General features: G+C 51.3%; 50 protein-coding genes and 3 tRNA genes (2 of these 53 only partly in view). 14 read left to right on the top strand and 39 right to left on the bottom strand.

From position 1 onward, the window contains the following. The 8 genes from BMY16_RS11850 to BMY16_RS11815 form a co-directional block, all read right to left on the bottom strand. Positions 1-75, bottom strand: the start of a protein-coding gene (locus BMY16_RS11850) for an energy transducer TonB (protein ID WP_091842708.1). 759 nt of this gene lie to the left of the window's left edge; 75 of the gene's 834 nt are visible here — the first part of the coding sequence; its start codon is at positions 73-75; its stop codon lies beyond the left edge, outside the window. A 26-nt stretch (positions 76-101) separates the two neighbouring features. Next, positions 102-767 (bottom strand): ExbD/TolR family protein, encoded by a 666-nt coding sequence (locus tag BMY16_RS11845; protein WP_091842706.1) that lies wholly within the window; start codon positions 765-767, stop codon positions 102-104. Between the two features lie 7 nt (positions 768-774). Beyond that, on the bottom strand, positions 775-1,392 hold the full coding sequence (locus tag BMY16_RS11840; protein WP_091842704.1) for an ExbD/TolR family protein: 618 nt from the start codon (positions 1,390-1,392) through the stop codon (positions 775-777). A 46-nt stretch (positions 1,393-1,438) separates the two neighbouring features. Further along, positions 1,439-2,266, bottom strand: a complete 828-nt coding sequence (locus BMY16_RS11835; protein WP_091842702.1) for a MotA/TolQ/ExbB proton channel family protein — start codon at positions 2,264-2,266, stop codon at positions 1,439-1,441. 184 nt (positions 2,267-2,450) lie between these two features. Next, on the bottom strand, positions 2,451-3,644 hold the full coding sequence (locus tag BMY16_RS11830) for a pyridoxal phosphate-dependent aminotransferase (RefSeq protein WP_091842701.1): 1,194 nt from the start codon (positions 3,642-3,644) through the stop codon (positions 2,451-2,453). A gap of 102 nt (positions 3,645-3,746) precedes the next feature. Beyond that, a complete protein-coding gene (locus tag BMY16_RS11825; RefSeq protein ID WP_091842699.1) occupies positions 3,747-4,958 on the bottom strand; it encodes a bifunctional 3,4-dihydroxy-2-butanone-4-phosphate synthase/GTP cyclohydrolase II in 1,212 nt (403 codons plus the stop codon). 36 nt (positions 4,959-4,994) lie between these two features. Continuing rightward, positions 4,995-6,911 carry an LptF/LptG family permease gene (locus BMY16_RS11820; protein WP_091842697.1) on the bottom strand — a complete coding sequence of 639 codons (1,917 nt, stop codon included), beginning with the start codon at positions 6,909-6,911 and terminating at the stop codon, positions 4,995-4,997. Between the two features lie 143 nt (positions 6,912-7,054). After that, positions 7,055-7,450, bottom strand: coding sequence for an START-like domain-containing protein (locus BMY16_RS11815; RefSeq protein ID WP_091842696.1), 396 nt, complete (start codon positions 7,448-7,450; stop codon positions 7,055-7,057). 135 nt (positions 7,451-7,585) lie between these two features. Here BMY16_RS11815 and BMY16_RS11810 point away from each other — a divergent pair. After that, positions 7,586-7,662 (top strand) — tRNA-Met (locus BMY16_RS11810). Positions 7,663-7,735: 73 nt separating this feature from the next. Here the strand turns inward: BMY16_RS11810 and BMY16_RS11805 are convergent. The 12 genes from BMY16_RS11805 to BMY16_RS11750 form a co-directional block, all read right to left on the bottom strand. Continuing rightward, positions 7,736-8,374 carry a cytidylate kinase-like family protein gene (locus BMY16_RS11805; RefSeq protein WP_091842694.1) on the bottom strand — a complete coding sequence of 213 codons (639 nt, stop codon included), beginning with the start codon at positions 8,372-8,374 and terminating at the stop codon, positions 7,736-7,738. A gap of 19 nt (positions 8,375-8,393) precedes the next feature. Next, entirely contained in the window at positions 8,394-9,479 is a 1,086-nt protein-coding gene (locus BMY16_RS11800; RefSeq protein WP_091842693.1) for a GTP pyrophosphokinase, read from the bottom strand. After that, a complete protein-coding gene (locus tag BMY16_RS11795; RefSeq protein WP_091842691.1) occupies positions 9,476-10,069 on the bottom strand; it encodes an HD domain-containing protein in 594 nt (197 codons plus the stop codon). Before BMY16_RS11795 ends, BMY16_RS11800 begins: the two co-directional genes overlap by 4 nt. 24 nt (positions 10,070-10,093) lie before the next feature. Then, the gene (locus BMY16_RS11790; RefSeq protein WP_091842689.1) at positions 10,094-10,732 is read right to left on the bottom strand and encodes a cytidylate kinase-like family protein; all 639 of its coding nucleotides are present in this window, start codon (positions 10,730-10,732) and stop codon (positions 10,094-10,096) included. A gap of 41 nt (positions 10,733-10,773) precedes the next feature. Beyond that, a complete protein-coding gene (locus BMY16_RS11785) occupies positions 10,774-11,244 on the bottom strand; it encodes a cupin domain-containing protein (protein ID WP_091842688.1) in 471 nt (156 codons plus the stop codon). Between the two features lie 84 nt (positions 11,245-11,328). Further along, positions 11,329-13,695: a glycoside hydrolase family 2 TIM barrel-domain containing protein gene (locus tag BMY16_RS11780; protein WP_244513045.1), complete on the bottom strand. Its 2,367-nt coding sequence runs from the start codon at positions 13,693-13,695 to the stop codon at positions 11,329-11,331. Beyond that, positions 13,692-14,843 (bottom strand): glycoside hydrolase family 88/105 protein, encoded by a 1,152-nt coding sequence (locus tag BMY16_RS11775; protein ID WP_091842684.1) that lies wholly within the window; start codon positions 14,841-14,843, stop codon positions 13,692-13,694. Before BMY16_RS11775 ends, BMY16_RS11780 begins: the two co-directional genes overlap by 4 nt. A 109-nt stretch (positions 14,844-14,952) precedes the next feature. Then, positions 14,953-17,103 carry a glycoside hydrolase family 97 protein gene (locus tag BMY16_RS11770; RefSeq protein WP_091842683.1) on the bottom strand — a complete coding sequence of 717 codons (2,151 nt, stop codon included), beginning with the start codon at positions 17,101-17,103 and terminating at the stop codon, positions 14,953-14,955. A 13-nt stretch (positions 17,104-17,116) separates the two neighbouring features. Then, positions 17,117-18,136 (bottom strand): zinc-binding alcohol dehydrogenase family protein, encoded by a 1,020-nt coding sequence (locus BMY16_RS11765; protein ID WP_091842739.1) that lies wholly within the window; start codon positions 18,134-18,136, stop codon positions 17,117-17,119. Positions 18,137-18,159: 23 nt separating this feature from the next. Next, positions 18,160-19,110 (bottom strand): aldo/keto reductase, encoded by a 951-nt coding sequence (locus tag BMY16_RS11760; RefSeq protein ID WP_091842681.1) that lies wholly within the window; start codon positions 19,108-19,110, stop codon positions 18,160-18,162. 10 nt (positions 19,111-19,120) lie between these two features. Continuing rightward, positions 19,121-20,446: an L-fucose:H+ symporter permease gene (gene fucP, locus BMY16_RS11755; RefSeq protein WP_091842680.1), complete on the bottom strand. Its 1,326-nt coding sequence runs from the start codon at positions 20,444-20,446 to the stop codon at positions 19,121-19,123. A gap of 20 nt (positions 20,447-20,466) precedes the next feature. Then, positions 20,467-21,327 carry an AraC family transcriptional regulator gene (locus BMY16_RS11750; protein ID WP_091842678.1) on the bottom strand — a complete coding sequence of 287 codons (861 nt, stop codon included), beginning with the start codon at positions 21,325-21,327 and terminating at the stop codon, positions 20,467-20,469. 256 nt (positions 21,328-21,583) lie between these two features. On the opposite strand from BMY16_RS11750, the gene BMY16_RS11745 reads away from it, so the two are divergent. From BMY16_RS11745 to BMY16_RS11730, 4 genes are read left to right on the top strand one after another with little or no spacing between them, the layout of a single operon-like run. After that, positions 21,584-21,973, top strand: coding sequence for an L-rhamnose mutarotase (locus tag BMY16_RS11745; RefSeq protein ID WP_091842677.1), 390 nt, complete (start codon positions 21,584-21,586; stop codon positions 21,971-21,973). A gap of 17 nt (positions 21,974-21,990) precedes the next feature. Continuing rightward, positions 21,991-23,607: an alpha-L-fucosidase gene (locus BMY16_RS11740; protein ID WP_091842675.1), complete on the top strand. Its 1,617-nt coding sequence runs from the start codon at positions 21,991-21,993 to the stop codon at positions 23,605-23,607. 13 nt (positions 23,608-23,620) lie between these two features. Beyond that, a complete protein-coding gene (locus BMY16_RS11735; RefSeq protein ID WP_091842673.1) occupies positions 23,621-26,476 on the top strand; it encodes a sugar-binding domain-containing protein in 2,856 nt (951 codons plus the stop codon). A gap of 4 nt (positions 26,477-26,480) precedes the next feature. Beyond that, positions 26,481-27,677 carry an L-arabinose isomerase family protein gene (locus BMY16_RS11730; RefSeq protein WP_091842671.1) on the top strand — a complete coding sequence of 399 codons (1,197 nt, stop codon included), beginning with the start codon at positions 26,481-26,483 and terminating at the stop codon, positions 27,675-27,677. Here the strand turns inward: BMY16_RS11730 and BMY16_RS11725 are convergent. Both BMY16_RS11725 and rsmI read right to left on the bottom strand, forming a co-directional pair. Beyond that, positions 27,661-28,509 (bottom strand): Cbp1 family collagen-binding glycoprotein adhesin, encoded by an 849-nt coding sequence (locus tag BMY16_RS11725; protein ID WP_091842670.1) that lies wholly within the window; start codon positions 28,507-28,509, stop codon positions 27,661-27,663. The two genes, BMY16_RS11730 and BMY16_RS11725, sit on opposite strands and share 17 nt — an antisense overlap. 34 nt (positions 28,510-28,543) lie before the next feature. Then, on the bottom strand, positions 28,544-29,218 hold the full coding sequence (gene rsmI / locus BMY16_RS11720; RefSeq protein ID WP_091842668.1) for a 16S rRNA (cytidine(1402)-2'-O)-methyltransferase: 675 nt from the start codon (positions 29,216-29,218) through the stop codon (positions 28,544-28,546). Between the two features lie 138 nt (positions 29,219-29,356). Here rsmI and BMY16_RS11715 point away from each other — a divergent pair, with 138 nt between their 5' ends. The 3 genes from BMY16_RS11715 (at position 29,357) to BMY16_RS11705 (ending at position 31,169) form a co-directional block, all read left to right on the top strand. Continuing rightward, complete coding sequence (locus tag BMY16_RS11715) at positions 29,357-29,959, top strand: thymidine kinase (RefSeq protein ID WP_091842666.1); 603 nt, start codon at positions 29,357-29,359, stop codon at positions 29,957-29,959. Beyond that, positions 29,934-31,031 (top strand): AI-2E family transporter, encoded by a 1,098-nt coding sequence (locus tag BMY16_RS11710; protein ID WP_091842665.1) that lies wholly within the window; start codon positions 29,934-29,936, stop codon positions 31,029-31,031. The genes BMY16_RS11715 and BMY16_RS11710 overlap by 26 nt, the downstream gene beginning before the upstream one ends. Before the next feature lie 65 nt (positions 31,032-31,096). Continuing rightward, positions 31,097-31,169: transfer RNA gene (locus tag BMY16_RS11705), tRNA-Lys, on the top strand. A 154-nt stretch (positions 31,170-31,323) separates the two neighbouring features. Here BMY16_RS11705 and BMY16_RS11700 read toward each other — a convergent pair. From BMY16_RS11700 to BMY16_RS11680, 5 genes are all read right to left on the bottom strand, one after another. Further along, positions 31,324-32,133, bottom strand: a complete 810-nt coding sequence (locus BMY16_RS11700; protein WP_091842663.1) for a hypothetical protein — start codon at positions 32,131-32,133, stop codon at positions 31,324-31,326. A 28-nt stretch (positions 32,134-32,161) separates the two neighbouring features. Beyond that, positions 32,162-33,793: a RagB/SusD family nutrient uptake outer membrane protein gene (locus tag BMY16_RS11695; RefSeq protein WP_091842738.1), complete on the bottom strand. Its 1,632-nt coding sequence runs from the start codon at positions 33,791-33,793 to the stop codon at positions 32,162-32,164. A gap of 35 nt (positions 33,794-33,828) precedes the next feature. Continuing rightward, the gene (locus BMY16_RS11690) at positions 33,829-37,074 is read right to left on the bottom strand and encodes a SusC/RagA family TonB-linked outer membrane protein (protein ID WP_091842661.1); all 3,246 of its coding nucleotides are present in this window, start codon (positions 37,072-37,074) and stop codon (positions 33,829-33,831) included. A gap of 588 nt (positions 37,075-37,662) precedes the next feature. Continuing rightward, positions 37,663-39,654, bottom strand: coding sequence for a sensor histidine kinase (locus BMY16_RS11685; protein WP_091842660.1), 1,992 nt, complete (start codon positions 39,652-39,654; stop codon positions 37,663-37,665). A gap of 284 nt (positions 39,655-39,938) precedes the next feature. Continuing rightward, positions 39,939-40,391, bottom strand: a complete 453-nt coding sequence (locus BMY16_RS11680; protein ID WP_091842658.1) for a nucleoside deaminase — start codon at positions 40,389-40,391, stop codon at positions 39,939-39,941. A 37-nt stretch (positions 40,392-40,428) separates the two neighbouring features. On the opposite strand from BMY16_RS11680, the gene BMY16_RS11675 reads away from it, so the two are divergent. Together BMY16_RS11675 and pyrH are read left to right on the top strand one after the other, a co-directional pair. Further along, a complete protein-coding gene (locus tag BMY16_RS11675; RefSeq protein ID WP_091842656.1) occupies positions 40,429-41,139 on the top strand; it encodes a biotin--[acetyl-CoA-carboxylase] ligase in 711 nt (236 codons plus the stop codon). 74 nt (positions 41,140-41,213) lie between these two features. After that, the gene (pyrH, locus tag BMY16_RS11670; RefSeq protein WP_091842655.1) at positions 41,214-41,924 is read left to right on the top strand and encodes a UMP kinase; all 711 of its coding nucleotides are present in this window, start codon (positions 41,214-41,216) and stop codon (positions 41,922-41,924) included. Between the two features lie 17 nt (positions 41,925-41,941). Here pyrH and BMY16_RS11665 read toward each other — a convergent pair whose 3' ends face one another. The 3 genes from BMY16_RS11665 to BMY16_RS11655 are packed head-to-tail and all read right to left on the bottom strand — an operon-like array spanning position 41,942 to position 43,767. Further along, on the bottom strand, positions 41,942-42,334 hold the full coding sequence (locus BMY16_RS11665) for a DUF4834 family protein (protein WP_091842653.1): 393 nt from the start codon (positions 42,332-42,334) through the stop codon (positions 41,942-41,944). A gap of 35 nt (positions 42,335-42,369) precedes the next feature. Next, complete coding sequence (pssA, locus tag BMY16_RS11660) at positions 42,370-43,050, bottom strand: CDP-diacylglycerol--serine O-phosphatidyltransferase (protein ID WP_091842652.1); 681 nt, start codon at positions 43,048-43,050, stop codon at positions 42,370-42,372. A 27-nt stretch (positions 43,051-43,077) separates the two neighbouring features. Continuing rightward, complete coding sequence (locus BMY16_RS11655) at positions 43,078-43,767, bottom strand: phosphatidylserine decarboxylase family protein (protein ID WP_091842650.1); 690 nt, start codon at positions 43,765-43,767, stop codon at positions 43,078-43,080. Between the two features lie 144 nt (positions 43,768-43,911). Between BMY16_RS11655 and dnaE the strand changes: the two genes are divergently transcribed. From dnaE to BMY16_RS11640, 3 genes are all read left to right on the top strand, one after another. Beyond that, positions 43,912-47,634: a DNA polymerase III subunit alpha gene (dnaE, locus tag BMY16_RS11650; protein WP_091842649.1), complete on the top strand. Its 3,723-nt coding sequence runs from the start codon at positions 43,912-43,914 to the stop codon at positions 47,632-47,634. Between the two features lie 94 nt (positions 47,635-47,728). Continuing rightward, on the top strand, positions 47,729-48,043 hold the full coding sequence (gene trxA, locus BMY16_RS11645) for a thioredoxin (protein ID WP_091842647.1): 315 nt from the start codon (positions 47,729-47,731) through the stop codon (positions 48,041-48,043). A gap of 3 nt (positions 48,044-48,046) precedes the next feature. Further along, complete coding sequence (locus BMY16_RS11640; RefSeq protein ID WP_091842646.1) at positions 48,047-48,367, top strand: hypothetical protein; 321 nt, start codon at positions 48,047-48,049, stop codon at positions 48,365-48,367. Here BMY16_RS11640 and tsaE read toward each other — a convergent pair. The 5 genes from tsaE to BMY16_RS11620 are packed head-to-tail and all read right to left on the bottom strand — an operon-like array spanning position 48,364 to position 54,742. Continuing rightward, a complete protein-coding gene (gene tsaE / locus BMY16_RS11635; protein WP_091842644.1) occupies positions 48,364-48,771 on the bottom strand; it encodes a tRNA (adenosine(37)-N6)-threonylcarbamoyltransferase complex ATPase subunit type 1 TsaE in 408 nt (135 codons plus the stop codon). The two genes, BMY16_RS11640 and tsaE, sit on opposite strands and share 4 nt — an antisense overlap. A 17-nt stretch (positions 48,772-48,788) precedes the next feature. Next, the gene (locus tag BMY16_RS11630) at positions 48,789-50,345 is read right to left on the bottom strand and encodes a T9SS response regulator signal transducer PorX (RefSeq protein WP_091842643.1); all 1,557 of its coding nucleotides are present in this window, start codon (positions 50,343-50,345) and stop codon (positions 48,789-48,791) included. 32 nt (positions 50,346-50,377) lie between these two features. Then, the gene (locus BMY16_RS11625) at positions 50,378-53,239 is read right to left on the bottom strand and encodes a type IX secretion system periplasmic lipoprotein PorW/SprE (RefSeq protein WP_091842641.1); all 2,862 of its coding nucleotides are present in this window, start codon (positions 53,237-53,239) and stop codon (positions 50,378-50,380) included. Positions 53,240-53,282: 43 nt separating this feature from the next. Next, complete coding sequence (locus BMY16_RS15350; protein ID WP_139207214.1) at positions 53,283-53,483, bottom strand: hypothetical protein; 201 nt, start codon at positions 53,481-53,483, stop codon at positions 53,283-53,285. Next, positions 53,480-54,742 carry a 3-phosphoshikimate 1-carboxyvinyltransferase gene (locus BMY16_RS11620; RefSeq protein WP_091842639.1) on the bottom strand — a complete coding sequence of 421 codons (1,263 nt, stop codon included), beginning with the start codon at positions 54,740-54,742 and terminating at the stop codon, positions 53,480-53,482. Before BMY16_RS11620 ends, BMY16_RS15350 begins: the two co-directional genes overlap by 4 nt. Before the next feature lie 183 nt (positions 54,743-54,925). On the opposite strand from BMY16_RS11620, the gene BMY16_RS11615 reads away from it, so the two are divergent. After that, positions 54,926-54,998 (top strand) — tRNA-Pro (locus BMY16_RS11615). Positions 54,999-55,879: 881 nt separating this feature from the next. Here the strand turns inward: BMY16_RS11615 and tssD (BMY16_RS11610) are convergent. The 4 genes from tssD (BMY16_RS11610) to BMY16_RS11595 all read right to left on the bottom strand — a co-directional run. Next, a complete protein-coding gene (tssD, locus tag BMY16_RS11610; RefSeq protein ID WP_139207213.1) occupies positions 55,880-56,272 on the bottom strand; it encodes a type VI secretion system tube protein TssD in 393 nt (130 codons plus the stop codon). 60 nt (positions 56,273-56,332) lie between these two features. Beyond that, a complete protein-coding gene (gene tssD, locus BMY16_RS11605; RefSeq protein ID WP_091842636.1) occupies positions 56,333-56,731 on the bottom strand; it encodes a type VI secretion system tube protein TssD in 399 nt (132 codons plus the stop codon). 244 nt (positions 56,732-56,975) lie between these two features. Continuing rightward, positions 56,976-57,641, bottom strand: a complete 666-nt coding sequence (locus BMY16_RS11600; RefSeq protein WP_091842634.1) for a B3/B4 domain-containing protein — start codon at positions 57,639-57,641, stop codon at positions 56,976-56,978. Further along, positions 57,641-57,671: the 3' end of a hypothetical protein gene (locus BMY16_RS11595; protein ID WP_091842633.1), read on the bottom strand. Its footprint extends 545 nt past the window's final position; only the last 31 of its 576 coding nucleotides appear in the window; the start codon falls outside the window, past its right edge — the gene reads right to left on this strand; it ends in the stop codon at positions 57,641-57,643. Before BMY16_RS11595 ends, BMY16_RS11600 begins: the two co-directional genes overlap by 1 nt.

The following is a 57,671-nucleotide window of genomic DNA, read 5'->3' as shown; positions in this document are numbered from 1 at the left end:
AGCTCCGTAAGCCTGGTTCTTACCATCGAATACGAGGTCGACCCAGCTGTTGTCAATAAGATCTATTTTTGCCATAGTTCTTTCTTACTTTTAGGGGTTAATCATTTAACACCTGCCTTCGCGATGAGGTCCTTGTCTTCTTGGCTCATCTTGTCGACATTGTCAATGACGTACTTATCAATATTGCTAATCAGCATCTCGTCAAGAGCGGCTACCATGTTCTCGTAGGTCGCTGTGTTCAACGGGCGGATGATGACGGTCATCGTGGGCACCTTGCTGCCGTCGGGGAGTTCACCCTTCCTCAGCTTTTTCAAGGCTTCCTGATACTGCTCGTCGGTCATCTTCGAGTTGTACTCATTCTTCTTGGCATCGAGTTCCTTCTTGGCCAGCTTGATCTTGGCAATCGGGTTGATACCTTCCTCTGTGGTATGCTCGTTGAGCACCTTCTCAATACCATCCTTACCATAGGTGGTCTCCTTGACACAAGAGGGGTCGTCATAGTTGGGCAGACCAGCTATATACCATACCTTGTCGTTGGAACCCAGGTAAAGGGTGATGGTGTGAGAAGCCTTTGTAACCTGCTTCTGCTCTTCGTTCAACTGTGATGTGTCGTCGTTAGACGGCATGGTCAGCTGCATGGCCTGCGGCTTGGCCAGTGTAGTACACAGCATGAAGAAGGTGATCAGAAGCATCATCATGTCTACCATCGGCGTGAAGTTCACGCGGGTATCCATCTTTTTCTGCTTGGATAGATTCTTTTTTGCCATAATACTACTAGTCGTTTAAACGTTTAACATCGAGATTCGTAATGAGCTGGAAACGGTTCTCGCTCATGTCCTGAAGTTCTGACATCAACAGCTTGATCTTCGCATAGGGAGTCTTGGAGTCGCACTTGATGGCGAGCTTGATGTCAGGGTTCACATCGCGGGCCGCAGTGACCCACTCCTGGAATTCGCTCTTACCGCCCTTGATACTGTCAAGGGGAAGACCGAGCTTCTGGATGGCCTCACCCATTTTCTCCGGCTCAAGGCTCAGATAGGTGGCGAGCTGATTCATGGCGGCACCCACCATAGCATCCTCACGGAAGTGCTTTACCTGTGTGGGGTTCAGCTGAACACCGAACTTGTCGGTCATAGCGTCCAGCATTGCCTGCATGTTGTTCTTGTTTTCCGTACCGCAGAACACCTTGCCTTCTGGGGTTACCAGAATGTTCAGGACATCCTGCTCTGGAATCTTCAGCTCTGACACTGAGTTAGGCGCGGTGACAGATACTGGTTCCGGTGTCAAGAATGTTGAAGTCAACATGAAGAAACACAGAAGCAGCGTCATCACGTCTGACATAGGCGTCATGTCAATCCAGATGTCTTTTTTCTGTATCTTAATTTTAGCCATTCTCTATATGCTTTTTAATTGCTTATTAAAAGTGAATGGTTAAGAATTAAGCCTCGTTGTGGTTGGAATCGTAAGTAGCTGCTACTGTGAAACCAATCTCGTCCATTGCGTAGGTCAGCTTGTCAATCTTGTTTGAGAAGAAGTTGTAAACAACGGTAGCAACCCAAGAGGTCAAAATACCAGATGCTGTGTTCACAAGGGCCTCAGAAATACCGGCAGACAGAGCCATAGAGTCAGCACCACCACCTGCAGACAGAGCCTGGAATGATCCGATCATACCGAGCACAGTACCGAACAGAGCGGTCAGAGTACCGAGAGATACGATGGTAGCAACCATTGCCATGTTCATCTGGAGGGTAGGCATCTCAAGCTGAACAGCCTCCTCGTGAGCCTGCTGGATCTTGGCAATCTTAGCGGCCTTCTTCAGTGTGTCGTCGCCTTCTACTGTCTGGTACATGCTGATAGTAGAGAGAACCACGTTACCTACTGTACCCTGCATCTTGTTGCAGAGAGCCTTTGCCTCATCGAACTTCTGAGCCTTGATAAGGTTCTTGACATCAGCAGTAAACTTAGCCAGGTTGATCTTACCAGAAGCTGTGCGGATAGCGAAGAAACGCTCGATGCCGAGGCAGATAACGGTGAAGAGAAGGGTGAGGATAAGACCTACAACGAAACCTCCCTTATACACTGTACCAAGCAGGTTTGCGGGGTGACCAGAACGGTCGCCACCGATGAAGTTATCGGGGTTACCCATTACGAAGTACCAAACGCTGTAACCTGCGATGCAGCAGATAACGAGGATAATCCATGCAGCTTTTACACCCTGAAAGCCCGATTTTTTAGCTGGGGCTGCAGCCTTTGTTGTTGTTGCCATAAATTTGAATTTTAATTTTTTAGTTATTAAATGAATTAATTGTTTGTAAATAATCGAATTAGTGAGAGTTACGTCTTTTTATGTAGTTTGACAACTCTGCGATTCTCAAAATCACCTCGCAAAGATACTAAATTCGTTGATTATAACGAACGAATTAATAACTTTTAACTATGATTTTCTTGATTTATTTCAATTTTGTAACAACTTCCTTGATGCGTTTCATCGCTTCAATGATGTTTTCATCACTTGTAGCGTAGCTCATACGGAAACATTCCGGGTCACCGAAAGCATCACCTCCGACTGTGGCGACATGACCCTTCTCGAGCAGGTACATCGCGAAGTCGGTGGAGTTGTTGATGGTGGTCTCGCCATCGCTCTTTCCATAGAAGCTACTGCACTTCGGGAAGAGGTAGAAGGCACCTTCGGGCACATTGACTTCCAACCCGGGGATGTCCTTGGCGAGCTTCACGATGAGGTCGCGACGGCGCTCAAAAGCCTGGCGCATCGTCTCCACACACTCCTGGCTGGCAGTGTAGGCATATTCCGCCGCCTTCTGACTGACGGAGCATGGACCGCTGGTGTACTGGCCCTGCAATTTGTTACAACCTTTGACAATCCATTCCGGGGCAGCGATATAGCCGATACGCCAGCCTGTCATGGCATAGGCTTTCGACACGCCATTGACAATGATGGCGCGCTCTTTCATGCCTGGGAACTGGGCTATCGACTCATGCTTGCCGATATAATTGATGTGCTCATAAATCTCATCAGCCAGTACGAAGAGGTCTTCATGGCGGAGAATCACATCGGCCAGAGCCTTCAGCTCCTCCTTGTTGTAGACGCTTCCCGTTGGGTTGCTGGGGGAGCAGAGGATGAGCATGCGGGTCTTCGGGGTGATGGCTGCCTCCAACTGTTCGGGCGTCATCTTGAAATTCTGCTCGAAGCCTGCCTCCACGATGACAGGTTTGCCTCCTGCCAACAATACCATCTGGGGATAGCTCACCCAATAGGGGGCAGGGATAATCACCTCCTCACCATCGTTCACCAGCGCCATGACGGTGTTGCAGACACTCTGCTTGGCACCGTTCGACACGAGAATCTCTGCGGGCGTGTAGTGCAGGTGGTTCTCACGTTCCAACTTACGGGCAATGGCCTGCCTCAGATCGGGATAGCCGGGAACAGGCGAGTATTTGGAGTAGTTCTCGTCGATAGCCAACTTGGCCTCCTGCTTGATATGGTCGGGGGTGTTGAAGTCGGGTTCTCCCACGCTCATGTTAATCACGTCGATACCCTGTGCTTTCATTTCTGAGCTTTTCTGTGACATTGCCAGCGTAGCGGATGGTGCTAAACGCTGCAGACGATTGGATAATTGTGCCATATGTTTACGAAATTTTGTGCAAAAGTAAGCATTTTATTTTTGAATACGCAAAGAATATGCCACTTTTTCACTTTTTGCGGCGAAAAAGTGACAATCTGAGCATTATTTCAAGTGGAGTGTATGTCCCATGCGGTTCTTCTTCGTTTCGAGATAGCGGATGTTGTAGGGGTTGGGAGTCACCTCAATGGGTACATTCTCGATAATCTCCAGACCGTAGGCCTCCAGACCGACGCGCTTGACGGGGTTGTTGGTCAGCAGGCGCATCTTGTGTACACCGATATGGCGAAGCATCTGGGCACCACAGCCGTAGTCGCGCTCGTCAGGCTTGAAGCCAAGGTGTACGTTGGCGTCCACCGTGTCGAGTCCTTCTTCCTGCAGTTTGTAGGCGGCAATCTTATTCATCAGTCCGATACCGCGGCCTTCCTGTTGCATGTAGATCACCACGCCCTTGCCTTCTTTCTCGATGGCCTGCATGGCCTTGTGTAGCTGCTCGCCACAGTCACAACGCTTACTGCCAAGGATATCGCCCGTCATACAGGAAGAGTGGACGCGAACGAGGATGGGCTCATCCTCCTTCCACTCGCCTTTGATGAGGGCGAGGTGTTCCAGACCGGTGCTCTTCTGACGGAAGGGTATCAGGCGGAAATGGCCGTAGTCGGTAGGCATGTCCACCTCTTCGCCCACTTCAATGAGCGACTCTTTCTTCAGACGGTAGGCAATCATGTCTTTGATGCTGATGAGCTTCAGGTTCCACTCCTTTGCGAATGTCATCAGCTGGGGCAGGCGTGCCATCGTTCCATCCTCGTTCATGATCTCCATCAGCGCACCTGCGGGATAGAGTCCAGCCATACGGCAGAGGTCAATAGCCGCCTCTGTATGTCCACTACGACGGAGCACACCGTTGTCCTGGGCATAGAGGGGGTTCACGTGTCCGGGACGTCCGAAGGTCTGCGGGGTAGCCGTTGGATCAGCCAGGGCCTTGATGGTCTCTGCACGGTCGTGGGCACTGACACCGGTAGTACAGCCTTCGAGCTTGTCGATGGTTACCGTGAATGGGGTGCCGAGTACGGAGGTGTTGTCCTGCACCTGATGGGGCAGGTCGAGTTGCTTACAGCGTTCGATGGTGATGGGAGCACAGAGTACGCCACGGGCATTCTTCAGCATGAAGTTCACTTTCTCGGCAGTGATTTTTTCGGCGGCGATAATCAGGTCGCCCTCGTTTTCACGGTCTTCGTCATCCACAACGATGACAAACTCACCGTTTTTGAAGTCCTCTATGGCTTCCTCTATGGTGTTGAGTCTTGTTTCTTCCATCTTTTATATATTAAATATGTATTACCTTATATAATGTTATGCTTTTGCTTCTTGAGTTACCATCTGGGCAATGCGGTTGACAACAAGTCCGTTGGTCTCCGTGATTTTGTTCAGGTCTTTCCGTAGCCTGAGACGGAAACGGCACATCCTCAGATAGAAGAAAAGTCCTACGGGCAGTATCAGTCCGGTGACGATGTTGAGCCACTTCTGTCTGAACGGTCTGGTGTGGGCATGGGTTGCCACGATGGGGTAGTGGTTCAGATAGGCGATGATCTGACGGTCTTTCGTGTTGCCCAGATCCTCGATGACAGCCTCCAACTCTTCCACGATGCGCTCTATCGTCTGGTCGTCGCCAGGACGGAAGAACACTTCGATGGGATTGGGCAGGTGTAACAGCTTGTGCTGGGCGATATACTGGCCGATTTCCTCATTAATATGCAACAAGCTATCGGCGTCTTCCTGATATTTCGGATCCTCAATGATTACCTCCTTGCTGCTGACATGACGTTTCATTCGGAGTCCCAGCATCTTGAACAGCACATGCTTGTACATGTCGATGTTGAACACCACCGAGTCGTTGTTGGCCTTATAGGTAAAGAAGACTGCGATAGGCGTCAGGATGACGGTGGAGATGAGCATTCCGTACCACATCGTCCACTGGTCGTCGCGCGCCATCTTCTGTCCGGTACTGTCGAGGATGTAGTATATGATGAATACGAGCACCGACACGATGACGGGTACGCCCAGACCTCCTTTTCGGATGATGGCTCCCAAGGGGGCACCGATAAAGAAAAAGATGATACATGTAAATGACAGCGTGAACTTCAGGATGGCCTGTATCTGATGGGTTCTCTCCTGACGGTGCAGAGCTTTGGCATAGACGGCTTTCATCTCAAGGTCGCTCGCCACTGACTGCACATTGTTCATAGCCATCCTGATAGCCTCCTGCTGTTGCGTGTCGGGAAGGCGGTTGAAGAGCGTGTCGAAGTTGGCGGTTTCCTGTGCCACCTCCTTCATAATCTTCAGCGAGTCCTGCTTGCCGATTTCCGGTAATCTGAAATAGTAGCTTTTGGCTTCCTTGTAGAACGCATGACCTACGCTGTCGTTGAATTCCTTGATGGAGTCGAGGTCATGCAGGATCTTGCCCAACCCTTTGGCTCTGGCGTCTCCTGCAATTTCGTTCACGTCAGCCAGGTTGAAGTCTCCGTCAAAATCGAGCACGATGCGCTTCGACGAGAATGTCTCGCGACGATAGGGCACGTTGGCTGTCTCTGCCAGATCCTGTGAGCGCATGTTCTCATTCCAGACACCGTCATAGAGGTTCAGCAGCAGGTGCTTCTTCTCTGCCGTCGACTGCATCATGCCCGAGTCGGCGAGGATGATGGCCTGGTCTTCGTAGCTGCCCGTCATCCTATAGATCATGATGCCGTAGAGCATACCTGTGTTCATATCCTTCTTCTGCACATAGATGTTTGTGCTGGGAATGCCTGAGTAGAACATGCCTTCGGGTATATCTGCTTCTGGGTTTTTCTGTTTCATACCCAGAAGCAATCGGTAGAAGTCCTGATTGGCTCGAGGACCCACTATGTTCTGGAAGTAGAACGATATGCCCGCCATCAGTACCGATATTATTATGAGGGAGCGGAATGCCTGGATCAGTGATATGCCTGCTGCCTTGATGGCTGTAAGCTCTGAGCTTTCACCCAGATTACCGAATGTGATAAGTGAAGAAAGTAGGATGGCCAATGGGAACGCCTGTGGCATCAGCATCAGTCCCATGTACCAGAAGAACTGGGCTAAAATATCCAAAGAGAGACCTTTGCCAATCACCTCGTCGACGTAGCGCCACAGGAACTGCATCATCAACACAAACTGGCAGATGAAGAACGTTCCTACGAACAGCAGGCCGAACTGCTTCGTGATGAATATGTCTAATTTCTTAATGCGGAACATAATCAGCGTGCAAAGGTACAAAAAAGAAGTGAAAAGTGAAAAGTGAAAAGTGAAAAGTTGCCTTTGCGCTACAATTATTAACAATGTACGCGTATAAAACCTCCTCTTCCCTCCCTTTTTACCTTTTTACTTTCTCGCCTTTTTCACAGTCCGCTGGCTCTGTGCAGTCTTTCCAGATTACTCTCCCAGAGGATTCTCAACCCGTCGGCATCGTCATCATCCGCAAAGTCGGTAATCAGCAGGTCCAGATGATGCGTCAGGTCGCTCTTCCCGATGCGCATCTCCCAGAACGAATCATCGTCCTCCTCTTCCCACTGAAGTTTGATATGGTCGTATTTCACATATTCCACGAGAGATGCCCTTCTGACATCTTGATCCGTCCAAGGCTCACCCCAGGTAAAGGTGAATACACCATCCTCTTCCGTCACGTGGTCTGCAATCCAACGCTCGAGACCGTGCGCACTGCTGATCTGTTCCCACACGATGTTCGGCGACTTCGTGTTCAGGGGATATTCAATGTCTATTCTTTGCTTTCCCATACGCTTTAGGGGTTAGTTATTGACTGTTCTTCGCCACAAAATTACGAAAAATATCCGAAATACAAAATATTTTTATCGAAAAATTTTGTTAGTTCCCAAAAAAGTAGTACCTTTGCACCCGCTTAACAGCAAGATGGCGGGATAGCTCAGCTGGTTAGAGCGCATGATTCATAATCATGAGGTCGCCGGTTCAATCCCGGCTCCCGCTACCAAAGAAAAGTCAACGAGTTACAGAGATGTAGCTCGTTTTTCTTTTGCTGTCACTTTACTTTAACAACGGAATGTTTATCCGATGTACTGCATGATCATGTCTGCCATTTGCTCTTCTGTTTTGCCGTCGGCAGAGATGACAAGCTGGTAGTTGCGCGTGTCGTAGCGCGAGGTGCCAGTGTACTTCTTGACGTAGTTCTCGCGCATCTTGTCCACATGCTCGATAGTCTTGCGGGCCTCGTCCTCCGACATGTTCTGCTTGCGGGCCACGCGCTTTACACGGTGGTCCATCGATGCCTGGATGAGGATGCTTAAGTGATTGGGGTGATTGCGGAATACGTGGAAGCCACTGCGACCTGCCACGATGCATGACTGCTCGGCAGCGAGATCCTGCAATATCAGTGTTTCGGTCTTGAACATCTCATCGGTGGTCAGCAGGTCGGGGGCATCGCTCTTTTGTGGTAAGTAATAGTTCATGCCCATGCCTGAGTCTATCTTCAGGATACGTTCCACGTCGGCCCACCAGCTGTGCTTACGGCCCTTCATCCGCTCAATCTCAGCAGTCGTGAGGTTGTACTTCTCCTGCAAGGCCTTGATGACAGCCTTGTCGTAGAAGGGAACCCCTAATTTCTCTGCCAATAGACGGCCAACGGTGCGACCGCCACTTCCTAGCTCACGGTTGATAGCAATTACAAATTGTTCGTTCTTGTTCATTTCTATGTTGCGATTTTCTTTATTCAAATGATAACTTCTGAGCTTGCTCGAACACTTTCTTGGCGATAGACATGTTACCAGGTTGGTAGCCGTTTAACAAGTCGAATATCCGGCAGAGGCCTGCCGGGCCCTCACCCTGTTTCAGTACATAAACATAGCAGAGGTTCTGGATGCCAATGTTCTCCGAGAGGATGTCGAGGTCGGTAGCTCCAAGCAGTGATACCGCCAGCCTGTAGGCATCGTCGCTGTACTCCTCGACGAGACGGTTTACGTCGCCAAGTGTTTCCATGCCCAGTTCTTGTAGTACCCGCAGATAGGGCATCATCGGCACAGGAAACAGCTCGGCCTGGTTGATGGCGGTAATGCGCTTATTCAGACGATCGAAGGGACGTGCCTCTAAATAGCGGCGGAAGGTGTCGCTGTTCAGATTCACACCATCGAGCTGTCCTGAAGCTTCCAAGGCCAGCATCTGGCGGCGATAGTCAACCAGGACATTGCGCAGTCGGCTGAATTCCTCATCCATCAACTCAAGCATGCCGGCCATACGGCTGAACTGCCGAATATACTCGTGGGGAATCTTCACGTCGCCCTTGTAGCCGATGTCATGGTCGAGTGTACTCCATACGTGCTGTAGAGCTGTGCGCATCTGAATCTCAAAGCGTAGTTCGTTGAGCAGTGGCATTTCCGGATCGTCGACGACATTTTTGGGCAATCGGCAGATGTAGTGAAGCGAATTGTAGCCAAAGCTGTCTAAGCGATGTTGCTTGCGTTTGTCGACAGAGTTTCTCCTATCTACAATGAACGCTTCGTTCACGATGGCGGCTACTTTGTCTACATCAGCACTATAGAACGTTACCACACGTAATCCCACGATATCGGTTACATCGTCCAGCGTTTTATACTTGCCCCCCTTCAATTCTAGCTTTCCAGCAAGCGACGCTTCGGTCTTTATACGATGCTCCATGGCTGTCACCTTCACATGTTGGGCATCGAGGACATTGCGTAGTGTTTCGTCGGCCAGGTGCGACAGACGTTCATAGACGGGAATCCGCTCGTGATACTGTTTCATGAGCGTTTCTCCGTGCAGGTCAAGTTGGTAGTTCATAAGGCAAAGGGGTTTGGAGGAAACACTTGATTGATAAGATGTTCAAACTCCTTATAGGCAACGGTGTCTTGGAGTTCTCGGAGCGATGCGGCCAGCCCTCGGTAGTGCCACTCGTGGTCTTTGGGGTCCTTGGCATGGAAAATGTTCCAGAGCTTGTCGCCCTGTTCAGCATAGTCGCGGGCGATGGCTCGCATGTTTGATAGTTTGTCGCCTAAGGCTACTATCTTGGTTTCGCGGGAGGCATGGGCAAGACGGTCGATAGCGGCCTGCTTACGGGCTCGCCAGTTTTCTATGCTGTCCTGACTCTGATGGGGCTCATCGCTCTCTGCAGCAACAAAAGAGGCCACACGATCACCGAACTCGGCGCGAATCTGCTCTATGGTGACGTTGGTGTCCTCCACGGTATCGTGAAGGACAGCTGCGGCCAATAGCTCCTGGTCGCGTGTCATCGTGGCTACAATCTCCACGGCCTCCATGGGGTGCACGATATAAGGGAACCCCTTACCACGGCGCTCGGTTCCTGCATGGGCGTGGACGGCAAACACGATGGCGCGGTCCAGTAGTTCGGTGTCTAATGGTTTGTTTGCCATTGTTTATTCGAACAATTTGGTAAACTATTTGCTGCTCGAACGGTCGATAAAGTCCATGATAATCTCTGCAGCATCAGCCTCGCTCAGGTCGTCCATCGAGATGACGAGCTGGTAGTTGCGAGTGTCGTAGCGCGAGGTGTCCTCGTACTTCTTGATGTATGCCTCACGGGTAGCATCCATCTTCTCAATGATGGCGCGGGCCTCTTGTTCGCTGACATTCTGGCGGCGCATGACGCGCTGGACGCGATGTTCCATTGAGGCCTGAATAAAGATGTTCAAATGATTAGGCCATTCGCGGAACACCATGAAGCCCGTGCGGCCTGCCACTACGCATGATGTCTGCGTGGCCAGTTCCTGCAGGATGCGCTGCTCGGTTGCAAACATCGAGGCATTGTCGAGCTTCACTTCCGCCTCCATGGGCATGCTGGCGCTATTGACAAGCGTCTGGTAATAGGTGTTGATGTCATTCCACCATGATTTCTTCTGTGCCTTGATTTCCTCAATGCGCTCTGGTGAGAGTCCGGACTTCTGGGTCAGACCTTCGATAACTGCCTTGTCGTAGAAGGGCACTCCTAATTTCTCTGATAACAGGCGACCTACAGTGCGACCGCCGCTTCCTAACTCGCGGTTAATCGTGATTACAAATTGCTCGTTCTTGTTCATTTCTTTGTAAAGATTAGTGTCTTACACATCATGCGACTTGATTATTCCAGTGGAATCTCGGGATGCTGTACGGCTAGTGGCAGGCTGTCCTGCGAGAGGTAGAACATGTAGAGGATGACGGGCTTTGTGCCTCGGTTCTCACCGTGGTGGATGGTATTTACCATCTCTACGACAGCCTCGCCCTCATGAACCACTTTCTCCTTACCGTCCTGGCCGATGATGGTCAGTTCGCCCTGCACCAGTACGCCGTAATTCATTACAGGATGATGATGCCAACCCAGCTTCTGACCAGCCGGGAACACGTACTTCACGGCCACCAATTCTGGTCGGCCCTCGAAATAGTCGGGCAATTCTACGCCGTCCCAGCTCTGGCTGGTTCGTATTAGTTCTTCACTCGACACAGTCTGTGCGGCACTACTTTCATTTGTCTTAGCTTCTTTGCAACCCGTCAAAAAGGTTGTTGCGCCGCAAATGAGGGTGGCGGCGATCACCCAATTCATAATCTTTTTCATTGTTTTTGGGTTTTCTTGCGTGCAAAGATAATGTAATTCGAGCGAAATACCAAATAAATATGAGTTTTTATTTTTGGAGACCCATTATTGCGTAGTGAGTTTAGTGATAATGGTCTTATAGGCCCCACTTGTGGTCTTGAGGGTAACCTTCGAGGGTGTCTTACCTGCACGGAGGATTACCAAAGCAGAACCGTTCCACAGCCGGCGATGGCTAGTTACATTTAGTTCTTCGCTGTTGATGTCGCCATTGCTTACAGCCGCAATCTTGGCATCGCCTTCCACCTCAAATTTCAACTCATCTTGCGCCATCGGCACACGGCGGCCCTTACTGTCCACGGCCTCAATGCGGATGTGCATCAGGTCGGTGCCATCGGCCTTCCATTGGTTATCCTCAGGTGTAGCCACCAATTTAACGGCTTTGCCGGTGGTTTCGATCTTGTGGCGTGCTATGGGCTTTCCGTTGTTATAGGCTATAGCTTCCAACTTTCCGTCAGCATACTTGATGCTATTCCATCGTATTTGGTTGCGCTGTTTTGTGTCGTCTTTGGGATTCAGCTTTTTGCCCAGACTCTTCCCGTTGAGCAGTAGCTCTACCTCTTCGGTATTCGTATATGTGATAAGGCTCAATTCTTGCCCAGCCATTCGGTTCCAGTGGTCGCTCATGCCGTCGTTGCCCGTCTGCACGCCGTTCCACATCATATCTCCCTTTTTGTCGATGACGGCAATATGAACTAATGGCTCCTCGGGCTTGAAGATCGATTTCATCAGATAGGCTTTGGGTTTTGGCTCCAAGGAGATGTCGAAACAGCCCTGCGCCCATCCCTTGGCGGGCCATCCCTGACTCTCGCCTAGGTAGTCTATGGCGCCCCAGTAGGCTAGACCGATTACCTTGTCGAGGTTCATTTCAAAATAGTTCGGCCCCATGGCTGCCATCGAGGCCTCACTCTGGTAGAATGTCATCCATGGAAAGCGGTGACCGTCGCCAGGGAAGTACATATAGCGGTAGTTGTAGGCCTGAATATCCGTCTGCATGGCGAGGTCATGAGGTAGGGAGTCTGTCTCCCAGTTGCGGTATCTGGGATGCATGGCTACAGTCACTAGGCGGGTGGAGTCGTAACGCTGCAGGAGTGTTTTCTGTAGTTTGTACATTGTTACGCCAAAGTCGTTGAATGGCATATTGGGATCCTGTTGCAGTTCGTTGCCCAGACTCCAAAGGATGACAGAGGGGGAGTTGCGGTCGCGCTTTATCCACTCTGGTACGTCATTTTGCCAGAGTTGTTCGAAAGGTACCTTTCCCCCCGTATGTTGACGGGTCCACTTGTCGTAGAGTTCATCGACGAGCAGGATGCCATATTTGTCGCAGAGACGGATGAAATCGCGGCTATAGGGATTGTGTGAGGTGCGGATATGGTTCATGCCAAACTCCTTAATCAGCTTCAGGCGCTTCTCGATAGCCTTGGGGTAGGCCGCAGCACCGAGGGCTCCCAGCGTGTGGTGATTGGCATAGCCCTTCAGGATTACTTTCTTGCCATTAAGTTTCAATCCGAAATCAGGACCGAACTCTATGGTGCGGATGCCGAAGTCATCGCTTACCTCGTCGGCAACCGATCCATCTTCACGCAGTAGTTGGGCCTTCACCTTATATAAATGAGGCGTATCGAGATCCCAAATCTTCGGATTAGTGATTTTCACGTCGGTGGCGATGCGCTCCTCCTGGTGGCGGGCCATCTTGTGACGTTTCAGGGCAATGGTCTCATTATAGACGCATTTGCCATCGGGGGCCAGTATTTCTATGGCAATGATGGTTGCCTTTTCTTTCGTGAGGTTGGTAAACTCGGCACTGATGCTGACGAATTTGTTATCGCGTGTGGTGATGTAGAGGGGATGACGTCCAAAGTATAGATCCTTCGGAGTGCTGAAGATGCTCACGTTACGGAATAGTCCGCCACCTGTATACCAACGGGAGTTGCCTGGCTCACGGGTGTCGGCCACCACTTCTATCAGGTTGTCTTTTCCGTATTCTAAATCGTCGGTGATGTCGATTTCAAAGCCAATATAACCATAATTGGTACCACCTACGTGCTTCATGTTCACATAGACATCGGCGGTATACATGATACCCTCGAAGTCAAGTAAGACGCGCTGGCCTTTCAACTCTTTTGACGGTGTATAGTGCAGACGGTAGTAGCCTTTGCCCATCTCCTTGAAGCCACGGCTTGATAGACGGCTTTTGATGTTGGCTGCCACGTCAGTGTTATCGGCCTTCTCATCGGCAGCCGGAGCCACCCAGGGTTGTTCTATCTGGAAGTCGTGTGGAACATTCACCTGCTTCCATGGCCCTTCATCGTTGAGTCTAAATTCCCATCCGTCATTCAGGCACTCAAAATGACGCTGTGCTGATGCACTTAGCGTCATCAGCACAGCCGTTATTGCAATAATCTTTCTTTTCATTTTACGAGATTATAGTATTCAACACCACCGAGGAGGAAGCAGCCTGTACCATAGTCTTCGAAGTCGGGCACTTTAGTGTAAGAGAGGGGTTGTCCTGCAGAAGGATCCTTGCCAGTACCCTGTGCCCATCCGAGGAATCCGTCGGGATGTACACAGTCGTGCACCAAACCTTCCCATGCCTTATCGCAAACGGGCTTGTAGACAGTGCTCTTCAGATAACCCTTTTGGATGCCCCACGCCATACCATAAAGAAATAGTGCCGTGCCACTCATCTCCTTACCACCGAAGTCGGCATAAGAGACCAAACTTGGATTCCAAAGTCCGTCTTCGGGGCGCTGACAATTCTTCAGAGCCTCACTCATCAGCAGAAAGTCCTTTTTCAACTCCTTGTGGTATTTGTCATTAGGCTGTAATAGGTTCATGCAACGTACCAAGGCGGCATACACCCATCCATTTCCACGGCTCCAGTAGCAGTTCTTTCCGTCGGGAGTTTTGTAGGGAGCCACATAGTCCTTGTCACGCCACCATAGCCCCTCTTTCTCGTTAAAGAGTCCGCCAGCCAGCGTGTTACGGCTCCAACGATACATCTTCATGGCGTGGTCGGCATACTTGCGGTCGCCTGTTACCTGATAAACCTGCATATAAAGTGGCATGGCCATTTGTATGGCATCTATCCATGTCCACCAGCCATAGAGTGATCCTTCAGCCTCCGGCTTCTGGTTATTCGGGGTTTTCATCTGGTTGTCAAGGTTCTCAATGATTTTGGCAATCTTCTCCTCACCGCCACTCTGGAAGTAGCGTTCCAGGTAGGTCTGTCCGCAGCACTGGTCATCAGCATCATTCGTCTTCACGCCATTGCGTGGTGTCCATTGGTGGAAGTTGGCCCAGCGATCCGTATAATCAAGATATCGCTCTTGAGGGTCTATCTCATAGAGCGCCATCAGCCCTTCGTAGTATACGGCCCTAGTCCATAGCGACGAGGGACGAATACGGTTTACGTTCGTTGGTAGGGTCGGGTCGGCATACTTCGCCATGAAATAGTCGTTGGCGAGTCGCAGGGTTTTCATCACATCGTTTGCCTTGTCGCTCTGGGCCATCATCATGCCGGCCATCGTCAGGGCGAGGAGAGTCAGGAATATCTTTTTCATTGTTTTGTAGTTTATTTAGTTTGTTGAATCTGCTACAAAATTACAAAATATTCCTGATTCTCCCATACTTTTTGCCAAAAAACATAGTCTTTCTCGCAAAAAGTGCAGTTTAATCTATAGCCCTAATGGTATATCTTTCGTTTGAGTTGTAGTCGCGGTCTTTGTCTTTGCCGAAATATTCAAGCAGATATTCCTTGTTCCTGATTCTGGTGACTCTGATGAATACTTCTCTGTAAGTCTCGCGACCGTTATTCATATAGCGCTCATAGGCATTATAGGTCGTAGACTTCTTACTCTCTTTATTTTTTACAAGTTTGAAGGCAGATACATTGCGGTGGCTTTGGGCAATGTCAACATAGAGGCTATCGCCCGTAGACCTGAATAGTATTTCACCGCTCTGAGAGAGATACTTGCCATTAAACTCAAAAGATTGTGGTATGACGAGCACAAAACCGCCTCGGGGTTGAAGGGCCATCTCGGTGGGGAGGGCCTTGACGGTGTGAATGTCCCATGCCTTATTGGCGGCATCGGCAAAAACAGTAGCCTGGCTGCCAGGGATGAAGCTTAGATCGAGGTTGAGGGTCTGGGCTTCGTCGCGGCCGTTAATGCCTGCCACATACCAAGTGTTGCCATTACGGCGGGCTAGCACCACACTCTCACCAGGGTAACCGCTTACAAAACGGGTTTCGTCCCACACGGTGGGCAGCTGCCCAAAGAAATCCTGTACCTGCTGAGGCTGAGCATAATAACTCTCAGGTTTATCAGCGAGATGCTGTAGGGTACTCTCGTAGAGTACGGTGAGCGCCAGCTCATGGGCATTGCTGGTGATATGGGGATGCTGGGAATCGCTGAAGGCGCAAGGGGTGTAGTCCATCGGACCAATGACGTTACGGGTGAAGGGCAGGGTGGCATTGTGGCGGGCGGCCTGTGTGGTGAATGTGGGTACGTTGTTATACCACTCGGCACCATAGACACCCTCGGTTGATACGAGATTAGGCCACGTGCGCTGCCAACCACGGGGTACTGTGGCACCATGGAAGTTGACCAGCAGGTGATGGCGTGCGGCACTCTCAAGCAGGTCGATACAATAGTCCATGTTAAGCTGACTGTCGCCAGAGAAAAAGTCGATCTTCACGCCTGCCACACCGATTTTCTCACACCAAGCGAACTCTTTCTCGCGGTCCTCAGGCTTATTGAGGCGGAACTTCGGGGTGGGGGCGCCATCGATCCAACCCACGGATGAGTTGTACCAAATGATGGGCTTGACCTTGTTGTTGACAGCATATTTAACAGCGTCCTCAATGGTCTTTCCGTTGAGCATTTCGTCCCACTCGGCATCGATGAGCACATAAGGCAGATGGAGTTTGACTGCCATATCTACATACTGACGGATGATGTTGTAGTCGTTGGAACCATGATTATAAGCCCAGTAGATCCATGATACCACGCCGGGCTGAATCCATTCGATGTCGCTCAGCTGGGAGGGCTCAGAGACATCGGTGATGAGCGTAGATTCTATGATGTCTGCAAGGTTGCCGATGATAGCGGTTCGCCAAGGCGTGTGCCAGTTACCACTGAAATGAAGCGGGTTCTCGGCAGGTGTGACTCGGAAGAGTTCTTTGTCGTTATAGAGGCAGGAGGCACTTTGGCCATGCTCGATATTGGCCTCGGAGATAAGTGTAAACACACCGTCGATAGGCTCCAAGAGGGTGGGATAGCCCCAGCGGATGTTCCATCCGTCAGCAGATTTAGTGACGCCGCTGAAATTGCGCACAGGCAGAGTCTTGTAAGAAGTTGTGAGGGGAAAGAACCCTTCGTAGGAGTCTGTCCACTGCTGCATCCAACGTTTAGTACCTTCGGCAATGCGGTAGGTGGTAAGTTCTTTGGGCAGTACGGCATCCTTGAGGTTGGTGAATTCATAACGGAAGGCGATGCCGTCGTTATAAAAGCGTACAATCATTCTGACATCCTGACCCAGGGCTGAGACGTATTCGTTGGCCTCGTTGCTGCACTGTAGCCGTTTACCGCCCAGCATGGCGTATTCCTCCTTGAAGTGACGGCGGAAGCAGAATGGCTGGGGCGTGGTCATGCCTTCGAAACCCACGACAGGGATGTCGAGCACCTGCTTCTGGTTGAAACTGACGGTAAGGCCACCGTTGTTGAGATTGGCAGTGATGCAGCCATTAGGCGACATCATCTGCTGTGCTGAGGCCTGCAGGGTAAGGCAGGCCAAGGCTATAACGACGAACATTCTTCTCATAACTATAGGTTTTTTATTGAAAATCGACGAGGATGCGGAATACCTTGCCAGGGTTCTCTGCCCATTGGTTCATGGCAGTCTCGGCATCCTCAGGCTTCACCTCTTTGCTAATCAGGCGGTCGACGGGACAAGTACCACGTTCCAGATAGTGGATGACGGCACGGAAGTCAGAGGGCTGTGCATTGCGGGAACCTCGGATGTCGAGCTCCTTTTGTACAAAGTACTTGGTTTGGAACGATACTTCACTTTTGGCATAACCGATGCAGATGACGCGGCCTGTGAAGGCAACCTCGTCGACGGCCATCTGGTAGGTGGGCGTACTGCCAACTGCCTCGATGACGACATCAGGGCCGAACCCGGAGGTCATCTCCCGCAGCCGTGCATGTACATCCTCGGTCATGGTGTTGATGGTATAACTGGCTCCCATCTCTTTGGCAAGGGCCAACTTCTCGTCGTCGATATCGGCAGCCACGACGGTAGCACCACGCTGAACAGAACGCACCACAGCACCCATGCCAACCATACCGCAGCCAATGACCAGCACCACGTCAATATCGGTGACCTGGGCTCGGCTGACAGCATGGAAGCCAACACTCATCGGCTCGATAAGTGCACAAGTGCGGGGGGTGAGCAGACCAGCGGGAATCACCTTCTCCCAAGGCAGGGCGATATACTCACACATGGCTCCCCAACGCTGGACACCCAGTGTCTCATTGTGCTCGCAGGCATTTACACGCCCATTACGGCATGAGGCACACTTGCCACAGTTGGTGTATGGGTTCACTGTGACGGTCATACCGGGCTTCAGGCCCTCGGGCACGTTCTTGCCTACACTGACAATTTCTGCACCCACCTCATGGCCTGGTACTACTGGCATTTTTACCATAGGGTTGCCGCCACGGAAGGTGTTGAGGTCGCTGCCGCAGAATCCTACATATTTCATTTTCAATAAAACCTCATCGTCGCCCATCTTGGGCTCGGCGATATCAATCACCTTCATCACAGAAGGTTCACTTATCTGAATTGCTTTCATTTTTACCTTTTTATTTACCTTTCTCAAGAATTCTTCCATCTTACAAACATCTGGTCGCCGATAATCTCCTGCACTTTCTGCACCAAAGCCTCGTCCATAGGATCGTTTACGTAGCCGATGTTCTTCAGCACATTGTCGGGATTGGCACTACTGAAGAGGGTGGTGGCGATGCGGGGATTATAGCTGGTGGAGAACTGGATGGCGAGCTTCTCAATGGGGTAGCCCTGCTCCTGACAATAGGCTGCGGCATGGGCACAAGCATTCTGCAGATCCTTGCCGGCAGGATGCCAGGCGGGGGCACCGCGCTGGGATAGCAGGCCCATCGACAGCGGTGAGGCATTGATGACGCCTACGCCATGCTGCTCGAAGAAGCCGAGATAGTCTACGAGCAATGTGTCGTTCAGACTGTAGTGGCAGAAGTTCAGGATGCTCTCCACCGTACCCTCTTCGCAATGCTCGATAACCCACTTCAGATTCTCTGGCTGCAGGTCGGTGATGCCCACATGCCCCACGATGCCTTTCTTCTTCAGTTCCACAAGGGCGGGCAGGGTCTCGTCGCAGACTTTCTGCAGGCCTCCCTCCATGCCTGCCTGGAACTCGATGTCGTGAACGTTGATCAGGTCGATATAATCCACATTCAGGCGCTCCATACTCTCATAGACGCTCTCTGTGGCGCGCCGGGCACTATAGTCCCATGTGTTCACGCCGTCCTTGCCGTAGCGTCCCACCTTGGTGGAAAGGAAATATTTGTCACGAGGAATCTCCTTCAGGGCCTTCCCCAGAACCATCTCGGCCTTTAGGTGACCATAGTAAGGGGATACGTCGATGAAGTTGATGCCATTGTCGACTGCCGTGTGTACGGCCTGGATGCCTTCTTCCTCGCGAATACCGTGGAAGACACCTCCTAATGACGAGGCGCCGAAACTGAGGTTCGACACCTTCATGCCTGTTTTTCCAATCTCGTTGTATACCATATTATTTTTTTTAGACTTTTACCTTTTCTCTTGCGTAGTGGATTCTGAAACCATAGGCCGTGACGATGATGAAGCAGATCAGTGGCAGTACGAACGATGCGTTGGCGGCGGGGAAATTGCCGAACACCGTCACTTGGTCGATGATCATAGCCTGAAGCGGAGGTAATACAGAGCCTCCGAGGATGGCCATAATCAGACCTGCCGCGCCAAACTTCGCATCGTCACCCAGTCCGTCAAGGGCTATGCCGTAGATGGTGGGGAACATGAGTGACATGCAGCCACTCACACAAACGAGGCAGTAGACGCCCATGCGGTTCTGGAACCCGATGACGCCTGCCGTGAACACCATTGCCAGGATTCCGAAAATAGCCAGTAGCATGGCGGGCTTCACATATTTCATCATGAAGGTGGCGATAAAACGCGAACAAATAAAGAAAATCATCGCGTAGATGTTGAACTGCTGCGACAACACCTCGGCACTCTGTTCATCCATTCCCTCAGCCATGAATACCCGGGTGCCGTACTGGATGATGAAGGTCCAGCACATAATTTGGGCGCCAACGTAGAAGAACTGGGCAATGACACCCTCGCGGTAGTATTTCAGCGAAAAGATGCGGCGGATGGTGACGAGGAAATGGATGTCGTGGTTGGCGTCGCCAATCTTAGGCATCTTGGTGAATCGCATCAGCAGGAACATAGCCACGATGACGAGTCCGATGATAAGATAGGGCGATATCAGAACACTCAAGTCGGCGTCCTTCAATACCTCAAACTCTGCGTCGCTCAGCAGGGCGCGCTCGTCGCTGCTCATGGGGTTCAGCTTGGCCTGGATGAAGTTCATGGCCACAAACATGCCGATGATCGAACCGCAGGGGTTGAAACATTGGGCCATGTTCAGGCGGCGGGTGGCAGTCTCTTCTGGTCCCATCGTCAGGATGTAGGGATTACAAGAGGTCTCAAGGAACGACAGTCCACAAGTCATGATAAAATAAGCCACAAGGAAGCATCCATAGATGCCTATGCCCTTGGCAGGGAAGAACAGTAGGGCGCCTGCGGCATAGAGGGCGAGCCCCATGAGCACACCGGCCTTGTAGGAAAACTTGCGGATAAAGATGGCAGCGGGGAATGCCATGCAGAAATAGCCGCCATAGAAGGCTACCTGGACCAGTGAGCCATCGGTCACGTTCATGCGGAAAATCTTCGAGAACGCTTTCACCATTGGGTTGGTGATGTCGTTGGCAAAGCCCCAGAGGGCAAAGCAGAACGTGACGAGGATGAACGGCAATAGATAGCTCACTCCGTCCTTAGTTATCAAAGATGATTGTTGCTTTTGCATATTGTTTGTTGTTTAGATATTCATTCAAAGTGACTCTCGCGGTATTGCAGGGGCGTGACGCCGGCATTCTTCTTGAAGATACGGTTAAAGTAGGAATAGTCGTCATACCCCAGTGAGTCAGCGATACTCTTGATGGGCAATGCTGTCGTGACCAGTGAGAGCTCTGCCTTTTCGAGCTTCCGTTTGGTGATGTAGACATTGGGCGTCTCGCCTGTCTCACGCTTAAAGACGCGGATATAATGGTCTTTAGACATACAGGCTTTGTCGGCCAGCAGGTCGATGTCGAGGCGGGAGCCGATATTTTTCCGGATATAGTCCAGCGACACTTGGATACGGTCGTCCCTGACCTCGGCCTTAGGTGTGGCATACTTTAGGAAGCGCGACATGAGCACGAAGAGGATGCCCCGCGACTCCACCTTGTCGCAGAACGGACGGCGCTGGTTCAGCTGAAGGTTACTGACTAGAGTCTGGTGATTGTCGTATGCGTCGGGGTTCGACTGGGGCAACTTCAGGAAGGGGTTGATGAAACAAAGACGCTTGACGAGTTCCAGGTCGGTATTGCATGCATTCACCTCCATGGGATAATCCCATTGTTCGAGAATACTCATTTCACTCTGCAGGTCCTCATAGATGTGGATATAGTAATGCGAGAATGTTGAGTCGCAGATATAGCTGTGTTTGGTGTAGGCAGGGATAAAATATAGATGGTGGGGAGTCAGCGTGTACACGCCTGAGGGCATCTCTATCTGAGCCGTTCCCTCGGTGACATAATAAAGACGGGCAAACGGACTGCGCACGTTTTTCCAGTTCCAGTCACCGTGGTGGTTGGCAAGTCCCACGTTGAGGGTTAGCAGGTGGAGTTTATCGATAGGATAGTTCATAATAAGCGGTTGATGTCGATTCTGACCGCAAAAGAACAAATAATTTTTCATATATGCAACTTTTTGGGAGATTATTTTACTGATACCCCGAAAACTCACTATCTGATATCGATATTGTTCTATAAAAGCAGGACTTTATCAGAGTGCTTTTTAACTCCGTCGATTTCGTCCCATTCAAAGTCGACAATTATCTGTTGTCTTCTGGAATTGTTTGCTTATCTTTGCATACCGTAAATAACAATGAAAAGACTACTATATGGAAAGTAAGACAACTGGTTACCAATGTAAGATGTACAACATGCCGGTAAAACGGTATTGTCAGACGATGGATTTGAAAAACGACGAAGCGCTGATTGCCAAGTACAAAAAGGCCCATGACCGTTATCATGCATGGCCCGAGATCAGGGAAGGCATTCGCGCCGTAGGTATTCTGGAGATGGAGATCTACATCCTCGGCAATCGCCTGTTTATGATTGTGGAGACACCGCTCGACTTTGACTGGAAAACGGCGATGGCCAAACTTGCCTCCCTACCACGACAGGCAGAGTGGGAAGACTATGTGGCCATGTTCCAGGACTGCGAGAAAGGAAGTTCTTCCAGTCAGAAATGGAAAATGATGGAAAGAATGTTTTATCTTTACGAATAATTTTGTACTTTTGCAGCATGAAACGATTATTGATGACCTTGTCGATGTGTTGTGGTATGGCCGTTGTGTTCGGTCAGACCTATCAGGTGCCCGTGTCAGAGCAGCATGAGAAGATGCTGACGGGCAGGTATCAACCTACTTGGGAATCTCTGGAGACGCATCAGACGCCAGAGTGGTTCCGTGATGCTAAGTTTGGCATCTGGGCGCATTGGGGCCCCCAGTGCGTGGAGGGCTCAGGCGACTGGATGGCCCGTTCGATGTATATGGAGGACAGTCGTGAGTACAAGTGGCACGTGGAGCATTATGGCCACCCATCAGAGTTTGGCTTCAAGGATGTGCTGCCTTTGTTCAAGGCCGAGAAATGGGATCCGGAGGCACTTGTGGAGCGCTATAAGCGTTGTGGCGCCAAGTATTTCTTCGTATTGGGCAATCACCACGACAACTTCGATCTCTGGGACTCTAAATACCAGGAGTGGAACTCTAAACGGATAGGTCCTAAGAAGGATATCCTCGATGGATGGGCCAAGGCGGCCAAGAAGGCTGGGTTGCCGTTCGGTATCTCGTTTCATGCCGACCATGCGTGGACATGGTATGAGCCCGCCCAGCGTTATGACATCAAGGGACCGAAGGCTGGCGTCTATTACGATGGCAACCTGACGAAGGCCGACGGAAAGGGCAAATGGTGGGAAGGACTCGACCCGCAGAATCTCTACCAGCAGCGTCATCCGATGAGTTATGACTCTTGGAGCAACGGAAAGGTGCACGACCAGTGGGGGTGGGGCGAAGGCGCTTGCCCGCCGTCGCAGGAGTTTGTCACCAACTTCTATGACCGTACCCTCGATGCCATCAATCGCTATCATCCCGACCTCATTTACTTCGATGTGACCGTGTTGCCCTTCTATCCCATCAGCGACTGCGGACTGAGGATTGCCGCACATCTTTATAATAAGAACCCGCGAAGTGTGGTGTTCGGCAAGATCCTGAACGACGACCAGCGCAAGGCTCTGACGTGGGATGTAGAGCGCGGCGCGCCCAATGAGTTGATTGATATCCCCTGGCAGACCTGTAACTGCATCGGCAACTGGCACTATAAGACCAGCATATACGAGAAAGACGGCTACAAGAGTGCCGAGACGGTGGTGAAGCAGCTCGTGGATATCGTGTCGAAGAACGGCAATCTGCTGCTGAGCATCCCCTTGCGGGCCGATGGTACCTACGACGACAAGGAGGCCAAGGTGCTCGACAACCTCGAAGCCTGGATGTCGGTCAACGGCGAGAGTATCTTCGGAACCCGTCCTTGGGTGAAATTCGGCGAGGGACCAGTTGCAGAGACAGATATCAAAATCAATGCCCAAGGCTTTAACGAAGGAATGTACAGTAAACTTGATGCCCGCGATGTCCGTTTTAATCAGACAAAGAAATATCTCTATGCAACGGCCCTGGGCTGGCCTGAGAACGGAACGCTCGTCATCAAGTCGCTCGCCAAGGGCAATCCCGATTTCAAGAAGACCATCTCGAGCGTATATCTGTTGGGATATGGCAAGCTGAAGGCTCAACAGACCTTCGAAGGGCTGAAGGTGGTGCTGCCAAAGCCGTGCAACGACATCGCTCCCGTTTTGAGAATCCAGAAGTAACGGCATAATAACAATGAAGAGACTACTGCTTATACTATTCACTATCCACTCCGCACTATTCGCTTCCTCTCAGGAGGTGATCAGTTTGTCAGGCTCATGGCAGTTTGCGCTTGGCGATTCAACAAAATATCAGGACTATGTGCTGCTGCCTGGTTCGATGCAGACCAATGACCAAGGCTTCCCTGTTACGGTGGACACCCGCTGGACGGGCTCGCTCTACGACTCCAGCTATTATTTTAATCCCTATATGGAGAAGTATCGTCAGGAAGGAAACATGAAGTTCCCTTTCTTCCTGACGCCTGAGAAACACTATGTAGGTGGGGCGTGGTATCGGCGCAGCGTCTATGTGCCAGAGTCGTGGAAGAAACGGCATATCACCCTCTACCTAGAGCGCCCGCATATTGAGACCACAGTCTATGTGAATGGTCAAAAGGTGGGTAGCGACAATTCGCTTTCCACTCCGCATCTTTTCGATGTGACCGACTATATCCAGCTGGGAGCGCGGAATACCATCGCGGTGTTTGTCTATAATGGCATCGACCACGTGGGGGTAGGGCAGGACTCGCATAGTGTAACAGATCAGACTCAAGGAAACTGGAACGGTATTGTTGGGCGGATGGAACTCCGTGCCCAACCCCAGCGCCTGCATATCGACAAGGTTAGAATCTATCCACAGCCCTCAACCAGTTCTGTCCGTTTGCAGGTGGAGCTTCAAGGATTGTCACCCAACTTCTCATTCTACGAGATGGAGGTTATGATTCAGCAGGAAGGACGTGACTCTGCCAATCTCTATGTCACTCATTTCGACATAAATTCTAAAGTGATGGATGTCGAGATGACGCTGCTGGGAGGGGCGTTCTTGTGGGACGAGTTCCATCCTAATCTCTATCGCATTGGTATCGGCGTAGGCGATGATTATTATGAAACAACCTTTGGCATGCGTGAGGTCCTGGTGGATGGAAGGCAGATTGTTCTGAACCATCGTCCGATCTTCCTGCGGGGCACGGTGGAGAATTGTTGCTTCCCTGAGACGGGCTACCCTCCTACGGATGAGGCGGCATGGTTGCATATCTTCCGGAAATGTAAGGAATACGGTCTTAATCATATGCGATTCCATTCCTATTGTCCGCCTGATGCGGCTTTTGCTGCAGCTGATAAGGTGGGCTTCTACCTCCAGCCAGAAGGCCCGTCGTGGCCTAACCACGGTGCGAAGCTGCTGGCCGGACAGACGATTGACAGTTATCTGCTGCAGGAGAGCAAGCGCATTGTTGACACTTACGGCCATCACCCCTCCTTTATCATGATGGCAGCAGGCAATGAGCCTGCCGGCAACTGGGTGGAATATTGCAATAAGTGGGTCAATGAGATGAAGCGCTATGACCCTACCCGCATCTACTGCGGTGCTTCTGTCGGTGGCGGTTGGGCCTGGGATGACGGCTCCGAGTATCATGTCAAGGGTGGTGCCCGTGGACTCGACTGGGATCGTCGTGCCCCCAGCAGCGATGACGACTACTACAGCCAGATACTCCGTCCGCGCAACTATAAGGACTCTGTTGACAACAACTCGCCTATCATCGCCCATGAACAGGGGCAGTGGTGCGCTTTCCCCGACTTCAGGGAGATTCCCCAATATACTGGTGTCTATAAGGCTCGTAACTTTGAAATCTTCCGCGACTTGCTCAGCGATAACGGCATGGCTTCTCAAGCTGAGAAATTCCTGATGGCGAGCGGTAAATTGCAGACACTCTGTTATAAATATGAGATTGAGCGCAATTTGCGCACCAGCGACTATGCCGGTTTCCAGCTTTTGGGACTGAACGACTACAGTGGCCAGGGTACGGCGCTCGTCGGGGCGCTCAACGTCCATTGGCGTGAGAAGGGATATACCAATGCCCGTGAGTGGCGACAGTTCTGCTCGCCCATCGTGCCATTGGCGCGTTTTCCCAAGTTTGTCTACACCACAGCCGACAGTCTGGTGGTGCCTGTCGAGGTATACAACGCCATGTATGGTAATATCCGGAGTGCGCGCGTCAACTATTATATAAATAATGATGCAGGCCAGGTGCTGTGTGGCGGCAGGCTCTACGGGGGCGACATCCCGCTCGACAAGCATACACCCATAGGCACCGTAAAGATGGCGCTCGACAGTATTGAGGTCCCCGGGAAGTACACGCTGACCGTTTCCGTCGGCGGCAATCAGTATCAGAACCATTGGGATTTCTGGGTCTATCCTGACACCCTCGACAGCGTGAGCCACGACGGTATCCTGATTGCCGACTCGCTCGACGCAAAGGTGCTGGATGCCCTGAAGCGTGGCGGCAAGGTGCTGCTGACGGCTGCGGGAAAAGTGCGCCTGGGCAGTGATGTCGTACAGCATTATCTGCCTGTGTTTTGGAATACCTCTTGGTTTAAGATGCGCCCGCCTCACACCACAGGCGCCTATATTGACCAACAACATCCCTTATTCAGACACGGCTTCCCCACCGATGACTGGGGCGACCTGAACTGGTGGGAGTTGCTGAACAAGGCTCAGGTGATGAACCTTCAAGACTTCCCGAAGGACTACCAGCCGCCCATCCAACCCATCGACACATGGCATATCTCCCGTAAACTGGGGATGCTGGTCGAGGCAAAGGTGCTGAACGGCAGCCTGCTGATGACAACGATGGATATCGCTTCTGATTTGGATCACCGTATCGTGGCGCGTCAGATGCGCGAAGCCATCCTTTCCTATATGGACAGTGCAGACTTCGCCCCTTCGCTGACGCTTAAACCAGAAGTTATTCAGAATCTTTTCACGAAAGACGGTCCGAAGGTCAGCATGTTTACGAAGGAATCCCCCGACGAACTGAAACCCAAACTGAAATAAAGATATGATAGCCATTTATACACTCACCTCAGCACTTCACGACGAGAAAGCCGTCAGTGCTGTGACTAAGACGTTTCTTGAAAGCCTTGGTGTCGACTATGTCCTGAAAGGTAGCGACTATGTTGACTATGGCAGCCACTCGCTCAGTCTGATTTATGTCCGTACTGGTGGCACAGAGGGTATCTTCAAGAAACTGCTCCCCGAACTGTTGGAGAAGTCAGGCCGTGCGCCTTTCTATCTGTTGACATCTGGCAAGAGCAATTCCTTGGCAGCTTCAATGGAAATTCTCTCTTATCTTCGCCAGAACAACCTTAAAGGTGAAATTATACATGGCAGTGCCGATTATATCGCCAAACGCATTGTGCTTTTGGCAAAGGTCGGAGAGGCGAGAGGATTGCTGGAAGGGTGTAGGCTTGGTGTGATTGGACAACCCTCCGATTGGTTGATATCCAGTCAGTCAGACTATGCTGAGGCGAAACGACGCTTGGGCATCGAACTAGTGGACATCCCCATGCAGGCTCTTTTGGATATCCTTGCTGTTACACCAGAGACGGCTGCACAGGAAACTTCCGATGTGGAGATGATTAAAAACGCCCTTCCTGGTGCCAATAGAATATATCTGGCCTTAAAGGAACTGATAGCGAAGTATCGTTTGCAGGGCTTTACCTTGCGTTGCTTCGATCTGTTGACGGAGATAAAGAATACCGGTTGCATGGCCTTGGCAAAGTTAAATGCCGAGGGTTTCGTGGCTGGTTGCGAGGGTGATGTCCCTGCCATGCTGTCAATGATGATTGCTCGTTCTCTGACGGGCATTTCGGGCTTCCAGGCCAATCCCTCCACCATCAATCCCGAAACGGGAGAGATGGTGTTCGCTCATTGTACGATCCCCTTGAATATGGTGGAACGCTATGAACTCGATACCCATTTCGAGTCAGGTATCGGTATTGGTATCCGAGGCTATATGGCTCCGGGGGCTGTTACGATATTCAAAGTCTCTGGTGATCTCTCGCGCAGCTTCATTGCTGAGGGCGAACTAGTCAGGAATCAGGCCAAAGCAGACCTCTGCCGTACGCAGCAGGTCATTCAATTAGCCGAGAAGTCAAAGACTTCCTATTTCCTGACAGAGCCTATCGGCAACCACCACATCATCATCCCCGGACGTTTCCAGGCGATGTTGCAGGAGCTTATTTCACCTGTATGACGAGATACTTGCTCGTTGACCAGAAGAGCTGCGGGTCGGTGATGCGGAGGATATACTGCTTGTTGGCATCGCGCTCCAGCGTATAGGCGCTGGCAGGATGAGTGGTCAGGATATGAGCCGACTTGCTGTAGAGTTTGATCTCCTTGTCGATGCGGATGTCGATCTTCGTGAAGTAGCTCTTGTCGAAGTCGCCCTGCAGCACCTTACCCTTGACAAGCACATTGTGCTCCTTTAGTTCTTTGCTGGTGCCGAAGACAAACCAGGCGGTGTTCAGCTGCTTATCTTGATTTGAGATGGTCTGGGCCTTCTCAGTGTTCTCGGCAGTCAGATTGGTGACGTTGGTGTTCAGGTCGGCCACTTTCTCGTCGAGTTCGGCGATGTGGATATCTTTCTTGTCGAGTTCCTCGCGGAGCGTCTGAAGCTGCTGGTCTTTCTTCTCCATCTGCTCGGTGAGGTTGTCGATGATCTTCTTCAGCTGTCCGCCCTTCACGCTACTCTCGCGTACCTGCTGCTTCAGCTTGTTGATCAGTTCCTTGTTCTGCTTCATAACCGACTGGATGAACTGGAAATTCTCCTTGATGCGCTGGGTGGTGTTGGTACCTTCGCCCTGCTTGGCGAGCGTCACGCGGTTCTGGGCCTCGGTAATCTCACGGAACCCCTCTTCGATGTCACTCAGCGTGGTCATCATGTCGTTGATCTCATTGTCTTTCTGCGAGATGATCTGCTCCAAAGAGTCGCGCTGCTGCTGTGCAGCTTCCTCTGCTTTCTTCACACCTTCATTACAACTTCCCAGTGCAATCGCACATACGGTCAAGATAAATAGCTTTTTCATACCTTATTTATTTATAATTATACATTTCACTGTTTTACTCCTTCTTTCCTTCCAGGATGATGACAATCTCACCCTTGGGCTCTTTCTCCTTGAAATGGGCAATCACCTCGTCGAGGGTGCCGCGTACGCTCTCCTCATGGATTTTCGAGATTTCACGGCAGACGCTCACCTGACGGTCGCCACCATATGCCTCGGCAAACTGCTGGAGGGTTTTCACCACCCGATAGGGCGACTCGTAGAAGATCATCGTACGCGGTTCGTCCTTGAGCGACTCGATCTTGGTCTGGCGACCCTTCTTCTGGGGTAGGAAACCTTCGAAGGCGAAACGGTCGCAGGGCAGACCGCTCGACACCAGGGCGGGCACAAAGGCCGTGGCCCCCGGGAGGCACTGCACTTCGACACCTGCACGGACAGCTTCGCGGACAAGGAAAAAACCAGGGTCGCTGATACCAGGTGTGCCGGCATCACTGATTAGTGCCACATTCTCACCAGCCAACAGACGGCCGACGATACCTGCGGAAGTACCATGTTCATTGAATTTATGATGCGACATCAGCTGGTTACGGATGTCGAAATGCTTCAGGAGGATACCCGAAGTACGGGTGTCCTCTGCCAGCACAAGGTCTACCTCTTTCAAGATACGGACGGCACGAAAGGTCATGTCCTCCATATTGCCTACTGGGGTTGGTACAATGTACAAAATACCCATAACAGGGGGCAAAGTTACAAAATAGAAGTGAAAAGTGAAAGGTGAAAAGTAAAAAAATGACACTTTTGGCACAATTTTTAATTTTTAATCCTTATTTTTTAATATAATTAGGAACTTATTCGTAACTTTGCAACGATTATGACTGAAAACTTAACAGGAGAGGCTCACCGTCCTGGGAGAATAGAAGTGGTGTGCGGCTCGATGTTCTCGGGCAAGACGGAGGAACTGATCCGCCGACTAAGACGTGCGCAGTTCGCCCGTCAGAAAGTGGAGATCTATAAACCGGCTATCGATGTACGATATTCTGAGGAGGATGTGGTAAGCCATGACCAGAATCACATCCTCTCTACGCCTATAGATTCATCAGCCAGTATTCTGCTGCTGTCGAGCGATATCGACGTGGTGGGTATCGACGAGGCCCAATTCTTCGATATGGGTCTGGTCGATGTCTGCAATGAACTGGCCAACCGTGGGGTGCGTGTCATCGTGGCAGGCCTTGATATGGACTATAAGGGTGTGCCCTTTGGCCCGATGCCTGCCCTCTGTGCCATTGCCGACGAAGTGACAAAGGTGCATGCCATCTGTGTGCGCTGTGGCAATCTGGCCTACGTCAGCCATCGTAAAGTGGCCTCCCAGCAGCGGGTGCTCCTGGGCGAGACTACGGAATACGAACCTCTGTGTCGTGAATGTTATCAAAAAGCAATACAAGAAGAAAATGAAAGAAAAGACCATCACGCTTGACCGCCTTGTACGCTGGATAGGAGCAGGCCTGCTGATTCTGGGCATCCTGCTGTTGATTAACTATCTGAGTAGTGTGCTGCTGCCGTTTGTTATCGCCTGGTTCTTCGCCTACCTGCTTTATCCAATCGTGAAGTTCGTGGAGCGCCGCATGCACCTGCCCCGTGCGCTGAGCATCATCCTGACGCTCATCCTCGTCGTTGCCGTTGTCAGTGGCATCGTCTACCTCATCATCCCCCCGATGATTGAGCAGTTTGAAAAACTGGGTCAGTTGGCTAGCGACTATATCCGCAAGGAGGCCCATATCGACAGTATTCCTGGAGCCATCACCCAGTGGTGGGTGGATAATCAGGATGAGATAGGTGACTTCTTCCAGAGCAGTACCTTCACAGATGGTCTTAAGACCGTGATGCCCGAGCTGTTCAGCGTGTTGGGACATACCTACAGCATCGTCGTGAGCGTCGTTGCCTCGTTTATCACCTTATTATATATGTTCTTCATCCTGCTCGACTACGAGTATCTCACCGATAATTGGATTCGTATCTTCCCCAAGAAGGCGCGTCCTTTCTGGTCAGAGCTGATGCTCGACGTAGAGCGCGAGCTGAACAACTACATCCGAGGTCAGGGTCTGGTGGCCCTTATCATGGGTGTGCTATTCTGCATAGGCTTCACCATCATCGACTTCCCGATGGCTATCGGTCTGGGCATCATGATCGGCATCATGGACCTTGTGCCCTATCTCCATACGTTTGCCCTTATCCCCACAGTGCTCCTCGCCCTGCTCAAGTCGGCAGATACGGGTCAGAACTTCTGGTTTATCCTGATCATGGCCCTGTTGGTGTTCATCATCGTACAGCTCATTTGCGATATGGTGGTCACGCCGAAGGTGATGGGTAAGGCTATGGGACTCAACCCTGCCATCCTGCTGCTTTCGCTCTCCGTCTGGGGTGCTCTGCTGGGATTCATCGGCCTGATTATCGCCCTGCCTTTGACCACGCTGTTGATAGCCTACTACCAGCGATATGTGACAAAAGAGAACGAAAATGAGCCGCCAAAAGAAAATTCATCCGAATAAATTTGGCAGATTCAAAAATTATGCCTACCTTTGCACCCGCTTTCGAGAGATAGCAAAATAAGGTCGATCCGTTAGCTCAGTCGGTAGAGCACAACACTTTTAATGTTGGGGTCTTGGGTTCGAGCCCCAAACGGATCACGGAAAAGAGAGACTTTCAGGGTCTCTCTTTTTTTTGTTCTGGGCTTTCGCCCCTCTCTTTCATTCTTTCGCCCCCTCTCTCATTCTTTCTCCCCATAAGAAAAAAGAAATCCCCTCGCCCACCGCGAGGGGATTCAACTTTATCAGAGTTTGTTTAGAACTTGCTGAGGATCTTGATGAGGTTGTAGCCTTTGCCGAATGAACCGGCGGATACTGTCCACTCATAGTTGACATAGTAGGCATTCTCGTTGGCATCGTAACCGCTATCGTCTTTGACCCATGTAGCGCTCACAGCTCCGTAGCTCGGGTGCGTGATACCAGTGGCGATGGCGCCGGTGTAAGCCTTACCCTCGCTGGTGCATGGGGTGATGCTCTTGCCCTCCTCAATCTTGTAGAACATCCAGAAGCCCTCTGCGAACGGAGCGATACGGTAGAGGTCGAGTGTGGCTGAGTACTGGAGCACATCCTCCCAGCTTTCCTCATACCAGAACTGGTCGTCGTAGAGAACCTTAGCGTAGTCCTTATAGTCCTCCTTGTGGATGTAGATGTTCAGCTCTGGCACCATTTTTGGATCACCAGCCTTGTAGGGCGAGGTGTACTCCTCGGGGATGGCCAGACGAAGTTGATAGTCGGTGAAAGGCTCTGCCTCACTGCTGACCTGGATGGTTACCTCGGTCTCGGTCTGACCGGCTGCGAATTCAGCCGTTGCGGGAACGGTGAACACAGAGGCTACCTGACGCTGTACCAGGGGCACAGAAATGGCGCTGCCTGCATCGGCACGGCCCAGGGTGATGGTGAAGCTCGTGGCGGTCAGCTCGATAGCCTGGCTAGCCTCATTCGTGAAATATACGTCGTTGCTGCCAGCGGGCTTGCCGGGAGCATAGTCGTCGTCGCTGCTACAAGAGGCGATGCCCATGCTTACGAGTGCCATCGTGGCCAGCATAAAAATCTTATTGATCTTCATAACTCTTTACTTTTTTACTGTTTTACCTTTAATCAGTCACACCGTCACGAAGTGAGGGGTTCTGGTCCTGCTTGGGCTGAGAGCCGCCTTCGTTGTTGACAATAGCGGCATTGGCATTGGTCTCGCTGTCGCTGAAGCGCATGAGCAGCCAAGGATCATCGGGATCGATGTTGAAGCGGAAGGCATCGGGCTCGTTGGTGCTCTCGGCATTGTCCTTGAAGCGAACCACGGGCTTGTGCAGACGGTTGGCGTCGGCCATGAAGAAGCCTTCGCCCCAGAGCTCTACACGGCGCTGGTACCAGATCTCGTCGGCGAGGTTACGGCCGCTCTTCGAGATGTCGTAAGAAGGATCACGATAGGTCTTCACGAAGTTCTCGAGAATCTGCTTGGCCTGAGCCTCGTTGCCGCTCTTGGCAAGACCCTCGGCCTGGATCAGGATCATCTCCTCGACACGCATCAGGGGGAAGTCGTTGGCGTTGATGGTGTTACCGATACCGCGCTTCATACCGAACTTCACGTTGGTGTAAGGCTCGAACGGCTCCTTCACGTCAGCGATGTAGAGGGGAGCGATGTCGTCGCCGGTCTTACCATTCCAAGTGATGGTAGCGAGCAGGGGTGAGTGGAGGTTCTCGTCAACCCACCAGCCCTTGCGGACGTCGGTGGCGGGAATCTTATCGTAGAGCATCTTGTTGATCATAGCGTAGCAGGCAGCACCGGCCGTGTAGGCGCTGGCTGAGAAGCTCGACAGCCAAGAGGCGCTGGTGGCATAGCGGTCCTGAGCCTGGTCGTCGGTCAGGATGATACCCCAGATCCAGTTATGCTCGCTGGCATCGACGAAGGTAGGTGTGCTAACCTCCTCGATAGTGGCGGGGGTGTAGCCCTCCATAGCCTTGGCAGCATCGGCGGCGGCGTCGGCCCACTTACCCATATAGAGGTTGGCGCGGGCACGCAGACCATAGGCCACGTTGATGTCGACCTGTGCCTTGCTGTCGCGTTGGGTGCCGAGCACGGAGATGGCAGCGTTGAGGTCGTCCATGATAAGGTCGTAGCACTCCTGCACCGAAGCACGGGGGTTGTTGGCGGGATCGGGCGTCTCAGGAGTCACGATGGGCACGCAGGGGTCGCTCTGGTGGCCCTGGTAGTTGAACTGGAAGTAAGGCACGAGGTTCAGGTAGTCGAAGGCGCGGATAGCGCGGGCCTGAGCCACCTTGTTCTTACTGGCGTCGTCCTCATTGGCACCCAACGAGCTGATCAGGTCGTTGGCAATCTTAATCTGATTGTAGACGATGGCGTAGCGGATGTAGGGGTTAGCGTAGTTAGGTGTACGCGAGGTGTACTCACCGCATACAGAGAACCAGTTGTAACCGCTGTTGGGATAGATATAGTCGGCACCCTCAGCATCCTGCGAGAGGGCTGCCATCACGAAGCCGAAGTCGTCGGCACGGCTACGGCCTGTGCCGAATACGCCGTAAGGCTCACCCATCATGTTGAACATTCCGGCGAAGGTGGCGTCCACACGAGTGGGGATGGCGCTGTAGGTCGCCGTCAGCTGGTCCTGAGTGATCATGCCGCCTGCAGGCTCCTGCTTGTTCACGTCGTCGCAGGCGGTGAGTGTCAGCACACCGGCTACTGCGAGAATTGATATCTTATTGAACTTCATATTCTTAACTTTTTTAGCTTTTAACTTTATTACCATTAGAACGATACGGACAGACCGGCTGTGATGGTACGCATAGCAGAGTAAGAGTTCGTGTTCAGACCTGAACCGCTGGTGTAACCACCGATACCAAGTGAGTAGCGGGGATCGAGGCCCTTACGCTTTGACCATACGAACAGATTCTCGCCTGCAACATAGATACGCAGATTTGAGAGTGTCAGCGGGGCAATCAGCTTCTTGGGGAAGGTGTAACCCAGCGTCAGGTTGTTCAGACTCAGATAGTTAGAACTGATCTGGAAACGGTCGACAGCCGACTGTCCAACCTGTGTGTCGCCATCCATGCGGGGGATGCATGAGTTGGGGTTCTCGGGAGTCCAAGCCTTCAGGGCATCCTTGTGCCAAGCCTGACCTGCAGAAGCCTGAGTGTGCATCAGGGCCTGATAAGAACCGTCGTAGATCTTACCGCCGAGCTGGAACTGGAACTGTGCAGAGAGGTCGAAGCCGTAGATGTCGAGCGTGGTGCCGAAACCACCGTAAACCTTAGGCAGCACGCTGCCGCAGTTATACTTGTCGGCCTGTGAGAAGTTGCTGGTGGTCAGGTCGCGGCCAGTCTCCTTGCCATTCTCATCCTTCTCCTTATAGTAGTACATAGCCTCACCAGTCTCCTTGTTGACACCGGCAAACTTGTACATGTAAGCATCGTAGAGCGAGCCGCCCTCGGTGATGATAGAAGTAGAGTATTTGATACCATTCTCACGAACAGACTCATCGAGCTCGTCGACGGTGTTCTTGTAGTGAGTCAGGTTCAGGTTGGCAGTCCAGAGGATGTCGCTGGTCTTCACGATGGTACCTACTACGTTGAACTCAACACCCTTGTTGGTGATCTTACCTACGTTGGTAGGATACTCACCGGTGGGGTTACCTGCTGACAGGGGCACGGGCTTGTAGTACAGCAGATCAGAGGTCTTGCGGTTGAAGTACTCGATGGTACCGGTCAGACGACCCTTGAAGAGTGAGAAGTCAACACCTACGTTGAAAGCCTTCGACTTTTCCCAAGTCAGCTCCTCGTTACCCTTATACTTCAGTACGAGTGAGTAGCCGTTGGCATAAGAAGCCTCATACTGGTCGGCATACGGGGTGTACCAACCTGATGTAGAAGTCGAGCTCAGCGAGCCGGCAGTAGTACCGATAGCGTCGTTACCCTGCTCACCATAGCTGGCCTTCAACTTCAGCATGTCGATCCACTTCACGTCCTTCAGGAACTTCTCCTTCGACATTTCCCAAGCGAGACCAACGCTGAAGAAGTTACCCCAGCGGTGTCCGGGAGCGAAACGGCTAGAAGCGTCGCGACGATAAGAAGCGCTCACGAAGTACTTCTCGAGGTAGTCATACTGTACACGACCCAGGAAACCTTCGGTCATATACTCCTGAGTGAATGAGTTCATCTGCTTGTTATCAGTACCAGCAGCGTTGCCAAGCTCACCGATGTAGGGGTTGAACAGGTGGTCGTTGCTGCCATTGATGTACTGGTACTTCAGCTTGTACTGCTCGTAACCGGCCAGCACATCCAGATGGTGGGTGTTGTTGGCGAAGTCGGTACGGTAGTTGGCCAGATACTGGTTAGTCACGTTGAAGAAACGATACTGATACAGATCGGCGATACCGTCCTGTGCAGAAGCGCTACCAAAGGTAGAATAGAGGTCATTCTCACGGGTGTTACGTGAAGAAACGGCGAGGTTGGCACTCAGTGTCAGACCCTCGATTGGGGTGAAGATAGCTGAGAACTTGCCGTTGAAGTCGTCACTATATGACTTGGTGCGGTTCACCTCGTTATCGCGGATAGCGTTACCAACGAAGTTAGCGCGCTTGAAGCTCGTGTTGTTTGAGTCATAGACCGTGCGTCCGTCCTCTGTCTTGATGCTGCCGTCGGCATTGCGAACATACAGGGGATAGATGGGAGCGATCATGTTACAGATATAGAAGATGTTACCAGACGAACCCCATGAAGAAGAGTAAGAGGGCTGGTTGGCGTCGCGATGGGCGTAGCTCATGTTGGTGCCGATCTTCAACCACTTCTTCACCTGATAGTCCACGTTCAGACGGGCGGTATAACGCTGCATGTCAGAGTTGTTAACAACACCACCGTCCTTCAGGTAACCGGCGCTGGCATAGTAGTTCAGCTTGTCGGTCACACCGCTGAAGCTGACGTTGTACTCCTGACGGAATGAGTTGTGGAAAGCCTCGTCGTACCAGTCGTCAGGTGTATAGTAGTATTCCTCACCGGTCTTAGGATCCTTGTATGTGTAACCCAGCTTAGCGTTGGGGTTCAGCTTCAGGTTGGTACCAATTAGGTTCTCACCGTCGGGAACAGTGAAAATCTGGTAACCCAGACCACCGTTGTTCTGGTCGTAGAGATTCTTGTTGGCGAAAGCATAAGCCTCGGCAGCGGTCTTGCCGTTGTAGATCTGCGAGTTGTACAGCTGCTGGAAGTGAGCCTCGTAGTACTGACCGGGATTGTCGATCACGTCGTACTGCGGAATCAGGCGGCTGTTAGAACCCCACTTGGCGTCGAACTTGATCTCGGCGTCCTGGTTGCGGCCCTTCTTGGTGGTGATCAGCACAACACCGTTGGCACCACGGGCACCGTAGATGGCACTTGCAGAAGCATCCTTCAGCACCGTCATCGACTCAACATCGCTCGGGTTGATAGAGTTCAGCCTACCATCGTAAGGCATACCGTCGAGCACGATCAGCGGGTTGTTACCAGCCGACATAGAACCGATACCACGGATGCGGATGGTGGGTGAGCTGTTGGTTGGGTCACCACTATCGCTCATGATCTGCACACCAGGGGCGGCACCGGCCAGTGAGTTGGCAACGTTTGAAGAAACGTGAGCCTCGATAGCCTTAGCGTCTACCTGAGCGGCAGAACCTGTGAATGCTGACTTCTTCTGAGTACCGTAAGCCACAACGATCACCTCGTCGAGTGCAGCGGCGTCGCTCTTCAAGAAGACGCGCATACCGTTCTTGGCTGTCACGGTCTTGGGCTCATAACCCAGGTAAGAGATCGTCAGCGTCTTCTTTCCCTCAGGAAGAGTCAGGCTGAAACGACCATTCACGTCAGTCAACATACCGGTACTTGTTCCATCTACCTTAACGGCTGCACCGATGATCGGCTGACCGTCTTCCTGTGAGAGCACAGTACCGGAAACTTTCGTCTGAGCCAGCGCACTACCTACGAACAGGAAGAGGCTGACAAAAAACAACGTTAGTCTTTTTTCCATAAATTCTCTCTCTTTTGATTAATAATATATAAATAATGTAGAATAAATCCCACTTATCGTTAGACTAAGTCCTGCTTTCGCTAATGTTCAGGCTGCAAAAATAATGCATATAATCGTCAAAAACGAATAATTTTATATAAAAATCACATTTGGGGTGTATTTTTTAACGATTTTACCCCATTCTCTTGATTTATGTCAATCGTTCAGACCGAATACCAATCCCACTCTTGTCATCTCTACTAAGCGTTAGCGCATGGAGAGATCTTTTTTTTATCTCGAGCGCTCAGGTTAATCAAAAATATACTTTCTGGGAGATTTCATTAAAAATGGCAAAAGCCGTCACCATGGCAGTTAAGTTATTGGTTTATAGATGATTAAGTGGTGACGGATTGCTTTTTGAGCCGTCACCTAGCCGTCACCGAAGAAATCGAGTTTTTATTAGCAGTTAAGATAAGGAATACAGTTTGTTCCCACCTTGGGAAGAGTTTATTCCCACCTTGGGAACAAACTCTTCCCAAGGTGGGAACTCAAGGAAAGTCTATACGAGAGAGAGGGAAGAATCTGATGTTCTTCCCTCTCTTATTGGGTTCAGATGCCGGAGACTACGAAGCGGGCACCCTTGGTGTAAGTCTTGTCGAGGGTGACCTCGTAGCCCATTGAGTTGGCCAGACGGCGTGCCAGCGGCAGGCCGATGCCAAGGCTGTGCTCCTCGGGGCGGAGGCGTACGAAGGGGTCGAAGATACGCTCCGCATCATCGGCAGCGACGGCGGGACCTTCGTTGAAGACGGCGATGGCGTAGGTGCCGTCGCCACAGTCGTGGCAGCTCATCTTCACAGTGCCGCCGGAGGCATACTTGTCGGCATTGTCGAGCAGACAGTTCAGCAGCTCTTTCAGCAAGGGGTTCGCATGGATCTCCACATCGTCCGGAACGTCGGTCAGGAACTGCCTGCCCAGATGGCGGTTCTGGTCGATGGCCGAGGGTGCCAGTTCATAACTGTTGAGGATGGATTGTGCCAACTCGTTCAGCTTGATCGTATGCACCTTGGTGATTGGCAGATTGTCGCCATAGAGGCTGTAGAGGATGAGCTGGTGGGTGGCGGTGGACACATGGTAGGCATCGCGGCATACACAACCGCGCAGCTCCATATATTCCTCACGTGGTATCTCCCCGTGGCCTTCGATGATGACCTCCGAGGTGTTGATCAGCGTGAGCAGCGGCGAGCGCAGGGCATCCATGCAGACGCGCTTCTCCTCGTCGGTGATGCCTGCCGTGCCTCTGACGTAAGAGTCGAGCATGGGGTCGATGAGTGACTCGATGCTTTGTGCGGCAGCGATGATGTCGCTGTAGCGCTTGGGGCGCTCCTCGGGCTTCAGCTGGAAATTGGGGTCGTTGAAGACGCGTGCATAGCCCCTCAGCACGTTGATCGGTGACTTCAGCTTCTCGTAGATCGTGGTGACGAAGGCGCGGCGGATGGCTTGTCCGGCCTCCGTATCGCGTCGTGCCTCCTGCAGCTGCTGGAACTGCTCCCTCAGGCGGCGGTTCTTCTTGTTGCGGATGACGAGCATGCCTATGAGCAAGGCGATGATCGATACTGCCATCAGGCCGACGATGATCAGCTGTATGCGTCGGATCTCTGCCTTCTTCTGCTCAGACTCCAGCAGGTCGATGTCGTGCGACATATCCATCATGTGGATCTCCAGAGCCTCGCGCTCGTCGGTCAGTTCGAGACTGTCCTTCAGTTGTAAGGACTGGTAGGCGCGCTTCCAGTCGCCCATCGCCTCGTAGACGTTTATGCGCAGCTCTGTGGCCGTCAGCGGAACATTGATGGAGTCGCACCAGCTGAGGGCGCACTGATAGTCTTTCAGGATGAGGCATTGGCTGACCATCACCTGTTCGAGGTTGGTGGCATTGAACTGGTCGGGCTGATGCTGCCGGATGCTGTCGTACCTCGTGAAATAGCGCTTGAAGGCCTCGCGGTCGCCCATCTGGTTGGCGATGATGCAGCGGTAGCCCAGCACGCCACTCTCGTACATCGGTATCTGCAGCATCTGCTGTGGCAGGCTGTCGAGGCATGCCATCGCTTCGGCGGGATGCTTGAAGCTGAGCGACTGAGCCAGTGAGAGGTAGGCGTTGAAGACGGCGATGGGATCCTTATTGGCATCGATGCCCTGGAGGGCGCGGCGGAAGAACTTCTCGGCCAGTTCGTGCTGGTTGCGGCCATTATAGAAGAAGCCCAATCCCATGTTCGACACATACAGGTACTGCTCATGATGGCGCTCCTTGATGTCGTCGGTAAGCTGGAGCACCTCCAAAAAAGCCCGATGAAACCGCTTGTTATTGACCTCGTAGATAATGCGGGTCATGCGTGTGCGGTAATATTTGTCCCAGTCGTCGTACTTCTCAAGGAACTGCAGGAAGTCGTCTTGTGCCTTGTAGAACTCCTTGTCGTTGCCGCTCATCTGCGCCTCCTGAAGACGCTGCACAAGTTGCTGTTCCATATCTGGAGTCTTCTGCTGGGCGCTGAGTGTCACGCAGGTGAGCAACAAAGCGATGGAAATGATGATCTTCTTATAATTCATTTATCGAGTGATTAATTTAAACATGATATACTGTGTTGTGGTGCAAATATACGAAAAAATATCCATCGATGCAATAGGAAATTGCAGATAGGACACATTTTTGTTAATTTTGAGAGTGATTTTGTAAATTCTGAGAGTCGTTTTGTAAATTTTGAGAGTCTGATTGAAAAATCCGGGTCTTTTTTCATAGGTTCATGATGACTTAACAGAGATAATACGCTATAAAGAGAGCGAGACTTCAAATGGGGGGCCTCGCTCTTTTTTTTGTGTTCCGGCAGGTTTTGCTAGCGCTTCTGCTTGAAGAAGGTCTGCATCAGTTCACGGCACTCGTCTTCGAGGATGCCGCTTTCGACGACGGCCTTGGGGTGCAGGGCGTGAGGCGCCAAGTCGTGGTAGCCTCGCTTCTCGTCGGGAGCTCCGTAGACGATGCGGGGTATCTGTGCCCAGCCGATGGCTCCGGCACACATGGTGCAGGGCTCTACGGTGACGTAGAGGGTGCAGTCGGTGAGATACTTGCCGCCCAGCGTGTTGGCGGCAGCGGTGATGGCCTGCATCTCGGCATGGGCGGTCACATCGCAGAGGGTCTCTGTGAGGTTGTGGGCACGTGAGATGACGCGGTCTTTGCAGACGATGACGGCACCGATGGGAATCTCGCCGGCTTCGAAGGCTTGCTGGGCCTCGTCGAGCGCCATCTGCATGTAGCGCTCATCTTTTTTTTGTTGTTCTTTGTTAATCATGTTGCAAAGTTAATGTTTTTTTTCGTATCTTTGCAACATGAAATGGAAAATCGTGCATATTGATGAGACCGACTCTACAAATCGCTGGCTGAAGGATCATGGCGAAGGCACGATGGTGGTGGCGACAGACTACCAGACGGCGGGGAAGGGCTGCGGCTCGAACGCTTGGGAGAGTGAGCGCGGCAAGAACCTGACGTTCTCGATGTTGATTCATCCCGACGGGATCGCTGCCAGGGAGCAGTTCCGCATCACCGAGGTGGTGTCGGTGGCGCTCTGCAGGACGTTGCAGCCTTATATATATAATAAGGTGGAGATCAAATGGCCGAACGATATCTATGTGGGAGACCGCAAGCTCTGTGGCATCCTGATTGAGAACCGCCTGCAGGGCAACGTGATTGTTGACTGCATCATCGGCATCGGGCTAAACGTGAACCAGCGGGTGTTCCTCAGTGATGCGCCCAACCCTGTGTCGATGTACCAGCTGACGGGGCAGGAGACTGATCGCGAGGCGTTGCTCGCAGACTTCTTGCAGACCTTCGACCAAGAGTGGCAGAACAAAACAAATGGCTCGGAATACAGGGAACTGCTGTATAGGAAGGGAAAAGATGGTCTCTACGAGGACAAGACAGGTCGCTTCGTGGCGAAGCTGACGGACGTTCTGCCCGACGGAAGGCTGCTCTTGGTGGACGAAGAGGGAAAGGAACACACTTACGCGTTTAAGGAAGTGAGTTTTATCATTGAAAATTGAAAATTGAAAAGTAATCATAAAGCTAAAAGCTTAATGCTCAAAGCTTAAAGCAAAATGCATAAAATATAAAGAATATGGCAAGATTTAAAAGAATTCTACTGAAGCTCTCGGGTGAGAGTCTGATGGGTAAGCAGGGCTACGGTATCGACCCTGAGCGTCTGAGCGACTACGCTAGGCAGATTAAGGAAGTGAGTGAGATGGGCGTGCAGATTGGCATCGTGATTGGCGGTGGCAACATCTTCCGTGGACTCAGCGGTTCACAGAAGGGCTTCGACCGTGTGAAGGGCGACCAGATGGGTATGTGCGCCACGGTGATCAACTCGTTGGCACTGAGCAGTGCCCTGGGAGCTGTGGGTGTGAAGAACAAGGTGATGACGGCCATCCGCATGGAGCCCATCGGTGAGTTCTATACCAAGTGGAAGGCCATCGAGGCCATGGAGCAGGGGTATGTGTGTATCTTCTCGGCTGGTACGGGCTCGCCTTACTTCACGACGGATACGGGCTCCAGCTTGCGCGGCATCGAGATCGAGGCCGACGTGATGCTGAAGGGCACGCGTGTGGACGGTGTCTATACGGCTGACCCCGAGAAGGATCCTACGGCCACGAAGTTTGAGGATATCACCTATCAGGAGGTGCTGGCACGCGGTTTGAAGGTGATGGACCTGACGGCTATCTGCATGTGCAACGATAACCATCTGCCCATCTATGTTTTCAACATGGACATTGTGGGAAATCTGAAGAAGGTGATGGATGGCGAGCAGATAGGTACGCTCGTACACAGCTAAGCTTGCATAGGTCTCGCTTAATCGTGGACCTCTTCGAACTCAACGTATTCGCCATCGGAGTTGTCGAAGATTTTCTTCTCTTCGTTGCGATCGTCGATAATGGTTACACCATCGCTCGTAGTTGTCTTGCGGGCGGTGGTGTCTTCTTTCTGTGAGGTCTGCTGAGTTTGTCCTGCCTTGCTGGTGTACTGCCATTGGGCATGCTTGGTATGCTGTTTCTTACTGCTCTTGAAGTAGTCGTCGCCGAAGGGGTTTTTCTCTTTCTGTTCCTTGCGTTTCAGGTTGCGATAGTATCTCTCTTCAGCGGCCTCGCGCAGCTTTTTGATGTTGTGATACATGAAATTGATAACCACCATCACGATAATCGTAATGATAATCAGTCCGAAAATAAAATAAGCAACAATAGGCATAGTTATAAAGTTAAAGATGTTATTAGTTAGTACGTTTATTGGCAACGTTTATTGGCAACAACCGACAGCACTACATACCATGCAATGATGGCGGCAAAACCACTGATGCCGAGGATTAGTAATAGGGGAATACACGATAACACAAAAATATATTTGATCTCATTGCCTTTCCATCCCCAGTGCTTGAACTTGAGGGCAAACATGGGAATCTCGGCAATCAGGAGATAGCTGCTGATGAAGGTTCCTACCAGGATGACCCACTCCAGACCGTCGAATACGAGCCCATGCTCTTGCAGACCACAGATGAGCGAACCCCAGAAGAGGGCGTTGGCAGGTGTAGGCAGACCGATGAAGCCCAAGGCCTGACGCTCATCGAGGTTGAACTTGGCCAATCTCAGGGCTGAGAAGGCAGCCATGATGAAGGCGAGGAAGGGCACAAACGGAAGATGGATGTGGAAGGTGCAGAGATAGCTGAACACGATGGCCGAGGGGGCAAAGCCGAAGGTGATGTCGTCGGCCAGAGAGTCGAGTTCCTTGCCTATGGGCGAGCTGACGCCTAAGAGACGGGCGCTCATGCCATCGAAGAAATCGAAGACGGCACCGATGATGATGAACAGTAAAGCCAACGTGAAGTCGCCCTGAAAAGCGAAATATGTAGCAATGCAACCCGAAATCAAGTTGCAGCAGGTTATCGTATTAGGGATATGCTTCTTCACCTTTTTACTTTTTTACCTTTTTTACTTTTACTTCAGCTTCGCAATCACTGTCTGGTCGCCAGTTGTGGGCTGGTCCATACGACAGCGTATCTCTGTATCGAGGGGCAGGAAGATGTCGACGCGCGAACCGAGCTTGATAAAGCCTAAGTGTTCGTCGATATAACACTCCTCCTCAGGTTTGGCGTAGGTGACGATACGGCGGGCCATGGCTCCGGCAATCTGACGTACCAGCACATCAACGCCCTCGGGGGTGGTGATCATGATGTCGGCATGCTCGTTCTCCTCGCTGGCCTTCGGAAGCCAAGCCTTATGGTAGTTGCCATCAAAATGCTTCACGAACTTCACCTTTCCATCGACGGGGAACCAGTTGGCGTGTACGTTGAGCGGACTCATGAAGATTGAGACCATCAGTCGTTTCTCGTGGAAATAGTCGTTCTCCTCAGCTTCCTCAATCACGACGATCTTGCCGTCGGCAGGAGCCACGACGAGTTTGTTGGTGTCGCCATTGAAGTAGCGGATAGGACAGCGGTAGAAGTTGAGCGCCATCATCCAGGCTGTGCCAAAGATGAGGGCAAAGATTATAAAAGGTATCTTTGTATCTAGTCCATACCACAAGAGTGCACCAATAGCTGCAACCGCAATCGCGCTGATTGTGAGCTCATGGGTACCCTCGCGGTGAATCCTGATTTTCTTCAGTTTCTTGATTCTTTCTCCCATTAGTTATATTCCGATTGTTCCTTAATTGGGTGCAAAGGTACACAAATTTCATTAAAGATACAAACTTTTCTCGCATTTCTTTTGGTTATCTCGGTTTTTTGACGTAACTTTGAGGCTCAAAACTGGATATAATAGCAGAATTCAATGGAAGATTTCGTACATTTACATGTACATACCTACTACTCGATCCTTGACGGACAATCAAGTATCAAGAAGTTAGTGGATAAAGCCATTGGTGATGGCATGAAGGGTATGGCCATCACCGACCATGGCGATATGTTCGGCATTAAGGAATTTCACGACATCTGCAACGGTGTGAACAAACAGCGTAAGAAAGACGGGCTCGAACCCTTTAAGCCCATCTTCGGCTGTGAGATGTATGTGGCGCGTCGTGGCGACAAGAGCCTGAAGGAGACCAAAGAGGATAATGGCGGCTATCACCTTATCGTGTTGGCCAAGAATGCCAACGGCTATAAGAACCTGATCAAGCTGGTGAGCAATTCGTGGGTGGATGGTTTCTACAGCCGTCCTCGTACAGACCGCATAGATTTGGAGAAGTATCATGAAGACTTGATTGTCTGTTCGGCCTGTATCGCTGGTGAGGTGCCTGCGAAAATCCTGAAGGGCGACATCGCCGGGGCGCGTGAGGCCATCGAGTGGCACAAACGGCTGTGGGACGACGACTACTATCTGGAGCTGCAGCGCCACGAGGTGACCGATCCTTCGATTCGTGCCAACCGTGAGACTTTCCCCCTGCAGCAGCAGGCTAACAAGGTGCTGATAGAGTTGGCAAAGGAGTATGGCATCAAACTGGTCTGTACGAACGATGCCCACTTCGTGGATAAGGAGAATGCCGAGGCACACGACCATCTGCTGTGTCTCTCTACAGGCAAGGACCTTGACGACCCCACGCGTATGCTCTATTCGAAACAAGAGTGGTTTAAGACCCGTCAGGAGATGAACGACATCTTCAGCGACGTGCCTGAGGCGATGGCGAACACCGTAGAGATATTAGATAAGGTGGAGACCTACAGTCTGGATGCCGACCCCATCATGCCGTTTTTCCCCATCCCCGAGAGTTTCGGTACGGAGGAGGAATGGCGCCAGAAGTTCACCGAACAGCAGCTCTACGACGAGTTCACCACTGATGAGAACGGCGAGAACCCGTTGTCGCCAGAGGATGGTGAGAAGAAAATCAAGAAACTGGGTGGCTACGATAAGATCTACCGCATCAAGTTTGAGGCTGACTATCTGGCAGAGTTGGCGTATGCGGGAGCGAAGAAACGCTATGGCGACCCGATACCTCAGGATGTGGCCGACCGCGTGAAGTTTGAGTTGCATATCATGAAGACGATGGGTTTCCCTGGCTACTTCCTGATTGTGCAGGACTTCATCAACTCTGCACGCGATGAGCTGGGAGTGATGGTGGGCCCTGGTCGTGGTTCGGCAGCTGGTTCTGTGGTGGCCTATTGCCTGGGAATCACCAAGATCGACCCTCTGAAATACGACTTGCTGTTTGAGCGTTTCCTGAACCCAGACCGTATCTCACTGCCTGATATCGATACCGACTTCGACGATGACGGACGAGGTAAGGTGCTGAAATGGGTGATGGATAAGTATGGTCATGAGAACTGTGCCCATATCATCACCTATGCCACGATGGCCACAAAAAACTCCATCAAGGACGTGGCGCGCGTAGAGAAGGTGCCCATTGCGGTGTCGAACGCTTTGTGTAAAGCCATTCCCGACCGTCTGCCTGATGTAGATGGCAAGACACCGAAGATGAATCTTCCCAATGCCATCAAGGCCGTGCCGGAATTGCGGGAAGCGGAGGCTTCGCCGGATATACACTTGGCAAACACCATCAAGTATGCGAAGATGCTGGAGGGTACGGTGCGCGGTACAGGTATCCATGCCTGCGGTTTCATCATCTGCCGAGACCCGATCTCTGACCATGTGCCCGTGTCAACGGCTGACGACCCGGATTTCAAGGGTACTAAGACCAACTGTACGCAGTATGACGGACACGTGATTGAATCCACTGGCCTGATTAAGATGGACTTCCTGGGGTTGAAGACGCTCTCAGAGTTGAAGGAGGCTTGTGCCAATATCAAGCGTACACGAGGTATCGATGTAGATCTCGACACGATTCCCATCGACGACCCCAAGACCTTTGAACTCTACCAGCAGGGGCGTACCATCGGTACCTTCCAGTTTGAGTCGGATGGTATGCGTAAATACTTGCGCGAGCTGAAGCCCACCGTCTTCGAGGACCTCATCGCCATGAACGCCCTCTACCGTCCGGGTCCTATGGGTTATATCCCCCAGTTTATCCGTCGTAAACACGGTGACGAGCCCATCACCTATGATATTCCTGTGATGGAGAAGTTCCTGAAGGATACCTATGGCATCACGGTGTATCAGGAGCAGGTGATGTTGCTGTCACGACTGTTGGCTGACTTTACCCGAGGTGAGAGTGACGCTTTGCGTAAGGCGATGGGTAAGAAGAAAAAGGATATCGTTGACGCCATGAAGCCGAAGTTCATTGAGGGTGGTGTGAAGAACGGGCACGATCCGAAGGTTCTCGACAAGATATGGGGCGACTGGGAAGCGTTTGCATCCTACGCCTTCAACAAGTCGCATGCGGCCTGCTACTCATGGGTGGCCTACCAGACGGCCTATCTCAAGGCCAACTATCCCGCAGAGTTCATGGCGGCCATCATGAGTCGCCGTCGGGACCAGATTACGGAAATCACGAAGTTGATGGATGAGTGTAAGCAGATGGGCATTGCCACGCTGGGACCTGATGTGAATGAGTCGTACGAGAAGTTTGGTGTGAACCATCATGGCGAGATCCGTTTTGGCTTAGGTGCCATCAAGGGCATGGGTGAATCGGCAGCACAAGCCATCATCGCCGAACGTGAAAAGAGCGGGCCCTATAAGGATATCTTCGACTTTGCCCAGCGTGTGAATCTGGCCAATGTCAACCGAAAGGCCTTTGAAAGTCTGGCGCTCAGTGGCGGATTTGACAGCTTTGGCATCCGGCGTGAGGATTTCTTTGCAGAGAACTCGAAGGGAGAGCCGTTCTTGGATACGCTGGTGCGCTATGGACAGGTCTATCAGGCAGAAAAGGCCCAGGCGCAGAACTCGCTCTTCGGCGGTTTCGACGATCTGGAAGTCCAGACGCCTCCCATCCCTAAGAGTGAGACCCGCTGGAGCGATTTGGAACGACTGAACAAGGAGCGTGAGCTGGTGGGAATCTATCTCTCAGCCCATCCGCTGGACGAGTATAAACTGATTTTGGACAACCTGTGCAACACCAGGTGTGCCGAATTGGCAGATGTTCAGCAGTTGTCAGACCGTGAGGATATCATCATCGGCGGTATCGTGACAGCTGTGCGTCAGAAGATTACCAAGAACGGAAAACCCTGTGGTTTCGTTACCCTGGAGGATTTTGAAGGCAGTGGTGAGATTGCCCTGTTTGGTGAGGACTGGGGCAACTTGAGAGGTATGTTCCAGGAGGGCTTTGCCGTTTATGTGATGGCGAAGATGCGTGCCCGATTCCAGAACAGCAACGTCAAGGAACTGAAAGTGCAGAGTGTAGAGTATATGCAGACCGTCAAGGAGAATGCTGTCGACCGCATCACCATCTCCATGATTACGGATATGCTGGACGAACAGATTGTGGCCGACCTGAGTGAGATCATCAGCGAGTACCCAGGCAAGACCAAGCTCTTCTTCCAGTTGCGTGACTCACGAGGCAACAACCACGTATTGCTGAGGAGTAAGGGCGAAGGTGTGGATGTGCGGCATAAGCTGATTGACTATATTGAGCAACATGAGATGCTCGACTATCAGATTAATTGATGATTATTGGCACGACTTTTGCAGTGAGATTATCGACATAGTATTAACCCGAAGGTTGAAGTCTCTTCAATCTTCAATAAAAAAAGAGAAAACAATGGAAGTAACAATCACAAGTGAGAACTTTGCGAGTTTGAAGACTGGCAATCTGCCTTTAGTAGTGGATTTCTGGGCTACATGGTGTGGTCCCTGCCGTATGGTGGCTCCCATTATCGAAGAGATGGCAAAGAAGTATGAAGGTCAGGTCGTTATCGGCAAGTGCGATGTAGAGGAAAATGAGGATCTTACCGGCGAATTCGGTATCCGTAACATCCCTACCATCCTGTTCTTTAAGAATGGCGAGGTGGTCGATAAGGTCATCGGTGCCCAGCCAAAGGAAAAGATTGAGGAGAAAATCAAAGCCCTGATTTAAGTTATGGCGAGTCTTGATGAACTGATCCGGCAGGATGAGGAGGAGAATCAGCAGGAACTGGCTTTTATTCGTTCGCAGATCCCTGCTGACATGAAGGAGTTTTTTAGCGACAGCGACATCCTTTATATCATGGATGCGATTGTGGACTATTATTACTCCAGTGGCATTCTCGAGGGGGATGACGAGGAAGTGGACATCGACATGGAGAAAGTGGCCGACTATGTATGCAAGCAGGCCAAGAAGGACAATGTCGGGACTTTCGACCCCCAGGACGTATTCTTTATCGTCCAAGCCGATTTGGACTATCAGGAACAGAACCTTTAGAAGAGGACGGCGCGCGTGCCGTCCTCTTTTTCTATGATCTGCACCTTGACGGCATCCTCGGGCAGCACCTCTTCTATGAGCTCCGGCCACTCGATGAAACAGAGCGCCCCGCTATAGAAGTAGTCCTCGTAGCCCATGTCATAGACTTCTTCCAGCTTCTTGATGCGGTAGAAGTCGAAATGGTAGATGGTGTCGTCTTTCCCGCTATATTCATTGATGATGGCGAACGTGGGGGAAGTGATGACATCCTCGACACCCAGTTCTTCGCAGACGGCTTTGATGAAGGTGGTCTTGCCTGCACCCATCTTGCCATAGAAGGCAAACACCTTGCGGTTGCCCATGTTGTCAATAAACTCCCGGGCTGTCTCCCGGATGTGGTCTAAATCGCTGATCTTGATTTCCATATATCTTTTTTACTTTTTTACCTTTTTACTTTTTTACTCTCCAAAGTAATGAGTGGTATGATCATTTCCTCCATCGAGATGCCTCCGTGCTGGAAGGTGTCACGATAGTAGGATACGTAATAGTTGTAATTGTTAGGGTAGGCAAAGAACGAGTCGCCTGTGGCAAAGACATAGCTCGTCGAGAGGTTGGGTGAGGGGAGCATGGCTTTCTGAGGCTCTTTGATCACGAAGAGGTTCTTGTCGTCGTAACCCAGGTTCTTGCCGAGTTTGTAACGCAGGTTGGTGTTTGTATTGCGGTCGCCAATAATCTTGACAGGTTGTGTACAACGGATACTGCCATGGTCGGTGGTGACAATCACCTTGTAGTCGGTCTCTGCCAATTGCCTGAAGAAGTCAGAGATGACGGTGTGGCGGAACCAGGAGAGGGTGATGCTGCGATAGGCACTCTCGTTGTTGGCGAGTTCACGCACCATCTTCGACTCGGTGCGGGCATGACTGAGCATGTCGATGAAGTTGAACACCACCACATTCAGGTCGTTCTTCTGTAGCGTGTTGAGTTGCTGGAGCAGTTTGTCGGCCTCTTCCTGACTGTTGATCTTATGATAGGAGAAGGTGTTCTTCCGACGATAGCGCTCCAGTTGTGTCTGGATGAGGGGCGCCTCATTCAGGTTTTTGCCCTCTTCCTCGTCCTCATCAACCCAGAGGTTGGGAAACATCTCTGCAATCTTGTTGGGCATCAGTCCGCTGAAGATGGCATTGCGGGCATATTGGGTGGCTGTGGGCAGGATGCTGCAATAGAGGCTCTCTTCGATGTCAAACTGTTCACTGATTTCCTTGGCGAGCATGCGCCACTGGTCGTAGCGGAAGTTGTCGAGCAGGACGAGGAACACTTTCTCACCTGCATTGAGGCGTGGAAAGACATGGGTCTTGAAGATGTCGGGCGACATGATAGGCCGCTCACCATTGGGGGAGATCCAGTCCAAATAGTTCTTCCGGATAAACTTGGCAAAGCCGTTGTTGGCATCCTCTTTCTGCATCTGCAGCATCTCGGTCATACTGCTGTCGGTGGCGCTCAGTTCCAGTTCCCAGTGAACGAGTCGCTTATAGATATCGACCCAGTCCTGCCAGGTTCTGCAGTCCAGAATCTGCATGGCAATCTGCTGGAAGTTCTGCTGGTACTGACTCTGCGTCACTTCGGTCTCTATGGCACGACGGTGGATATTCTTCTTTAGTGTGAGCAGGATCTGATTGGGGTTGACGGGTTTGATCAGGTAGTCGGCAATCTTCTGACCAATGGCTTGGTTCATGATGTTCTCCTCTTCGCTCTTGGTCACCATGACGATAGATAACGAAGGCTGGATTTCCTTCAGCTTCTGAAGTGTTTCGAGTCCACTGAGTCCAGGCATGTGCTCATCGAGCAGCACAAGGTCGAAGTTGCGCTCCTTACAGAGATCAATGGCGTCGGTGCCGTTGCTGACGGTCTCCACCTCATAGCCTTTTTTTTCGAGGAAGAGGATATGTGCCTTCAGCTGCTCAATCTCATCGTCTACCCACAATAATAATCCATTTGTCATTTTTACCTTTTTACTTTTTTACCTTTTTACCTTTACCAAAAGTCATCACCGAAGTCGAAATCCTTAACAGGTTGTTTCTGTCGGGGTTGTTGTGCTGGAGGAATGGTCTCTTCCGGATTTTCCGGGGTTGCAGGATTCTCCAGTGTATCTTCGATGTCGGGCTGTTCCATGTCCTCTGGAATGAGCAATAGCTGCTCTTTGCTGATGCGCATGGGGGCAAACTCCTGTTCATAGAACTGTTGATATTCGTCGTAGCTGAATTGTCGGCCGATGAGCTGGAGGTTGGCCTCACTGATGATGAGGCTCCGACAGGATGCCAGCTTCTCTTTCATCTGGTTGTTGCCATAGAGCTGACGCGCATATTGCATGGCCTCGTCAAAACTGAGGAAACCGCTGATGATCATCCGGTGCAGACCATTATCTTCATCAATCTGGATTTCGAAGTTACGCACCAGGAAGTTTGTGAAGTTATAGCGTGCCATCTCGAAGAGCAACTGGTTTTCGTTGACGGAGTCGGGCTCATAGACGAGCAGGAAGAGATACTGCTGGTTGCGTTCGGTGCTGAGAGTGTCTACAACGGTGGAGTCGTGTGTCAGCGTAATATCCCTCATGGTCCATACATCGCCGATGTCAAATTTGCCGCCATGCAGTCGTCTGCCATCCTGAACGCCTTTGATAATCATACCAGCCAACGGGCTGACCTCGCTGTCGGGATATTTCTCCACCACCTCCCGCAGCAGTTCCAAACAACCGTCACCATCACCGTCGTTGAGTCGGCTCATGCCGTCGATGAAGAGGAACTTGGCACGGTTGGCACCCTGTGGGAAACGCTTCGCAGAGAGTGAGGCATTGGCTTTTACCATATCTGTACGATCCTGCTTGAAGGCTTCATAAGTGGCTGAATAGAGCGAGTCTTCGATGTGCTCGCCAAACTTGGCATTCTCTGCATAGTAGGGGTCTGTCAACAGGATAGTCCATTCGCTCTCGGGATGCTCTGCCTTCAGGTGACTGATACAGTTGTTGGCTTGGAGATGATTCCCCTGGCGCAGATAGAGCAGATAGAGATGATACCAGGCTTCATCGGCATGCTCATAGCCGGGATAGTCGCTTGTCAACCTACGGAGGTATTGCTCACTGAGCCTCAGATGATCCATCTTGTCTTTCAGGATGATGCCTGCGCGGAACAGGGCTTCCTGGAGGAGCGTGTGACACTCTGCCTGCTGTTCTGCAGTGAAGGGTATCTGTGCCAGATAATAGTCGCGCTCATGAGGATCGGCAGCGATGGAGTCCGCTGGGGAGAGGGGGCGTTCCTGATCCATGGCGGTCTCCGGATCCTCTTGGTCTTGCTGATCTTCAGGGGTGTCTCCCTTCAGACTGATAACGGTCTGGTTGATACGTTGCCAGTTGTCGATATTCTCGCGTTTGCCCCATTGGCGCTGGAAGGTGGCCTTTCCCTGACTGACGGCTGTGGGATTATAGAAATACCATTGCCCGTTGCCCGCCGAAGGCATAGTGGGTGTCACTGCCCTGTTATTATCTGCCCTCGCTGCCTGTGAGGCATTGGCAGCTGCGGCAGCCTCTTGCTCCAACTGGGCATCGCGCTCTTCCTTCTCTTTCTTCTTCAGGGCATCAATCACCCGGTCGATGGCTTTATTACGTTCTGCCTCGGGCATCGTGGCGAGTGCCAGAAGTGAGTCTTGCAGGTGGATGGTGTTGGTGTAGGGCACCAGCTCGTCGAGGATCTTGGAACGGTTGGAAAGCGCTTCGTAGTCGGGACGCTCCTTGTCGAGCAGGCCGATGGCTTCGCCATAACAACGCTGGGCATCGGCAAACTGCTCCTTCTCCCAATAGATATTACCTAACGTCAGCAGTAGAACACCCTTCTCGATGCCGTTTCTGGTGGAGAGCCTGTTGCCTTTCTCATAGGCTCTGATGGCCTCAGTGGTGTCGCGACGGGTCATGTGGATGTTGCCGATGGCGTAGTAGACCTGATCCAGATATTCTGCATTATTATCTGAGGCTGCCATACGCCTGAGTTTGCTGATCATCTGCCGGCTGTCGCTGCTGGCAGCCACTTCCGTCTGGGCAATGCGGGCATTGAACTCCAGTTCGTAGGGTGGATGACAGCCTATCACCTTCCCGAAAGCCCGATAGGCTTCCTCACGGTTGCCGACAAGATTCTGTATCTGTCCCATCAGGAACCACTCTCTGGCTCGCTGGATGCTGCGACGCTCATGTTTGATGACCTTTCTCAGATAGGGGATGGCTTTCTGGTAGTCACCCAGTCGGATGTAGTAGTTGGCATAGGTATAGTCCCAGTCCTTCACAGCCCGGAAGTCCATGGAGTCGCGGCTCATGTTGCGGATCACGTCCTCAGCATCGTATTTCCATCCCAACTCCGTATAGCATTTGGCAAGCCAGGCCCTTGCCAGTCCATTCATCAATGGCTGCGTATGGTAGAGCCGGCTCATATACGAGAAGGTGGCTGCAGCCTCGTCGAAAGCTCCCTTCTGGAACTGCGCCTTGCCCAGTAGCAGCCAGGCTTTCCATAAAAAAGGGTTATACTCCCTGCGCCCCAGCCACTCACGGTCTTTGGCAGTCTTTCGCTTGCTGCTGTTCCATTCGGGCTTGGCCTTGATACTGTGTTGATGGATGGCTTTCTCGCATTTCTCGATGGTACGGTCGAACTGCCCCTTACCTATATCCCGGCTCTGTTTGTTGCCAACCGTATAGAGGGGAATCAGTTCGGTGTAGTTGTCCTTATTGCCTTTCTCTTTCTCGAGATTTCCCTCGATAAAGGCCTGTGAACCGTTGAAATAGGTATTATAGCGGGCATTGAAGGAGTGCCACCAGCGTGACTGCGCCGTGTTCTTCTGCGTCGAGCAGCTCACCATGGCCAAGGCGATGGTTGCTGCTATCAGCCCTATGTACCACTTCCTATGTTTCAACCTTCAGTTCTTTCTTTTTCTTTTCTTCTATCAGACAATGAATCTTGCAGTTGCCCTCTTCTGCCTCTGTACAGGTGGAACAGTCGTGCCCTTGTCTGACGGTGTCGTCACCCTTATCAAACCTATTGGCTACTGCGGCCACGATGCCCAGTACCACAATCATTCCTATGCAGACAATGGCAAAACTCATTCTTCGTTGATTGTTTCTACATCAAATCCAGCTAGCTTCAGGTCGTCCCAGAAATGAGGATAGGATTTGGTGACCACATGGGGATTGTTGATCTTGAGTCCTCCGCATACCAGGGCATAAGGGGCAAAAGCCAATGCCATACGATGGTCGTCGTAGGTGTCGATACCCTCTTCCATGGAGGGCTCACAACGCTCTCCGTCCCAAAAGAGCTCGCAGTCGTCGACGTCGTGCAATACGAAGCCAAGCTTCCGCATCTCCCGTTTCAGGGCTTCTATACGGTCGGTTTCCTTGATCTTCAGGGTAGAGAGTCCTTTGAAGTGGAAGGGGATGCCCTTTGCGGCACAGGTCACCACGAAGGTCTGTGCCAGATCGGGGGAGTTTACGAAGTCGTACTCCAGACGGGGCACGCATCTGCCGTTCTTGGTGATGGTGACGGCCTGGGGAACACCCTCTTCCTTGGTCTGGAAGGTGGTCTTCACGCCTAACAGACTAAAGATGTATCGTGTCACGGAGTCGCCTTGTTTTGAGCCGTCCATCAGTCCTGTCAGTCTGATCTCTGCATCACGACTCTTGCTGAGGGCCACCATCTCGTACCAGTAGCTGGCTCCGCTCCAGTCGTTCTCGATAAAGTAGTCACGCCCCTGATAGGGCTTGTGCTTGACGGTGATGGTGTCTGCCGACGTCCATTCTGCATCGGCACCAAACTCGCCCATCGTCCACAGTGTCAGATCGATGTAGGGTCGTGAGATGATGTCACCCGTCAGTTGGAGTGTCAGTCCGTCCTCGAGCATCGGTCCTATCATCAGCAAGGCAGAGATATACTGTGAACTCACGTTGCCTGGGATGGCCAGCAGGCCGCCCTTGAGCGTCTTTCCTGTAATGCGGAGTGGGGGATAGCCTTCGGCTCCTACATAATCGATGTCGGCTCCGAGACTTCTGAGTGCATCCACCAGAATACCGATCGGCCGTTGTTTCATGCGCTCTGTGCCGGTGATGGTATGGGTGCCTCTCATCACACTGAGGTAGGCTGTCATAAAACGCATGGCCGTGCCTGCAGCCTTGATGTTTATCTCCTTAGGCATGTGGCGAAGGGCATGAATAATCACCTCCGTATCATCGCAGTCGCTGAGATTCTTAGGCATGTGCATGCCACCACTGAGGGCATAGATGATCAGTGCGCGGTTGGAGATACTCTTTGAGGCAGGCAGGCAGATGGTTTGGTTCAGCTGCTTGGGAGCCGTTAGTCTATATTGTTCCATTTCTGTTGTATCGTATTGTTGAGCATGCAAAGATACGAATATTATTTGAATTCATAAGCCTTAATGGGGTAAAATTTAGAAAAAAGAACAAAAAGTTGCCAGAAAATTTGGCTGATTCGGAAAAAGTATGTACCTTTGCACCCGCATTCGACAAAACAGAGGTCGGTGCCAAGCAAAAGTGTTCGGGATTTAGCGCAGTTGGTAGCGCACACGTCTGGGGGGCGCGAGGTCGCTGGTTCGAGTCCAGTAATCCCGACAGAAGCGAAGGAGTTGAAAACAAATGGGTTTCAGCTCCTTTTCTTTTTCCCAAATTTCAATCAATTTTGGCGCGAGTGACGGAAATCGTGACGAAAACCGTCACAGTTATGAACGCTTTATTTTGGATTACCATATACAAAAAGTTCTTAGAAGACTATCTTTCGCATCATGAAAGATAGTCTTTTGCAAGGTAAAAGATAATCTTTTGCATGATGAAAGACTATCTTTTGTAAATTGTCATCACGCGGTAATCCTAAAAACTAATGACATTCGACATAGTTGGATTGCTATTTGTCTGATATAGTGATGTTTACACACATTTCCAACATCGCTCATCTGACATTTATTCGACATTCATTCGACATAATCCGACATACATCTGACATAAAAGCGGGCTTTTTGTGCCAAATATAGGTGCAGATTGGGTGTTTAGATAGGCCAAAGTGAGCATATATAGGTTGATGAGTTGAAGCATACAGGGAGTAGACCTTTCAATTCTCTAGAGAATTGAAAGGTTTGTGACGTACTTTCTGAGAGTTTGGACGGACTAAAGTCTCCAATTCTCTAGAGAATTGAAGAGTCTGCTAGGAGGATAGTATCAGAGTATGACGGGTAAAAGGGGAGTTTAGACTACTTAAAGAGTCAGAATATGACGGATTTATGTCGGATTTATGTCGAATCTATGTCGAATGAATGTCGAATAAATGTCGAATGAAGTCCATATCAGGAAAGCACAACCGACTGATATACACATAGTTAACGGACAACTTATGTCGAATGTCGAACAAAATCGGGAAAAAAGAAAGTAAGGAGACCTCGCGGTCTCCTCACCTGATCAAAAAAGGCTTATATAGATTGTTTGAAAAACAAGGTTCTATTTTATGCCCAGTCGTTCTCGTACTTCACGTTGCCGAACTCGATGGCCTTACAGGTGACCTCAATCTCCTCGAAGTGGCCCAGCTTGTCCTCCCACTTCTCCTCGAAGTTGATGCAGTAGCCGTTGGTGAACTTGATTGACTTCATCTCCTTGTTGGTCTTGGTCTCCAGGAACTTGATCTCACCGTTCTTCGGGAGGCTGCGCTCTGTCATCCAAGCGAGCAGGTCGGGGGTGCCGTCGTTGAGGGCCTTCACGCGAACCCTGATCTTACCGCCGCGGGGGATACCGGCCATCTGGCCTTCTACGTCTGTGGACTGGTTGAACTCGTAAGTTACCATCAATACTTCTCTCTCTTTATAACCGTCAATGGTCATTGATACTGGTGTCTTTGCCATAATTTGTTTCCTTTCTTAAATTTAATTTTTTACTTAACTCTGCGCTCATTTACTCGTTTCTTATCGCCAAGGATTATCATAACCAACGGGGCCGTTTTCGAGCTTCTGACATACGATCTCGACTTCCTCGTAGTGCTGCTCACCGTCTTCCCACTTCTCGACGTAGTTGATGCAGTAGCAGTTGGTGCCCTTGATCTCCTTCATGGCGGCGCCGTCTACGGTGTTCACGAATTTTACTGAGAAATCCTTCGGCATTGTCGGGTCGAGCATCCAGGCAATCAGCTGGTTGTTGCCGTCGTTCATAGCCTTCACACGGACTGTTACCTTACCACCGCGGGGGATACCTGCGATCTGTCCTTCACGATCGGTAGCCTGATCAAATTTGTAGTCTACCATCATCACCTCACGAGGTTCGAAATCCTTAACCTCAAGAACTACTGGAGTTACATTCTCTGCCATAATTTGTTTCCTTTCTTTAATTTTTTATTGTTAAACTTATTATTTTCTGAATCACGATGCAAAGATACGATGAAAATAGGGCTCATTCCAAGTTTTTTCTTCAATTTCATCCGAGAAGCATGCGACACATGCGCCCTTTTGCGACAAAGGCGGAAAAGGGGCGTGGAATTTGTCGCAAAAGGGCGGTCGAGATGACAAGAAAGGGATGGGAAAGGTGGCAGATTCGACAGAGTTTCTTTCGCTATTACCTGTACAGAGCGACGGTGCCGCCGTCGCTCTGACAGTATTTCTTCAGTAATTGTTGGATGAAACGGGCATTGTCGGCTACGCGCTGTTCGTTGCCGTCGTAACCGTTGATGAGCACCACGAGGTGGGTGGTCTGCAGGGTCATCTTAGTGCGCTCATTGTCGCTAGTAGGGGTGCCGACACCTCCTTGGGCATCCCGATAGACGGGTAGTCCTGCGATGTTCAGCATACCCCGCCCAATGCCTTCGTAGGGCTCACCCTCCTTACCAACACCTAAGGTCAGGGTGTCGCCCACAAACTTGTCGGCATCGAAGCCCCCGATACTGTAGCCATAGGCGATGGAAGCCAGGTTCACAAGGTCGACAAGCGTGTCTATCTGGTAGAGCTCCTTGCCTTGAAGCATGCGCCGTATCAGCTGTTCGCTGGCAGGACGGTAGCGCGAGGGGTCTTTGCCACAGGCTTTATAGACGCGGCGGGTGGCAGCAATGCCAGGCAACTCCTTCAAGCTCTCGGTGGTCAGTTCCTTCCGAAACCGTTCCTCAAGCTGATGAATTTCATCCCAGAGCTCAGCACAATAGGGTGAGTTGGCGACCTGTGCTTCAACAGCGGCCCCAACGAAGCCTGGGCATACGCTTTCTATCTCCTGCGATACGATAATGTGCATCAATCGTCAGGATTGCGCTTATAGTGATAC

Source organism: Prevotella sp. ne3005, assembly GCF_900110085.1.
Classification (GTDB): domain Bacteria; phylum Bacteroidota; class Bacteroidia; order Bacteroidales; family Bacteroidaceae; genus Prevotella.
This window is presented reverse-complemented; position numbering and strand designations above follow the sequence as displayed.

Coding starts and splice junctions, on each gene's coding strand:
- BMY16_RS11675 (WP_091842656.1), top strand. CDS start 40,429: ATGAAATGGAAAATCGTGCATATTGATGAGACCGACTCTACAAATCGC.
- BMY16_RS11655 (WP_091842650.1), bottom strand. CDS start 43,767: ATGGGAGAAAGAATCAAGAAACTGAAGAAAATCAGGATTCACCGCGAG.
- BMY16_RS11815 (WP_091842696.1), bottom strand. CDS start 7,450: ATGGGAAAGCAAAGAATAGACATTGAATATCCCCTGAACACGAAGTCG.
- BMY16_RS11800 (WP_091842693.1), bottom strand. CDS start 9,479: ATGAACTACCAACTTGACCTGCACGGAGAAACGCTCATGAAACAGTAT.
- BMY16_RS15350 (WP_139207214.1), bottom strand. CDS start 53,483: ATGAGTTTTGCCATTGTCTGCATAGGAATGATTGTGGTACTGGGCATC.
- BMY16_RS11715 (WP_091842666.1), top strand. CDS start 29,357: ATGACTGAAAACTTAACAGGAGAGGCTCACCGTCCTGGGAGAATAGAA.
- BMY16_RS11750 (WP_091842678.1), bottom strand. CDS start 21,327: ATGAACTATCCTATCGATAAACTCCACCTGCTAACCCTCAACGTGGGA.
- pyrH (WP_091842655.1), top strand. CDS start 41,214: ATGGCAAGATTTAAAAGAATTCTACTGAAGCTCTCGGGTGAGAGTCTG.
- BMY16_RS11685 (WP_091842660.1), bottom strand. CDS start 39,654: ATGAATTATAAGAAGATCATCATTTCCATCGCTTTGTTGCTCACCTGC.
- trxA (WP_091842647.1), top strand. CDS start 47,729: ATGGAAGTAACAATCACAAGTGAGAACTTTGCGAGTTTGAAGACTGGC.
- BMY16_RS11640 (WP_091842646.1), top strand. CDS start 48,047: ATGGCGAGTCTTGATGAACTGATCCGGCAGGATGAGGAGGAGAATCAG.
- BMY16_RS11845 (WP_091842706.1), bottom strand. CDS start 767: ATGGCAAAAAAGAATCTATCCAAGCAGAAAAAGATGGATACCCGCGTG.
- BMY16_RS11805 (WP_091842694.1), bottom strand. CDS start 8,374: ATGAACAAGAACGAACAATTTGTAATTGCTATCAACCGTGAGCTAGGA.
- BMY16_RS11680 (WP_091842658.1), bottom strand. CDS start 40,391: ATGATTAACAAAGAACAACAAAAAAAAGATGAGCGCTACATGCAGATG.
- BMY16_RS11820 (WP_091842697.1), bottom strand. CDS start 6,911: ATGTTCCGCATTAAGAAATTAGACATATTCATCACGAAGCAGTTCGGC.
- fucP (WP_091842680.1), bottom strand. CDS start 20,446: ATGCAAAAGCAACAATCATCTTTGATAACTAAGGACGGAGTGAGCTAT.
- BMY16_RS11745 (WP_091842677.1), top strand. CDS start 21,584: ATGGAAAGTAAGACAACTGGTTACCAATGTAAGATGTACAACATGCCG.
- BMY16_RS11780 (WP_244513045.1), bottom strand. CDS start 13,695: ATGAAAAGAAAGATTATTGCAATAACGGCTGTGCTGATGACGCTAAGT.
- BMY16_RS11600 (WP_091842634.1), bottom strand. CDS start 57,641: ATGCACATTATCGTATCGCAGGAGATAGAAAGCGTATGCCCAGGCTTC.
- rsmI (WP_091842668.1), bottom strand. CDS start 29,218: ATGGGTATTTTGTACATTGTACCAACCCCAGTAGGCAATATGGAGGAC.
- tssD (WP_139207213.1), bottom strand. CDS start 56,272: ATGGCAAAGACACCAGTATCAATGACCATTGACGGTTATAAAGAGAGA.
- BMY16_RS11785 (WP_091842688.1), bottom strand. CDS start 11,244: ATGAAAAAGATTATGAATTGGGTGATCGCCGCCACCCTCATTTGCGGC.
- BMY16_RS11695 (WP_091842738.1), bottom strand. CDS start 33,793: ATGAAGTTCAATAAGATATCAATTCTCGCAGTAGCCGGTGTGCTGACA.
- tssD (WP_091842636.1), bottom strand. CDS start 56,731: ATGGCAGAGAATGTAACTCCAGTAGTTCTTGAGGTTAAGGATTTCGAA.
- BMY16_RS11630 (WP_091842643.1), bottom strand. CDS start 50,345: ATGACAAATGGATTATTATTGTGGGTAGACGATGAGATTGAGCAGCTG.
- BMY16_RS11770 (WP_091842683.1), bottom strand. CDS start 17,103: ATGAGAAGAATGTTCGTCGTTATAGCCTTGGCCTGCCTTACCCTGCAG.
- tsaE (WP_091842644.1), bottom strand. CDS start 48,771: ATGGAAATCAAGATCAGCGATTTAGACCACATCCGGGAGACAGCCCGG.
- BMY16_RS11760 (WP_091842681.1), bottom strand. CDS start 19,110: ATGGTATACAACGAGATTGGAAAAACAGGCATGAAGGTGTCGAACCTC.
- BMY16_RS11740 (WP_091842675.1), top strand. CDS start 21,991: ATGAAACGATTATTGATGACCTTGTCGATGTGTTGTGGTATGGCCGTT.
- BMY16_RS11765 (WP_091842739.1), bottom strand. CDS start 18,136: ATGAAAGCAATTCAGATAAGTGAACCTTCTGTGATGAAGGTGATTGAT.
- BMY16_RS11625 (WP_091842641.1), bottom strand. CDS start 53,239: ATGGTGAGCTGCTCGACGCAGAAGAACACGGCGCAGTCACGCTGGTGG.
- BMY16_RS11730 (WP_091842671.1), top strand. CDS start 26,481: ATGATAGCCATTTATACACTCACCTCAGCACTTCACGACGAGAAAGCC.
- BMY16_RS11690 (WP_091842661.1), bottom strand. CDS start 37,074: ATGGAAAAAAGACTAACGTTGTTTTTTGTCAGCCTCTTCCTGTTCGTA.
- BMY16_RS11735 (WP_091842673.1), top strand. CDS start 23,621: ATGAAGAGACTACTGCTTATACTATTCACTATCCACTCCGCACTATTC.
- dnaE (WP_091842649.1), top strand. CDS start 43,912: ATGGAAGATTTCGTACATTTACATGTACATACCTACTACTCGATCCTT.
- BMY16_RS11795 (WP_091842691.1), bottom strand. CDS start 10,069: ATGGCAAACAAACCATTAGACACCGAACTACTGGACCGCGCCATCGTG.
- BMY16_RS11665 (WP_091842653.1), bottom strand. CDS start 42,334: ATGCCTATTGTTGCTTATTTTATTTTCGGACTGATTATCATTACGATT.
- BMY16_RS11830 (WP_091842701.1), bottom strand. CDS start 3,644: ATGGCACAATTATCCAATCGTCTGCAGCGTTTAGCACCATCCGCTACG.
- BMY16_RS11790 (WP_091842689.1), bottom strand. CDS start 10,732: ATGAACAAGAACGAGCAATTTGTAATCACGATTAACCGCGAGTTAGGA.
- BMY16_RS11825 (WP_091842699.1), bottom strand. CDS start 4,958: ATGGAAGAAACAAGACTCAACACCATAGAGGAAGCCATAGAGGACTTC.
- BMY16_RS11620 (WP_091842639.1), bottom strand. CDS start 54,742: ATGGAACAATATAGACTAACGGCTCCCAAGCAGCTGAACCAAACCATC.
- BMY16_RS11840 (WP_091842704.1), bottom strand. CDS start 1,392: ATGGCTAAAATTAAGATACAGAAAAAAGACATCTGGATTGACATGACG.
- BMY16_RS11700 (WP_091842663.1), bottom strand. CDS start 32,133: ATGAAGATCAATAAGATTTTTATGCTGGCCACGATGGCACTCGTAAGC.
- BMY16_RS11710 (WP_091842665.1), top strand. CDS start 29,934: ATGAAAGAAAAGACCATCACGCTTGACCGCCTTGTACGCTGGATAGGA.
- BMY16_RS11725 (WP_091842670.1), bottom strand. CDS start 28,509: ATGAAAAAGCTATTTATCTTGACCGTATGTGCGATTGCACTGGGAAGT.
- BMY16_RS11775 (WP_091842684.1), bottom strand. CDS start 14,843: ATGAAAAAGATATTCCTGACTCTCCTCGCCCTGACGATGGCCGGCATG.
- BMY16_RS11835 (WP_091842702.1), bottom strand. CDS start 2,266: ATGGCAACAACAACAAAGGCTGCAGCCCCAGCTAAAAAATCGGGCTTT.